Origin of the sequence: Pseudophaeobacter leonis, from assembly GCF_002087335.1 — a bacterium.
In the GTDB taxonomy this organism is placed as follows: domain Bacteria; phylum Pseudomonadota; class Alphaproteobacteria; order Rhodobacterales; family Rhodobacteraceae; genus Pseudophaeobacter; species Pseudophaeobacter leonis.
Genome location: NZ_MWVJ01000006.1, coordinates 1 through 57,671, shown reverse-complemented (window position 1 = coordinate 57,671; position 57,671 = coordinate 1). Strand labels below are relative to the sequence as shown.

Here is a 57,671-nt window from a genome sequence, read left to right as displayed (position 1 = left end):
AAGCAGGAGGGCTTTTGGGCGATGGCGAAGGAAAACATCACCACGCTGAAGGACCTTGGGCAGTGGTGGGATCTTTGCCGTGATGGGGCTGCCCCCTTGATTGCCGATGAGGATAAAGAGTTCATCGCCGAGGCCATGGCGCTCCTGCCCGAGGGCCCCTATGACGGTGAGAGCTGGAAGAGCTGGACCTCGGCCGTAAAAGAGGCCACCGGACGCAAGGGCAAGGGCTTGTTCATGCCGTTGCGCAAGGCGGTGACTGGCAAAGAACGCGGCCCCGACATGAGCGCGCTTTTGGCGCTGATGACGGTCGTGCAAGCCCGCGGCTGATTTCCTCGCACGCTGTAGCGCCCGCTGGGCGCTTTGGACGAGGCTGAGAATTTGTGAGACGTTGATGTGAGGCGGTGCTGCAAGGCGCCGCCTTTATTGTTGGCGACCTTGGGTTTTGGAGGGTTTTGAGGTTTGTGTGCTATGCGGGGCGGCGCGCAAATCTTCTGTTGCCAAATGTTCCCGCCTGTTCCGGGCCCTTAGGTGAAGGGCCCTGCGCAGTTGGGCCGGGCGCCGGGCTGCCGCCCGGCGTGGGGGTTTACAGAAGTCTCGCCTGACCCTGTGGTGTCATGCGGTGGTGGGCTCAGCTGATCTGGGCGCGTCAGATGAGCCGGGCGCCGAGGCGGGCCAGGTGGTGATCCACCAATTTGCTCTCAGCTGGGGCCAGGGCCTGATGGCGTGGATAGCGAGGCGCGCTGCGATCATTGAGAACAGGGGCCTCCCAGCCCGTGGTGGTGGCAAAGAAATCGCTGACACCTGCTTCGCCAAACACCTGCAGGTAGCCCTGCACCACCACATCCAGATAGCTCAGCAAGATGGGGTGGCGCGGACTGCCTTGGTTCTGGGTCTCCTGCGGCACCGCATAGAACGAAATCTCAGGCTGCATCCCAGGCTGCGTCTCAGGCTGCATCTCGGGCTGGCTGGCAAGGGGATGACGGATCGACTGGTTGGCGGGCAGGCGGGCATAGGCGAATTCACGTTGATCCAATGCGTGCCAGTCGGCCCCTGGGACAGCGGCGATCAAGCCGTCAATCTGCGCCTGGGGCGCGGGGACGACCGTGAGGAAGGCCACATCGCGCAGGGCGGTATGGCACCAGCTGCGCTGCCAGCCGCTGAGGCGGGCAGGCTGGGGGTCAAGGTAGTCATGGGTCGCGGTATTGACCAGGCTGCCATAGCCAAAGAAGTAAGGGGAAGGCTTCATTTGATCGTCATTCCGTTTTTGCGCCTGTTTTTATTGATGTATGTCAAACTTCTTTTTGTGGGCCTGTGCAATAATACCGGCAGAGAATAATTGCGGGAGCCAGGCCATGCGCATTACAAAAAGGACCAACATTGCCGTCCGTTTGCTGATGTACTGTGCGGCAAACGCCGAGCGTCTGGTCACAAAAGCCGAAATCGCAGAGTGTTGCAATATCTCCGAGAACCATTTGGCGCAGGTGATCAATCAGTTGAGCCAGCTTGGCTATCTGCACACCCAGAGGGGCCGCAATGGCGGCATGACCCTTGGGCGAAGCACCTCGGAGATCCAAGGTTGGCGATGTCTTTCGCCATGTCGAAGGCGCGCTGCCGATGGTGGAGTGCTTTGCGGATGCTGACAATACCTGCCCCCTCTCAAGCGCCTGCCGCCTGAAGGTCGCACTGGCTGATGCGGCGCAGGCCTTTTATGCCTCTCTGGATGATATCACGCTCGAGTCGCTGGTCTGTGACAATCACGATCTGATGCGCATCCTGCAGCCCGTGGCCTGCGGCGCGCAGCAAACGGCTGTGGCCAGCTGACCAACAGCTGCACCCTGCGCTACAACGAAAAAACAGGGTGACTTGGTCTGGCCTGATTTAACCGGGCCTGATCTGCCCCGGTCCGACCCGGGGTTTTTCCGTTGCGCGCGGTTTAGATGCAGACTGGGCCTACTCCCGGGCGCGCAGGATGCGGGCCGGACGCGCCGCCAGTGGACGCCAGGCAAAGATCAGCCCGGCCAGCAGGGTGGTCAGGATGCCGCCTGAAATCACTGCCAGTGCATTGGGCCATATCACCACATAGCTGGTTTCAAAGACGTAGATATTGACCGCCCAGGCGCCGGCGATGCCCGCGCTGAGGGCCACTAGCCCGGCCCCCGCGCCCAGAATGACCGAGCGCAGCGCAAAGCTTGTCAGGATCTTGCGCCGCGACGCCCCAAGGGTTTTGAGCAGGCCGCCTCGTTAGCGGCGGGCGGGCTCTCCTGCGGCGGCGGTGCCCAGCAGAACCAGAAACCCGGTGAGCAGGGTGGCGGCAGCGCCATAGCTGGTGGCGGCGGCCAGTTGCCGCAGGATATCTGAGACCCGGTCGATGGCATCGCGCACCCGAATGGCGGTGATATTGGGCATCTGGCGCGCCAGATCGCGCAGGATCGGTGCTTCGGCCTCGGCTTCGGCATAAACGGTGGCGATAAAACTATGGGGTGCCCCGGCCAGGGCGGCCTCGTTCAGGGTCAGCACAAACCCCATGCCGGCGGTGGAAAAGTCGACATTGCGAAAGCTGGTGATCGCCGCCTGAATATCGCGCCCCAGCACATTCAGTGTAATGGTGTCCCCCAGCGAGAGCCCCAGCTCCTCGGCCTCTTCGGCGGCAAAGCTGACCTGCGGCGGGCCGGTGTAGTCGTCTGGCCACCAGCTGCCGGCCACGACTTCGGTGCCCTTGGGCTGGGCGGCGGCATAGGTGACGCCGCGATCACCGCGCACCACCCAGTGGTCGCCTGCGACCTCCTGTGCGGGCACGCCGTTGATCTTGGTAATCACCGCACGCAGCATAGGCGCACTTTCGACCTTGCTGACGGCAGGGTCGGTTTCGCACGGGCCAGAAAGGCAGGCATCTGGTCGCGCTGGATGTCGACAAAGAAATACGAGGGCGCCACATCGGCCAGGTTGCCTGCAATGGCGACGCGCATATTGCCATCAATCTGGCCGATGGCTGCCAGCACAGTCAGCCCAAGACCCAGCGCCAGCACCGCAGGCACAGCACCATCGCGGGAGGTGCCAATGGCGGCAAACGCCCATCGCAGGGCCGGGCGCCCGCGACTGATCTTTGTGCCACGCCGCGCCAGCCAGCCCAGCCCGAGGGCGGCGACCAGCAGCACCAGCAGCGCCCCCATCAGGCCACCGGCCGTCCAGAGCGTGAGGCGGGCCGAGCCCGAAAACCAGGCGGCAGAGCCCACCAGCACCGCCAGCGCCAGTGCTGTGGCCAGGATATAGCGCAGCGCCGGCAGATGGCTTGCCTCGCCCAGTGCGCCGCGAAACAGTGAGGCGGCACGAATGCGCTCGGCACGGGCCAAGGGCCACAGAGCAAAGATAAAGGCGGTGAGAAAGCCGTAGAGCGCGGCTTCTATCAACGTGGCAGGGTAGAGCGCAAACAGGGCGGGAAAGGGCAGTTGTGCGGCAATCAGCGGCCCCAGCAGGACCGGCCCCAGCCCGCCAAGCAACAGTCCAATACTGACGCCCAGCAGGGTGAGCGCACCAATTTGCAAGAAATATGTCAGGAAGATCACCTGCCGCTCAGCGCCCAATGTGCGCAGGGTGGCGATGGTTTCTGTCTTGGTGGCCAGATAGGCGCGCACAGCGGCAGAAACACCCACACCGCCAACCGCAAGACCGGAGAGCCCTACCAACACCAGAAGCGCGCCCAGGCGTTCGACAAAGGTCGCAATGCCGGGGGCGCCATTGCGGGCATCGCGCCAGCGCATGCCGTTGTCTTCGAACTGGGCGCGGGCCTCGGTCTGCAGCGCGTCGAGATCGGTCCCGGCGGGCAGAGTGAGGCGGGATTTGGTGGAGAAAAGCGAGCCGGGCGCCAACAGGCCGGAATTTTCCAGCGCGGGCAGGGCGACCAGCGTGCGCGGCCCCAGCGCAAAACCCGAGGCAGCCGCGTCGGGTTCCGTTTTGATGGTGGCCATCAGCACAAAGTCCTGGGTGCCAAAGCGCACAGTGTCGCCGGGTGACAGCCCCAGCCGATCCGCCAGCACCGGCATCATGGCAACACCGGGAAGCGCTCCGTTGCCTGCCAGTGCTGTCGCCAGCGGCATATCGGGCTGCAAGGCCAGCGTGCCAACCAGCGGATAGGCGGTATCGACGGCCTTGACCTGCGTCAGGCCGCGCTCATCGCCGACAGCGGCCATAGAGCGAAACTCAACCACCTGCGACAGGGTCTCGGCCTGTGTGGTCATCCAGGCGCGTTCTTCATCATTGGCAAAGCGATAGGTAAAGGTCAGCTCGGCATCTCCCCCCAACAGGCTGGCGCCCTCCTGGGTGAGCCCGGCCTCAATCGAGGCGCGGATAGAGCCGATGGCCGCGATGACTGCAACGCCCAGGGCAAGGCAGGCGAGAAAAATGCGAAAGCCTTTGATGCCGCCGCGCAGCTCACGCAGGGCAAAGCGCCAGGCCAGACGGAAAGAAGAGGCCAACCCCACGGTCACCTCTGTCATTCTGCTGCCTCGGTTGTAGCCTGAGGTTCAGCCAGGCGGCCATCGCGCAGCCGGATCACCCGGTCACAGCGCGCCGCCAGTTCCGGTGCATGCGTGACCATGATCAGCGTGGCGCCAGAGCGGTCGCGCAGGCCAAACAACAGATCCATCACCGCGGCGCCATTTGCCTCGTCAAGATTGCCGGTGGGCTCATCCGCCAACAGGATTGCCGGGCGCGGCGCCAGAGCACGGGCCAGCGCTACCCGTTGCTGTTCGCCACCCGACAGCTGCGCCGGGAAATGCCCGGCTCGATGGCCAAGCCCAACAGCGTCAAGCTCGGCCATGGCGACCTCAAAGGCGTCGCGGCGACCAGCCAACTCGAGCGGGGTTGCGACGTTTTCAAGCGCGGTCATGGTGGGGATCAGATGAAAGCTTTGGAACACCACCCCCATGTGGTCACGGCGAAACCGCGCCAGAGCGTCTTCGTTCATCGCGGTGAGGTCTTGCCCCAGCGCTGCGATCTTGCCGCCGGTGGCCAGCTCCAGCCCGCCCATCAACATCAGCGCGAGGATTTGCCCGAGCCAGAGGGACCAATCAGCCCCAGTGTCTCACCCTTGGCAACATCCAGCGAGATATCCTGCAAAATTTGTACGGGTCCGGTATTGCCATTCAGCGTCAAAGACGCATCTTTTAGGTGAAGAACGGGTGGTTGAGGATCTGTCATTAAGCCGCGCCTGTTAAATACACTCTATCGGATATGGAGCATTTGCCGCGATGCGCAAGGTTTGGACCCTGTTGGGGATTGTTATTTTTGCGACCTTTGCCGCACAGGGGCGGGCTGCAGAGCTGCGACTGAGCGCTTTTGGTGACAGTCTGGTGCAGGGCTACGGGCTGGCGCAGGGCGACGGATTTGTGCCGCAGCTGCAGGCCTGGCTGCGCGGACAGGGGGTCGATGTTGCGCTGAGCAATGCCGGGGTCTCGGGGGATACAACCGCAGGCGGCGCGGCCCGGATCGACTGGACGCTGGCGGATCAGCCGCAGGGGGTGATCGTGCTTTTGGGCGGCAATGACATGCTGCGCGGGCTGCAACCGGTTCAGGCCGAGGCCAACCTGCGAAAAATACTGCAGGCCGCACAGGACAAGAATACGCAGGTTTTGCTGGTTGGTATGACGGCCCCGGGCAACTATGGCCCAGAGTATAAAGCGGCTTTTGATGCGATCTATGGCGATCTGGCCGAGGAATTCGGCGCGCTGCTGCACCCGGATGCCTTTGCCGGTATTCGCGCCAAGGCGGGGGCAGACCCGGCTGCAGCACAGCCCTTTATGCAGGCTGACAATATTCACCCAAATGCCGCTGGTGTGGCACTGAATGTGGCAGCCCTGGGTCCCGTGGCGCTGCAGCTAGTCGCCAGAATTGCGCACATAAAACCAGAGGGTTAGCGGACCAGAGGGTGAGCATCGCTGCAAAAGCGGCCCCGTGACAGGGGCCGCCAGACTGGATGTATTGTGGCGGCCTAAAGCAGCGCGAGATCCACAGCAGACTCACGACCATCGCGGCCGGGTTGCATCTCGTAGCTGACTTTTTGATTGTCAGCGAGGCCGGTCAGGCCGGATCGCTCAACCGCTGAAATGTGAACAAATACGTCGCTGCCACCCCCATCGGGGGCAATAAAGCCAAAGCCTTTGGTGGTGTTGAACCATTTGACGGTGCCAGTTGCCATCGTCTCTTCTCCTAGTTTCTTCTCACGTAATCTACCCGCAACATGCGGCAGTATGGCCGGCTCATTTTATGCGTATGGCCCTACCGGTCAGGGCAATTTGCACAGTTTTCATGACTCGGCGGTGACAGCATTGGACAGAAGAAGTCATCAGGCAAGAAAAATTCACGCCACAGGCCCGTGCGCCAAAAGGTGTGGGCCTGTGGGCAGGGTCAACAGGTTTGGGCAGGCGCCTTGGGGCGTTTGCGCATTGAGGCAGGCAGCAGTGGCAGTTTGTGGCGCACAGCCGGGGGCTGCAATGAACCGCGTTTTGTCTGTGTCTTGCAGATGTGTTTGAGGCCTCATATCTTAACGGGCCACAGGATTGGAGATTTGCCATGGCCACCAAAACGCTCACCTGTCTGAGCTGCGCCCAGTTGAATAGGGTGCCGGAGGACAAGCTGGCCGCGGGGCCAAAATGCGGCAGTTGCGGTGCTGCCTTGATGCCGACGCAGCCGATGGATGTGGATCCGGCGGTGCTGCAAAAGGCGGCGCAGAACGATGATCTGCCCCTGATCGTCGACTTTTGGGCGCCCTGGTGCGGGCCGTGCAAAATGATGGGGCCGGAATATGCCAAAGCGGCCAGGAAACTGGCGGGTCAGGCGCGACTGGTCAAACTGGCACGAGCGACATCAGTCGACCGGCGGGCGCTACCGGATCAAGGGGATACCAACCCTGGTGGGCTTTGCGCGCGGCAAAGAGCAAAAGCGCCAGTCAGGTGCGATGCGAGAAGGTCAGATCACCGCCTGGGTAAAAGCGCTATAGCGCCTCAGGCCGTGATCTCAGGTGTGATCTCAGGCTGTGGCCTGCGCCTTTGTCGGCTCTGCCTTTTGTCCCTCAATTCGAGGGCGCAACAACAGGGCAAGGACTGTCAGGACCGAAAATAGAACGCCTGACGCCGAGTAGAGCAGCAGGCTCTGCCAGAGGTGTAGATCAAACAGCGCAAAGCCGGTGGCGGCCGAGATAAGGCCAAAAAACGATCCAACCATGATACCCACAAAAGCCACTTTGTCTCTCCCTCAGCTGAGGCCACTGCCAAATCCTAGCGCGGCGCTGTCCTCTCAATACAGGCTGAAATCGTTAATATTTTGTTCAAACTGTGCAGAGGCCGGGGTGAAGCAGGGCTAAATGCGCCACAATGAGCCAGAATTTCGCGTCGGGCGCGCTGGTTCTACCCGTTTTACCGCAGGCGTCGGGGCTAGGTGGCGGGCTCATTTTGAGACAAAGGCGATGCCGTCCTTTGGTTTTGGCATTCTGCCGCCCCCTTGTTGCAGCACATGGGTGAGCTCATGCACCAGGAGCTCAGAGTTCTTGGCGTCGGCCGCTTTGCCAAAATAGACGTCATTGCCGATGCTAAAGGCCTTGGCTTTCAGCTCTTTGCAGAGCTCTTTGGCATTGCCGCCAGAATGCACCTGCACCTTTGCGAGTTTGCTGCCAAAATGCGCCTCCAGCCCTTTTCGCACGTCACTGGGCAGCTTTTTGCTCTTGGTGTCTTCTGGCGGGACAAAAGCTTTTTGCGTTTGGCTTTTTTGCCACTCAGAGCTTCGGCCTGGGCTGCGATGTCTGCGGGGGAAATGGGCATTGGGGGAACCTTTGGACAAGTGAAATGAAAATCGGATGCGGTCATGTTTGAGGCCAGTATGGGGCAGTCGTTAACGGCCATGATAGCGCAAAAAGAGCGAAACGCGAAATTGAGGCTGCAACAGTTATTGACAGCGCAACACTAGAAAAGGGGGTCTTTGGGCCGCACGGCCCGCGCCTGCCTCTGGGTGGTTGCTTGCAACCACCTGTCGTCAGTGCATTGCACAGCAATGCACGAGAGACCTTCCCGTCACGCCAGAGGCGTGCTTCCAGCACGACGAAGGCGCTTTGCACCTCCCCAAGGTCAGGCGCGGACCTAGAGTTGAGGGGCTGGTGCGGAGTATCGATTTACTCTTTCAGGAGAAGCTCTTTCCATTCTCCGTAGTTCATAGTCTTTCCTTGGACTAGCCAATCAGTTCGTCCATTTCGTGACGTCCCGAACAGAAAAACAGCGGCGCCGCTCGGGCTGGAAAATGCTATGTCTTCAAGTAGCTTAAATGTTTGATCGCCGACCTTTGAGATCTTCCCAACGGCTAGATGCTGGTCCCGTAGGTTTTTTACTCTTTCATGAAAAGATGCGGCTTCCTTGAGATCCCCTGTTGAGCCAGCAAGTACAACGAACTCGCCATCAATTTCCCTAGCAGTGGCTGAAATGCCCTTCCGCTTATGCTGAATGGTAAAGGTCGGAGTTTCGGCCGAATCTGAAACGAAGTTTCCGGCTGAAGAAGGGACTTTTCTAAAAAAATCTACGCCTACCACTGGTAAAACCAGTTGCAGTTGATCAAGAAAGGACTCCATATCTGAAATGTCCGCCTCAGGAAGCCTATCAAAATTCGGGTCAGTCCTATTCGTCACTGTCGACTTTTTGGCGTCTTTCAGCAAGGTGATTAGGCGGCCTTCTAGGTATTTCACATGGGCTTTTGTAAGGTTCATATCCTTGTTTGTAACAGCGATAAATCGTTCCCAAAAAGCTTTGTCATCATCCCTGGAATGGCTTGAAAGGCGTGTGGAGATGTCATCTCCTTCGCCAAATGTATACCATTGGAAGATCGGCGTCTAAAGGCGACCCATACAGGATGTAGATACCAGTCTTCTTCAGTTCACTACGCTTTAGCGCTGTTTCTAGGCGTGTACGCGGAGCTGAGAGGACATGACCTGTCCAATTGACGATTTCTGCAGTCAGAATTCCAGTGGGTGTCCCTTCCGCCAAGAAAAGTCGTACTGATCGTCCTGTTGGCATGCAAAATACCTTTCCAAACAAAAAAGCCCCGCCAAAAGGCAGGGCTTAGAGTTTCTACCGCACAAACTTCTTGTGCTTCAGGCGCTTGGGCTCCAGTGCGTCGGCCCCGAGGCGGCGTTTCTTGTCTTCCTCGTAGTCTTCAAAGTTGCCCTCGAACCACTCCACATGCGCGTCGCCTTCAAAGGCCAGCATGTGGGTGCAGATCCGGTCAAGGAAGAAGCGGTCGTGTGAGATCACCACGGCGCAGCCGGCGAAATCGACCAGCGCGTCCTCAAGAGCGCGCAGGGTTTCTACGTCAAGGTCGTTGGTCGGCTCATCGAGCAGCAGCACGTTACCGCCCTCTTTCAGCAGACGCGCCATGTGGACGCGGTTACGTTCACCGCCAGACAGCAGGTTCAGCGGTTTTTGCTGATCGCCGCCTTTAAAGTTGAACGACGAGCAATAGGCGCGGGAGTTCACCTGCGCATCACCGAGTTCAATAATCTCGGCGCCGCCAGAGATCGCTTCCCAGACGGTCTCATTGTCCTTCAGATCGTCGCGCGACTGGTCGACATAGGACAGCTTTACGGTGTCGCCATAGCTGACAGTGCCCTCGTCGGGCTGCTCCTGGCCGGTGAGCATACGGAACAGGGTGGATTTACCGGCGCCGTTGGGGCCGATGACGCCGACAATGCCGCCGGGGGGCAGGTCAAACGACAGGCCTTCGACCAGCTGTTTGTCGCCGTAGTGTTTGGCGAGATCCTTGTCTTCGATCACCTTGTTGCCAAGACGCGGGCCGTTGGGGATCACGATCTGGGCCCGGGTGAGTTTTTCGCGCTCGGACTGCTCGGCCAGGTCGTTATAGGCGTTGCTCCGGGCCTTGGATTTGGCCTGACGCGCCTTGGCGCCCTGACGCATCCACTCCAGCTCGCGCTCCAGCGTCTTTTGCTTGGATTTGTCCTCGCGGGCTTCCTGGCCCAGACGTTTGGCCTTTTGCTCCAGCCAGTCCGAGTAGTTGCCCTCGTTGGGGATGCCCTTGCCGCGGTCCAGCTCAAGGATCCAGCTGGTGATATCGTCGAGGAAGTAGCGGTCGTGGGTGACGATCAGGATGGTGCCTTTATAGTCGATCAGGTGCTGTTGCAGCCAGGCGATGGTTTCGGCATCAAGGTGGTTGGTCGGCTCATCCAGCAGCAGCATCTCGGGCGCTTCGAGCAGCAGTTTGCACAGGGCCACCCGGCGCTTTTCACCGCCTGAGAGATTGGCGATCGCCGCATCATCGGGCGGGCAGCGCAGCGCTTCCATCGAGACGTCAATCTGGCTGTCGAGATCCCACAGATCCTGTGCGTCGATGACGTCCTGTAGCTCGGCCATCTCGGCGGCGGTCTCGTCCGAGTAGTTCATCGCCAGCTCATTGTAGCGATCCAGGATCGCCTTTTTCGGCGCGACGCCCAGCATGACGTTTTCACGCACGGTGAGGCTCTCGTCCACTTTTGGCTCCTGCGGCAGATAGCCAACGCGGACGCCTTCGGCGGCCCAGGCCTCACCGGTGAAGTCCTTGTCGAGGCCGGCCATAATTTTCATCAGGGTGGATTTCCCGGCGCCGTTGACGCCGACAACACCGATTTTTACGCCGGGCAAAAAGGACAGGTGGATGTTTTCAAAGCATTTCTTGCCACCGGTGTAGGTCTTGGAGACACCCTGCATGTGGTAGACGTATTGATTGCGGCCATGATGGGGCTCCGTGATGGGGGAATTCTAGCTGGCTGGTGTGATAGCCGATGGGCGCGGCGGGGGCAATCGGGGATGATGCGTCCGAACCGAGGGAAGGGCGAGAAGCGCCCGCCCCGTGGGGGCGGTTCGGACGCTGCCCGTGCGCAGCACGGGCAAAGCCAGGCCTTGTCTCGGTGAGTTTTCAGGCGGGCAAGCGGCGGGGATTGTTGGTTTTCAGACCTCAGGTGGCGCCAGTAGATTGATCTTGCCTCTGAATATGTGCATCACCTGTTTGATGAGACAGGTTACATGAGACAGGGTTTACCATATCTGCGCCCCGGCATGACCGTGGGGCTGCTGGGCGGGTCGTTTGATCCGGCCCACCTGGGACATGTGCAGATCAGTCGGGCGGCGCTGCAGCGGTTCAATCTGGATCAGCTCTGGTGGCTGGTTTCCCCGGGCAATCCGCTCAAACCCCGTGCCCCTGCCAGCATGGCGCGCCGCATTGCCGCGGCGCAGGGCCTCATGGATCACCCAAGGGTGCGGATCAGCGATATCGAGGCACGCCTTGGCACGCGCTACACGGCCGAGACCCTGCGCGAGATGCGCCGTCTCTATCCGGGCGTGCGCTTTACCTGGTTGATGGGGGCGGACAATCTGGCTCATTTTCACCTTTGGAAGGACTGGCGAGAGATCCTTGAGACCGTGCCGGTTGGCGTCTTGGCGCGGCCGGGAGATCGCATTTCGGCGCGGCTGTCGCCCGCGGCGCGGATCTATCGCGCCCAGATGCTCAAGGATGGTCAAAGTCAGACCTGGCGCAGGCCCCTGTGCCGGCCTGGTGCTTTGTCAATGTGCCCATGGTGGCCGCCAGCTCTACCGCGATCCGGGCCAGCGGCGACTGGTCTGCCGCCGCAGTTTAGCCTGTTTTCCCGAAAAAGAGCCAAAATCTGCCATTTTGCCGACCCTTTGCCGCGTTATGCTGTCTGTAGTCAGGGGTTTTTTTCTAAAAAGAGGAGAGCCTGAGCAGGTGTTTGTGTAAGTGATTTGGTCGCGGATGGAGGATCAGCTATGGTACAGAAGCAAGCTTTGGGCTTTATTTGCCACTATAGTGGCAATTTTATTAGATATTGACTGACATGTTATCGAGACGCTTTTTCCTTTCGGCCGCCGCTGCGGCTCTGACCGCCCCGGCAGCTCTGGCCAATGCGCCCCTGAAATCTCTGCGCCCGGTTGCCCGGGCAGGCGCGGGGCTGGTGTCTGGCGCCGCTGGCGCGGGCTCTGCGGCCAGCCTTAAAACGCTGCTGGCAGGCGCGGGTCTGTCCGGGCAGGTGGCCTGCGCTGTCGCAGAAGTGAAAACCGGCAAGCAGCTTGAGGCGCATGACGCAGAGGTCGCACTGCCGCCGGCCAGCGTCGCCAAGGCGCTTACAGCGCTTTATGCCTTGGATAGTCTCGGAGCGAACCATCGGTTTACCACCCGGATCATAGCGACGGGAACAGTGAGCGGCGGTACTCTGCAGGGGGATCTGATCCTGGCCGGTGGGGGGGACCCCATGCTGAACACCGATCATCTTGCGCAGCTGGCCCAGGCGCTGAAGACCGCCGGCATTCGCGAAGTGCGCGGCGCTTTCAAGGTCTATGACGGGGCGCTGCCCCAGGTGCACTCTATTGATGGCGACCAGCCCGATCATGTGGGTTATAGCCCGGCGGTTTCGGGCATCGCGCTGAACTTTAACCGGGTGCATTTTGAATGGAAGCGGGCCGGGAAGGGCTGGGCGGTGAATATGGATGCGCGCACCCATAAATACCGCCCCGAGGTCAGCATGGCCCGGATGAAAGTCGCCAGTCGCGCGCTGCCGGTCTATACCTATGCGGATCGCGGGGGGACTGACTACTGGACTGTTGCAAGTCAGGCGCTGGGCAAGGGCGGCGCGCGCTGGTTGCCGGTGCGGCGGCCTGCGGACTATGCGGCGGATGTGTTTCGCACCATGGCGCGCTCGCACGGGATAAAGCTAAAGGCGGCGAAGCAGATCTCGACGCTGCCACCCGGGCGGCTTTTGGCGCAGCACCACAGCCCCCCGCTGGATCTGATGCTGAAGGGAATGCTGAAATATTCCAACAACCTGATGGCCGAGATGATTGGCATGGCGGCCACTGCGAAGCGCGGCAAACGCCCCAGCGGGCTAAAGGAGTCCGCGACCCAGATGTCGCGCTGGGCCAAGGCCAAATACGGGGTGTCTTCCGTCCGTATGGTGGATCACTCTGGCCTGGGCGACGCCTCGCGGGTGGCACCCAGTGCGCTGCTGATGGTGCTGGTGGCGGCCTATAAGGCGGGGGCGCTGAAGCCGCTGCTGAAAAGGTTCCCGATGCGGGATGCCAGGGGGCGGGTGATCAAGACTCATCCCATCAAAGTGGCGGCCAAAACGGGCACCCTGAACTTTGTCTCCGGGTTGGGGGGCTTTCTCACCACCTCGAGCGGCACCGAGCTGGCCTTTACGATCTTTGTGGCAGACAGCAAGGCGCGCGCCCGCATAAGTCGCGCCGAACGCGAACGGCCAAAGGGCGCCAAGGCCTGGAACAAAAAGGCCAAACGCCTGCAGCAACAACTGATTGAACGTTGGGGTCAGACCTATGGCAGCTAGGTAGGGCCTATGGCAGCTATGGCCAGGCCGTTCCAGCTGCGGCCAGCCTGGCTCTTTTGGTTTGCCGAGCCTATTAATGTGCCCGTTTAATGCGCCCGTTTCACCTCAACAAAGGTCTCGTGATAGCAGGCGCCATCCTCGATGTCGGTGCGGATATCTGCCGGGATCAGCACGTTCACCGTGAACACGGTCTCTGAGGTGCCGCGCCAGGTGCCCTTTGGCGAATAGAGCACGCCGGGACGGGTGGCATCGCTCACTTTGAGCTGCAGCGTGACCGCGCCCCGCGCATTCCAGAACGAGACGATCTCACCATCGCGCAATCCGCGCGCCGCGGCGTCCTCTGGGTGCATCTCCAGCTGCTCGGGGCCGGTAGAGGCGGGATCACTGCCAAAGCTGGCATTGGTGCGTTTTGACGAACTGGGGGTGATCAGCGTCAGGGGCAGCGCCTGTGCGACCGTCTCATAGCGGGGCACGCCATAGCCATAAAAATCTTCGTACTTTTGGCTGAACAGCTCGATCCGGCCCGAGGGCGTGGCGGGAGTGACGTTTTTGCACATGACGAGGTCTTCGCCATCCGCCGCCTTCATCTCGATGGCGCGATCCAGCGGGATCTCGCTGGGGCGTTGGCCGTTGAGCTGCGGATGGGTCTCATCAATGGCCTCATCCATCAGCTGGGCATCGCTGGCCTGAAACGCGGGCGCGTCATAGCCAAAGCGCTGCGCCAGACGGCGGAAGATCTCGGTATTGGGCAGGCTTTCCCCAACGCAGGGGATCACCGGGGCGGCGCGTTGCAGGTAGTTCTGACCGTAGGCGCCATAGATGTCGTCAAACTCAAAATGTGAGGCGGCGGGCAGGATCACATCGCAATAGGCCATGCTGTCGGTCATCACCACATCAGAGCCGACAATGAACAGATCCTCGCGCATCAGCGCCCGGGTCAGATTGGCCTGATCCGGGTGGGTTGCAACCGGGTTGTGGTTGTAGATCATCGTGGCCTTGATCGGGATGTCCAGACTGTCGTCCTGTAGCACATTGGCCAGATCGACGATGTTAAAGGTGCGGGTGCCTGCTTTGATCAGGTGGTCGCCCTGCAGGCGTGCTTGCGTCTTTGGTGTTGCAACGCCTGATTTTGCCATCACCCCGGCGCCAAGCCGCCCATGATGTCCCATGAGGGCAGGCAGCACCATGGCGGCGCGCAGGCCTGATCCGCCAGAGCGGCCACGCTCTATTCCATTGCCAAAGCAGCAGGCCATGGTTTTGGCCGCCACCATCAGATCCACCAGCGCGTGGAAGTCGGCGGCACTGATACCGCAGATCTCGACCACCTGCGCCACACTGTGTTGCCGTGCCTGCGCCATATAGGGGTCAAATCCTGCGACCCATTTGCTGATAAAGGCGTGATCCAGCGCCGCGCGCCGCTCCAGCTCGGCGGCCAGTGCCATGGCAAGCACCACATCGGTGCCGGGTTTGATCTGCAGGTGCATGTCGCAGTGTTCCGCGATCTTGATCCGCTTGGGGTCGATCACCACCACCGCGCCGCCACGGGCGCGCATCTTTTTCAGCAAAGGTGCCAGATGCAGGTTGGAGACGGTGACATTGTTGCCCCAGATCAGCACCAGATCCGAGTGCGCCAGCTGCACCGGCGGCATGCCAGGGGCCGCGCCAAAGATGCTGGCATAGGCGCCACCCCGGACACCGCCACACAGAGGCCCGCGATTGAGCAGGCTGGCGCCCATATTGTAAAAAAACCGCCGGTCCATCGAGCCGCCAGCCAGCTCACCATTGGGGCCGGCATAGTGGAAGGGCAGCCCCGATTGCGGGCCGTGGGCTGCGATCGCCTGTGAAAAGCCCGCATGCACCATGTCCAGCGCCGCCTCCCAGCTGATCCGCTCAAACTGGCCCGCGCCGCGTGGCCCCACCCGTTTCAGCGGATGCGTCAGGCGGGCTTTGCCATGCACAAATTCGGGATAATACCGCGCCACCTTGTTGCAGATCACATTGGCAGTATAGGGTGTTTGCCGTTGACCCTTTGACCTCGATCAGGCTGTCGCCCTGTACCTTGACGGTCAGGCTGCAGGTGTCAGGGCAGTCCAGGGGGCAGACCGAGGGCAGGGTGCGAATTTCAAGCGGCTTGTTCATGGCTGGACTCCAAAGGCATTGGCTGGAGCCCAGTGTAACGCCGAAGGGGGCCCGCCTTTAAGGGCCACATTCGAGCAATTTGAGCAGACCAATTTGCCCCGGTTTGATTGCCCCGGTTTTAAATTGGATTGCCGTGCCAAAACGCGCCCGGGACCAGCCATGGCTGGTGCCGACCCCCGGGTTGCGGTTTTGATTTCAGACCATGTGGCGGGCGCGCGCACCTCGTTGGATGGCGGCGGCGTGCAGGCGGTCGATATTCAGCTCATAGCGCACCTCGGCGAGGGACTCGAGCTCGGGCTCGGCCAGTTTACCATCGGCGGCAGCAACATCGCAGGCCAGCGCATAGGCGGTCTCATACAGGCGCTCGGGCAGGTCGTCGCGGATCAGGCCAAACAAGGCCTCAAGCCCGTCTTCCTGTTCAAACAGGTCCAGAACGGTTTTTGAAATACGGGTCATGCGGTCGATGTCATAATCGGCAAAGACCGGCAGCATGTTGACCGCGGACTGGATCTTGATCAGCTCGGCGGTGCGGATGTTCTCGTCCGAGGCAGAGACCGCCACCATCAGGGCCACCAGACAGTCCTGTGGAGACATCGATTGGGCGTTTTGCTCGGTCATTTGCTATCCTTTTTGAGCACGGGTTCATCACGCGGGCGTGCGGCGGTCAGGATAGGCGTGGCCAGAGACAGGTTCAACTCCCGGCCCTGGCGTATTTTTGCAAAACTGGCGGGAAACAGCCAAAGGGATGACTGGATTTCCCCGGTGACCTAGTTCTGGGCCGTAAACCGGTAGGCGATTTGTTCAAAACTGGCCTCAGCAAAACCATAGGCAAAGCGCAGCCCGTCCGGGCCTGCCAGGGTGTCGTGCTCGGCATTGGCAGGCACATAGATCGCCACGCCCGGGCGGATTTCATGGCAGATGCCATCAATGGTGACAAACCCGTGGCCTTCGAGCCCGAGATAGAACTCGGCTGGGTCGTGGCGATGGGGCAAGAGGCGGCCGTGGGGCTCGAACTCTGCAATGCCCAGAACCGGCTCCCGCGACCGCTCCGGGCAGCTGTTGATCAGGGTACGCCAGCGCACCTCGCCAACCCCCGCCTCGGCGCCGCTGGACAGAGGCACCTCTGCTGCATCAACCGCCAGGGGGGCATGCGGCAGGTTTGAGGCCTGATTGAGCAGTTCGGTATCGCCAAGATCTGTCGCGAGTGTGGTGATGTCCGCGGTGGTTTCTGCGGTGATATCTAGGTGCATGTGCTGTGGGCCTCCTTGCGTTTTGTCTGCTGCGTTTTGTCTGCTGGGTTTGGTGTGAGTGGGCCGTTTTGTTCCGGGTCAGATAAGAGGCTTTTGCCACGCCGCTCAATAGGGTAAAGCTGCAGTATAATATACGATGAGGTTATGTTAATGGAGCGTTTGCCAGGCTTCTCCGGGCTCACGGCGTTTTATGCTGCAGCGCGTCATGGCACGCTGACGGGTGCAGCACAGGAGCTGAATGTTTCGCAACCGGCAATTTCGCGCCGGATTGCGTCATTGGAGGCAGAGCTGGGCTGCGCTCTGTTTGATCGCAGTCACAAGCCCGCGCGTATGACGCAGCCTGGCAAGGACTTGCTGCAGGCGCTGCACAGTGGCTTTGGCCAGATAGAAAGTGCCGTGTCGCAGATCAAAAAGAACGTGGAAACCCGCATTGTGACGGTGACAGCCCCGTCTGGATTTGTTGCCTTCTGGCTGATTCCACAGCTTGGAGAACTGGAGCAGGCCTTTCCCGACGTAACGATTCGTATCATAAGCCAGGAGTATGGAGAGGCCGTGCGTCCCGGCGATCTGGTCATTCGCTTTGGTCTGGCGGGATCCGACGGGCAAAACGAGCAGCGCCTGTTGGGCGATGAGGTCTTTCCCGCCATCAGTCCGCTGTATCTGGCGCGGCTGCAGATGCGGGCCGGGGCCTATGACTTTTCCCGGATGACCTTTCTGACCATGGAGGCGGCGCGCAGCCAGTGGCATGACTGGCCCAGTTGGTTCAAATCAACGGGCCAGGAGATGCCGCATGCGGCGCGGGTTCTGGATTTCAGCTCTTATGCGATGCTGGTCAATGCGCGGCTGGCAGGGCAGGGGGTTTTCCTCGCCTGGGGCGGAATTTTGGACGGTTTTTTGCAGGCCGGCGCCTTGGTGCGTCTTGAGGCTGCGGCCACGGTTTCGACTCGGGGCTATTATGCGTCCTTGCGGGATGGGGCCGCCGCAGATGCGGATGTGGGGCGAATTATGGATTGGATCGTCGAAAAGGCCGGTTTTAAGGCGTGAAACGCGGCTGTGCGACGGCTCTGTTCATTGACTCATGCTGCATCTGCGCCATAGACCGGTCCGACCTGCTGCAAAGGGCAGTGGGCTATGATTGTGCGGCTGTCTGGGCCGTTGATGGAGAACAAGATGTCTGATCTGCGCGAAACCGCTCTTGCGAGCAAAGCCTGGCCGTTTGATGAAGCCCGCCGGGTGCTCAAACGCTATGCCAAGGGCGCGCCGGAGAAGGGCTTTGTCTTGTTTGAAACCGGCTATGGCCCCTCGGGCCTGCCGCATATCGGCACCTTTGGCGAGGTGGCCCGCACCACCATGATCAAAACCGCCTTTGAGGTGATCAGCGATATCCCCACCAAACTGATCTGTTTTTCCGACGATCTGGACGGTATGCGCAAGGTGCCGGGCAATGTGCCCAATCCCGACAGCCTGACGGAGCATTTGCAAAAGCCGCTGACCTCGGTGCCGGATCCTTTTGGCACGCATGAGAGCTTTGGCCACCACAACAACGCCATGCTGCGTCGTTTCCTTGATACCTTTGGGTTCGAATACGAATTTTATTCCGCCACCGAATTCTATGGCTCGGGTCAGTTTGATGCGGTGCTGAAGCGCGCCGTTGATAAATACGATGAGATCATGGCGGTGATGCTGGCCTCGCTGCGCGAAGAGCGGCGCCAGACCTATTCGATCTTTTTGCCTTTCCACCCTGAAACCGGGCGGGTGCTCTATGTGCCGGTAAGAAGGGCGATGCGGACAACTACACCATCACCTTTGACGACGAAGAGGGCCGCGAGTGGACCGTGCCTGTGACCGGCGGCAATGTGAAGCTGCAGTGGAAGCCGGATTTTGGCGCTCGCTGGGCGGCGCTCGAGGTTGATTTCGAGATGTACGGCAAGGATCACAGCACCAATACGCCAATCTATGACAAGATCTGCCGTATCCTCGGCCATCGCGCCCCGGACCATTTCACCTACGAGCTGTTTCTGGATGCCAATGGTCAGAAGATCTCGAAAACCTCGGGCAACGGTATCTCGATTGATGAATGGCTGACCTATGCCAGCGCCGAGAGCCTGTCCTATTTCATGTACCTCAAGCCCAAAACCGCCAAGCGGATGCATTTTGATGTCATCCCCAAGGCGGTGGATGAATATCATCAGCAGCTGCGGGCCTATGAAACACAGGACCTGAAGGCGCAGCTGAACAATCCGGTCTGGCACATCCACGGTGGTAACGTGCCAAAATCGGATATGGTGGTGCCGTTCAGCATGTTGCTGAACCTGGCTTCTGCCTCCAGCGCCGAAGACAAGGCCACCATGTGGGGCTTTATCAATAAATACGCCCCCGATGCGACGCCCGAAAGCAATCCGACGATGGATCAGGCAGCAGGCTTTGCGGTGGCCTATTTCAACGACTACGTCAAACCGACAAAAGTCTTCCGTGCCCCCAGTGATGCCGAACGTCTGGCGCTGCAGGATCTGGCGGATGCGTTGAAATCACCTGAGGCCGCCCTTGCTGCGATTGCCAAAAAGAACCAGATCGCGGGCAATGAAGATCCGCTGCCAGAGGCTGATTTTTGCGGATGAAGAGTTCCTGCAATCCGTGGTCTTTGCCATTGGCAAGATCCACGGGTTTGAGCCGCTGCGCAACTGGTTCACAGCCATCTACGAGGTGCTGCTGGGCGCAAGCCAGGGACCACGTTTTGGCGGCTTTATCGCTCTGTACGGCGTTGACGAAACCATTACCCTGATTGATCAGGCACTGAGCACTGAGCACTGAGCACTGAGCACTGGGCGCTGAAGCCTCCTGAGGCTAGATCCGGTCGGATGGCAAAAGGTTCAACAACATGGGGCGCCCTTTGGGCGCTCCTTTTTGTTTGAAGAGGCGCTTTGGCTCTGGGGCCCACCCAAGCAAAGCTTTGCAGCCACCCGTCGCCTGTTTGAGGTCCTGGCAGGGGCGCCATCTGCCTGACAAGCCAAATAGCCGTCTCCCCACCCCAAAGGGGCGGGGGCCCTCGGCGATTTGGCTTTGGCAGCCGCCTTTCCCTGCCGGGCGGTCCTCAGGCGATGGGCGGCTCCAAAGCAAAGCGGATGGGGAGAGGTGCGCAGGCGGCGCGCGCTGTGCTTGGCTGGTTTTAAGGTGGGATCATTAGCTCTGGATGGCGATATGCGTGCGCGCTGCTCGAAGGAGTTTTGGGATGAATAAGGGGATTACTGCGGGTCTTGATTTGATGCCGCCGGAGTTTGAGGCGGGGCTGGGTGTCTGGTCGAGTGGGATGGAACGCCGGGGGCTGATACCTATGATGGGGTGCCGAACGCGGCGATTGTGGTGGCGGATGCTGATTTTGCCGGCTGTATGGAGTTGCAGAAACTGCAATCGACCCAAAAGCTGCGCTACATGGGCAAGACGCCGCTGTTGCCGGGCTGCTATCTGCAGGTGAAGGCGCGCATCAAGGCCGTGAGCGGCGCGCTGCCGACGGTACGCATCGCCGGTTGGGCCGGCGATGACAGCGAGTCACATGTGGGTGGCGTGACCGAAGTGGGCGGCAGCACCACCCTGACCACCTATGGATCCGTGGTTGAAGTGACCGCCATCGTTGGCACGGGCGCGCGCACCGGGGTGGATATGCCCTGGGGCCGCGCCGCCACCTATGGCCATATGGGGCTTGACCTGATTGGCCCCAACGGCGGTGTGGTCCGGATTGACGACATTGAAATCACCGATATCACCAGCGCCTTTTTGCGCGATATGCTCAGCGTTGTGGATGTGCTGGATTATGGTGCCGTAGGCGATAATGCCACAGATAACACTGCCGCCTTTGAGGCGGCGGATGCGGCGGCGGATGGACGGCAGATCCTGGTACCTGCAGGACGGTTCTTTCTGGGCGACACGGTGTCTTTGAACAACCCGGTCTTCTTTGAGGGCAGCCTGCGCATGGCCACAAACAAGATGTTGCTGTTGCGCAAAAATTTCGACTTTCCCTCCTATGCTGCCGCCTTTGACAACGAGGAGCTGGGCTTTAAGAAGGCCTTTCAGGCGCTGCTGAATTCGTCGGATCATGAATCCCTTGATCTGGCGGGGCGGATGATCACCGTGACCGAGCCGATTGATATGCAGGCCGCAGTCCCCAACCGCACCTCGTATTCAACCCGGCGGGTGATCCGGAATGGCCAGCTGGCGGCCTCGGGGGGGGCGGCCTGGGATACCGATACCTGGACCGAGCGGGCCACCTATAACCCAAGTGATCCGCGCACGCTGACGAATGTGAACAATATCGCCAATATTGCGGTGGGCTCCCTCGTCGAAGGCAGTGGCGTCGGGCGTGAGATCTATGTGCGCAGCAAAAACATTGGCACCGGCGAAATCACCCTGAGTGCGCCGCTATATGATGCCTCGGGCACCCAGAAGTTTACCTTCAAAGACTTCAAATACATCTTGGATTTCAGTGGCTTCAGTGCGCTGAGCAAATTTGGCATGACAGAGGTTGAACTTCAGTGCAACTCACATTGCAGCGCGCTGCGTCTGCCCGCAGCGGGGACCGTGTTCAGTCTCGATCACTGTTTTATTTCGCGGCCAAAGGATCGCGGCATTACCTCTATCGGGTCGGGCTGTCAGGGCATCCTGGTGGACAATTGCCAGTTCCTGTCGGCGGAAGAGCCGCTTGATGTGGAAGATCGCACCAGTGTTGGTCTCAACGTCAATGCCAATGACGCCAAGCTGCGCAACAACCGTGTCACCAAATTCCGGCATTTTGCGCTGCTGGCGGGGGCGAATAAAACCATTACAGGCAATCATTTCTTTCAGGGAGATGAGACCGCAGCCGGTGTGCGCACGGCGGGCCTGGTGCTGGCCTCGACCTATTGCGCGACCACGGTGTCAGACAACTATGTCGACAATTGTTTTATCGAGTGGACCAACGAGCAGGACCCACGTCCCGATTTCAACACCGGGTTTTCCTTTAGTTCGCTGTCGATCACCGACAATGTCTTTTTGTCGAGCCACGTCGCTCCCTGGTTCAGCTATATCGTGGTAAAGCCCTATGGCACGGGTCATTTCCTCAATGGGGTAAGCATCTCGGGCAACAAGTTCCGCTCGATCAATGGCAGTATTGACCGGGCTGACCGGGTGGACACCAGCTTTTCGGATCTGGATTTCGGGCGCTGCAAATCGGTGTTCTTTGAGGGCAATACCTTTCACGGCATCACGGCTATCGTCGCAAGCCCTTTGCGGGTGCGCCATGTGCAATCCTCTAATTCAAACACCTGGACGGTGCAGACCTCTGGCAACCTGCCGTTTGAGGGCAATGCACGGGCAGTGGATGCGGTAACGGCGATTGGCCCAATCCGAAATGCGTCCGGCACCTTCAGGTATGTAATGCCCTATGTGCAGCTTGAGCAGGGCAGCAATGATGACCAGATCCGCCTGAACTGGGGAGAGAGCCTGCGCGGTGAGGTGCAGGTGGTGGTGCGCGTCGACAAGTAGCGCGTTGGCAAATATATGGGCGGCTCTGATCTGGCTGTTGTCTCTACTGTTTAACCCCAGCATTCCGGCCCGGAGTGTTGGGGTTAAAAGCGTTGCCACAGGGCGATCTTCAGGCCGAGGTTTTGGGTTTTTGCCTGGCGATATTCAATCCCGATGACCAATTCGCTGGTTTCAAACACCTTCTGAGCCGGAAGCGACAGGCCAGAGAGGCTGAGGCGTATGGAGGGGGTGATCGCGTAGCTGAAATCGGTGCCATTGCCAAAGGCGGTTTCGATTTGCAGCAGAGGCGACAGCTGCCGCCCGGTGGTCAGGCCGAAACTGCCGTCCAGTTTCCAGAGGGCCTGTTCTGCGTCGCCGCGCTTCTCATAGATCAGATCGAGAATGCCCCAGAGGTTGCCCCGGCGGGTTGCAAAACCGCGCCCCGCCGACACCGTCAGGCGATACATTGGCTGCCAGTCCCCCTGGCTGTGGTTGCCGCCGAGGGCCAGCTCGGTTGCAATTCGCGTTGCATTTGGCCTTTGCCGCAACGGCAGGCGGGCAAAAAGCAGGGCATGGCCGGACTGTGACCCGACCTGATTGAGGTCGACCCCCAAATCAAACCGCCCGTTGAGGCCAAAGTCGCGATAATAGCCAAATTCGGTTGTGAGGCCCTGATCTGTATTGCGCAGGGCAAAGCTGGTCGCGGCAAATCCGGTTCCGGGCGCGCGTTTCCAGGCTCCGGACAGGGCGCTCTGGGGCAGCAGCGCTGCGCAGAGCGTCAGAGCCAGAAAACCCGCGCGAAACATGGCTATTTGCGGACAGATATTGTTGTCATGTACTCGTTTTAGGTGAGTGGTGCGTGCTTGCAAGAACCTTAGGCAAAAACAAGTCCGCTTTTGGCCGTAACCATCGTAGGCTGGTCACACTTAGCGCAGTAGCCAGGGAGCAGAGGATGCCAAAAATAACAGATGCGGCGGAGATCCAGACCGTCATCACCACTTTTGAGATGTCGCCGGGAACCTGCCAGGATCTGATGGAGGCGCTGGAAGAGGCCTATGGCGCCTTTATCTCAAAGCAGCCGGGGTTTGTGTCGGCGGGCCTGCATGTGAACGATGCGCAGACCCGGATTGCCAACTACTCGCAATGGCGTCGCCGCGAGGATTTTATGGAGATGCTGCGATCACCGGAAATGCGGGCGCGCAATCGCAAGATAAACGAGCTGTGCCGCAGTTTTGAGCCGGTCATGTATGAGGTCACGGCGACGTTCCAGGCCTCCTGAGCCGCACCACCCGCTGGGCTGGCCAGTTTTTTAGCGGCCAGTTTTTTAGCAGCCAGTTTTTTAGCCGCCAGTATTGTGAAAGCCTTCGCGTATCTGTTGCGCAAAACTTCTGTGGCCAAAAGGGTAAAGACCCTGACCTGGATCAATGTCGGTGCAGCTGTGAGGGTACATGCTGGGCCTACGCGAACAGCTTAGGAGGCTTCAAATGTACCATAATATTGTCGTGCCAATTTCCTTTGACCCGGACCGTGATATATCCGCGCCGTTGAAACTTGCACAATTGCTGGCAACACCGGAGGCCAAGATCACTCTGTTGCATGTGGTTGAACAGGTCCCGGCCTATGCGATGTCATATATGCCAGTTGAATATATGGCGCAGGCTCGTGAGGCGCTGGAGAGCGAGTTGGAAGGCCTTGCAAGGACGCTGCCAAATGCCACTGGGGTTGTTATTGAGGGGCACTCTGGACGGTCGATCCTGGATTGGGCCGAGCAGAACAAGCCGGACCTGGTGATCATCGCGTCGCATCGCCCCGGAATGCAGGATTTGCTGCTGGGCTCTACCGCGAGCCAGGTGGTGCGCCATGCCCCCTGCGCTGTCCACGTGGTCCGCTGATCAAATCAATCTTGGTCAGGCCAGATTGGTCAGGCCAGATTGGTCAGGCCAGATTGGTCAGGCAGATCAGGGCGGCTCAACCGGTCTGCTCTGCCTGATAGGCTGGCCTTTTGTCCAGTTTTGTAGAGTGAGCCCTCCCCATTGCGACCACCGGGGCAGCCCGATGCCTAACACGGGCGTGGCTCAGGGCAAAAACAGCGCGGTGCGCCCTGTCAGCTCAAGCGGGCCCAAATGGCCCAGTCAGGTTAAGCGCGCCAAAATGGCGCTGGCAAAGCGTATCATTCCGCCGGGCGTCAGGGTTGATCGCAGCAGAACCTTGTTGGAATTCACAGCCTGCGCGATGCGGGCATAGTGCTCTTGTTTGTTGGACGCAGAGCGCAGCAGGCGGGTCTCGGCCTTGGTTCAGGGCTTTATCGGCTGCACGCTTAACCGCTGGAATGGCTGAGGATTTGATTGGTTTGTAGGTTTCCAGGGCGCGCCGCCGGACGGGTTTGCTGGGGTCACGGTTTTTGTTTACCGCGGCTTCCAGACTGCGTTCGACCTGCAGCATGGCCTTGTGCGCCTCGGAATAGGCCGGGTTGCCGGTGAGCTGGTCCGCTGCGCGTTTGTAGACCCAGCGATAGCAGTCATACCGGTATATCCACGGCTGGGACCCACACCGACTGGCCCCGCGGGTGAGCGTTCTGACGACACTGCGGGTGGTTGCAGAGCTAAGCCCGTGTGAGGCCGCCGCACCGCCGTAGCCGCCGTCCCCACCTTCACCGCCGCCCAGCGAAGCCGTGGGAACCTGTCCGGCAGCAAAAACCACCGCAGTCAAAACGGCAAACCGAAACGCACGCATCACATATCTCCTCACTATGGCGCAAGCCTACCATGAAACGCTGTTCTGGCAAAGGCAGCAGGGCGCCGCGGGATTGTCACAGGAGTCTCCCAGAGGACTATTAAACGGGGCCTGGTATATGGGCCCAGTTCAGGGGCCTGGCGACAGGGTTTTTACCCCCGCGCCCTGCTGGGCCAGAGCCATTGATGCGCTGCCTGCCTCTCCGCATCCCATCTGCGCGCACAATGGCCAATCCCCAAAGGGCGGTCTGATCAACCTCAGCCGCAGCGCCGCCATGACGACCCAGCGCTGGGCGGGATCACGAGGCTTCTGATGCTGGCCTGGCGCTGTCGCCAACTGGGCCAGCAACTGGGCCAACAACAGGACCTCCAACAGGGTCACCAACTGGGCCAAGAGACTGACGCCATGTGATATGTGTTGGCAATTTGGCTGAGCGCCCGGGGCTTTTGTTCTTCACCATATCAACAAGCTCAAGGGCGGCTTTACCTCCCATCTCGCGGTGCGGCACATGTACGGTGGTCAGGGCCGGATTGGTGACCCGGGCCAGCTCGATATCGTCGAAACCGGTGATTGAGACATCCTCGGGCACCGCCAGTCCCAACCGCTGCGCACAGAGCAGCGCGCCGGTGGCCAGAACGTCGTTGCCGCACATGACCACGCTGGGGCGCGGGCTGCGCGCCATCAGCTTTGCAAAGGCCGCAGCACCATGTTCGATTTCATAGGCGGCTTCTATGACGGGGAGCTTTGCAGCATCCAGGCCATTGGCCTCCATCGCATCGCGGCAGCCCTGCAGGCGCAGGCGGGCCCGGTCATTGCCCTGCGTGACGCCTGAAATCATCGCGATTTTTGTGTGCCCCAGCTTAATCACCTCTTGCGTCAGGCTGAACATGGCCTGCGCGTTGTCAAACCCGATTGAGGGAATTTGACCCGCCTCACTATGGCTCCATGCTGCCAAAGCGGGCACTTTCTGCCGCGCCAGATAGTCATAGATTTCTGCCTCACGATCATGCCCGATCAACAAAAGCCCGTCCGCGCCGCGCGCAACCAGCGCCCGGATCTGTTCGTTCTCAATATCGGGCCGGTAGGCAGAACTGGCAACCAGCAGCGTATAGCCCTGCCGGTGCAACTCTTCCTGAAAGGCCTGCACCCCCCGCGCAAAGATCGCGTTTTCCATCGTTGGGATGATAGCGCCAATTGTCATGGTGCTCTTGGCCGCCATCACGCGTGCGGCAAAGTTTGGCGTGTAGCCAAGCGCCTCTATCGCCTCCTGAACCCGCTGCCGTGTTGCCTCGACGACGCGATCAGGCGCGTTCAGACAGCGCGAAACCGTGGCGCTTGATACGCCAGCCATCTTGGCAACATCGCCCAATGTCGGAATGGCCTCTGGATTTGGCATTCTCAATCTCTTGCTTTAGTTTTTCTTCATTCTATCACAGGAAAAGCCGGGGGAAAGCCACTAATGTAAGCGCTTGCATTGATAATGTAAGCGCTTACATTGATGTGTAAGCCGAATCATTTGGGAAAGCCGATCATGTTCCTCGCTGCCGCTGTCATCGTTTTTGCTCTGTATTTTTTAAATGTTGCTTTGGGTGCGTTCACGGGCGGTGCTGTGTTGGGAGACACAGGTGAAATGTTGGTTCTGCTTGCGGCGACGATCCTCTTTGTCGTTGCCATTCTGAAAAAGGAAGCTGACCGCCAAAAAAAGAGCGGCAGCTAAGCAGCGAATAGCTCCACTGGGAGGACAACCATGACAAATACACGCAATGAGCTCGCCTCGGCTGAGCGCCGTAATTTCCTTAAGCTCAGCACCGCCGGTGCCTTTACGGCGGCGATGGTCGCGGGGGCCGGGGGTATGCTGTGGTCTGGCGAGGCCGTGGCGCAAACGGCAAATGAAGAGCGCGCCCGGGAAAAAGCCGCAGATCATGTGATGACGATTGCCACGGCCTATGTGATGGGGGCGTCGCGCAGCTATCCGATCATGCAGCTGGACCTGAAAGAAAACATTCAGAACGCCACCAATGGCAAGGTCTATGTAAAGCTTGCGCCCGGTGGCCAGCTTGGGGCCGGTGGGGCGCTGGTGCAAAAGGTGCAGGGCGGCACCATTCAGGCGGCGCAGCACTCGCTGTCCAATTTCGCCCCCTTTGCCTCAACGGTAGATCTGATCAACATGCCCTATCTCTGTGGCTCTAATCAGCGGTTCACCAATCTGGTGAATTCGGATCATTGGAAGGCTGAGGTGCATCCAAAGGTGGAGGCGGCAGGTTTTAAGGCGCTGTTTTATGTCAATATTGACCCCCGTGTTGTTGCGGTGCGCAAAGGCGGCGCTGGCGCCGTGCTCAGCCCCGGTGATCTGTCTGGGGTAAAGGTCCGGGTTCCCGGCTCGAAAATGTTGCAGCAATACTACCGCATGGTTGGGGCCAACCCGACCCCCGTCCCCTGGGGTGAGACGCCCTCGGCGATCAAACAGGGGGTGGCCGATGCATTGGATCCTTCCGTTGGGGCGCTCTATGTCTTTGGCTTTAAAGACATCCTGAGCCATGTGACCTTTACCCAGGCGGTGCCGGACGCGCAGGTTTATTCCTGCAATCTTGAGTGGTTCAACACGATGCCAGCGGATGTGCAGGATGGCATCATGTGGGGGGCCGAGATGACGGCGCACCAGAACCTGTCCAAGGTGCCCTCGGCCCGTGCCTATGCCATGGCGGAACTGGCCAAGGCGGGGGTGCAGTTTCATTCCCTTAGCGCGGATCAGCTTGCGGAATGGCAGGCCGCAGGCGGCTTTCAGCGCCCGGAATGGGAGACCTTCAAGACCGAGCTGGCCGGCTCTATGCAGGCCTTTGCCAAGCTGGAAGAGGCCGCAGGCACCCAAGGCAAATACTACGTCCACGACGCCTGAACCATAGGGCAGGCGCCGCATTGGTGCCTGTCCTTTGAAGGCAGTCGATTTGAACAGCCGAATAGCTGAACCAATAGCTATGGCCAGAAGGTGGGGCGAGAGATGGGGGTGTTGAAACAAATAGACCAGAACGCAGAGCGATGGCTGCTGCTGACCTTCTATGTGCTGCTGGTGATCACCATGGCTGTGGAAGTGCTGCGGCGCGAGCTGTTCTCTTATTCGTCGATCTGGGGCGAAGAGATCGTGCGCTACGCGTTTATCTATCTGGCCTGGATCGGTGCTGCGGCGGCCGTCAAGGAACGCGCCCATATCCGCATTGATGTGCTGATGCATTATATCGGCCCCCGGCCCAAGGCGGCGCTCTATATCTTTGGCGATCTGCTGATGTTTGCGGTCGCCCTTGTTGCGCTCTTTTGGTCCTTTGAGACGGTTCTGGTCTCGGCAAAATTTGGCTCTGTCACCGATGGGCTGCGCATCTCCAAGGTCTGGTTCCTGATGGCCGTGCCACTGGGATTTTCCCTGATGATCTGGCGCCTGATCCAGTCGTTTCAACGCGACCTCAAATCCCTTCGGGACGGCACGCCCGTCTTTGAGGTCGACAAATTGTTTGATTGAGGGGGTTTGAAATGCTGTGGACCACTTTAAACCAAACCGTTGAGCTGGGATGGGATTTCTATCTGCCGGTCATTCTGTTTGTGGCGCTCATTGCGCTGGCGGTGCCGGTCTGGGCCGCGATTGGCGCGGCGGCAATCACCATGCTTGTCATGTCCGGAGATCTGCCGCTCAGCCTGGTTGGCGAGAGCCTGTTTTCTGGCATTGCTGCCTTTGCGCTGACGGCTGTGCCGCTGTTCATTCTGACGGGTGACGTGCTGGTGCGCACCGGGCTTTCGCGCAAGTTCCTCGATGTGGCCGAGGCGCTGACCTGTTTTGCCAAGGGCGGCTTTGGCTCTGCCACGGTGCTTGTCTGCGGTATGTTCGCCGCCATTTCGGGCTCGGACGCGGCGGGGGCGGCGGCGGTTGGCCGCATGACCATCGCCCGGCTGGTCGAGAGCGGCTATCCGCGCCCCTATGCCTGCGCGCTGGTCGCGGCCGGCGCCTGCACCGGCATCCTGATCCCGCCTTCTATTGCCTATATCATCATCGGGCTGGTGCTGGGAATTTCCGCCTCAACCTTGTTTTTGGCAGCCCTGATCCCCGGTCTGGCAATTCTGATCTCGATCCTTGTCACCAACCTTATCGTGAACCGACTTTATAACTATGAAGGCGGCGGCATGATGAGCCTGACTGAGTGGTCCGCCAATCTGGGGCGGGCGCTGAAATCAGGCTGGTATGCCTTTATCGTGCCGGGCATCATCTTTTACGGCATCTTCTCCGGGCGGCTGACCCCAACCGAGGCCGGCGCGACGGCGGTTGTTGTGACCATCCTCCTGGGCTTTTTGCTGCGCACGCTGTCGCTGGCGGATTTTCCGGCGATGCTGGTCAGCTCTGCCAAGGTGAATGGCGTCATCCTGCCGATCATCGCCTTTTCCGCGCCTCTGGCCGAAGCGCTGGCAATCATGGGGGTGCCGCAGGGTTTTGTGACCTCAATTACCGCTCTGACGGACGACCCCTATGTGCTCATCCTATTGATGATCGGCATTCTGATCGCGGCGGGCTGTGTGATGGAAACAACGCCAAATATCGTCATCCTGGCCCCGATCCTAAAGCCGCTTGCGGATAACATTGGCATGAATGAGATTCAGTTCTGTATCATGATGATCACGGCACTGGGCGTGGGGTTCATTACACCGCCGCTTGGGCTCAACCTGTTTGTGGTGTCCGGAATTACCGGAGAATCTATTCTCAAGATTGCCGCGCGGGCTGTGCCCTTTGTTTTGACGATGCTGATTGTTGTGCTGCTGATTGCTTATGTTCCCGCAGTCTCGACCACCTTGCTTCCCGAAATATACCAATAGGAACACGCAGAAATGACACGAGAATACCTCAAAAAGGCGAGCCTGACCGCGAAATCGGATGCATCATCGGTGCATGACACGGTCAAGAGCATCCTTGCGGATATCGAGGCTGGCGGCGATGCAGCGGCGTTGGACTATGCTGCGAAGTTCGACAAAAATGAGGGCTCCGTTCTGTTGAGCGCCGAGGAGATTGCAGCCGCCTCGGCGCTGGTGCCAGAGCGGCTGAAAGCGGATATTCGCTTTGCGCATGATAACGTCCGCCGCTTTGCTGAGACCCAGAAGGCCACTTTGACAGATGTTGAGCTGGAAATCGCGCCGGGATTTGGGCCGGACAAAAGGCCATCCCGGTAGATGCGGCGGGCTGTTACGTGCCGGGTGGCCGCTACAGCCATGTTGCCAGCGCCATCATGACAGTGACCACCGCAAAGGTGGCCGGCTGTCGCCATATCACGGCCTGCTCTCCACCGCGCCCCGGTGTTGGCGTCGCCCCGGCGATTGTCTATGCGGCGCATATCTGCGGCGCCGACAAGATCCTGGCGATGGGCGGCGTGCAGGGCGTTGCAGCCATGGCCTTTGGTCTGTTTGATCTGCCCAAAGCCAATATTCTGGTGGGGTCCGGGCAATCAGTTTGTCTCCGAAGCCAAGCGCATTCTGTTTGGCCGTGTTGGGATTGATATGATTGCCGGCCCCACTGACAGTTTGATCCTGGCTGACGCGTCAGCGGATGCGCTTGTGGTGGCCACGGATCTGGTGAGCCAGGCAGAGCATGGTTATAACTCGCCTGTCTGGCTGGTGACGGATGATCGCGCCTTGGCCCAGAAGGTCATGCGGATGGTGCCGGCCCTGATTGATGATCTGCCCGAGCTGAACCGCGAAAACGCCTTTGCGGCCTGGCGTGACTACGCCGAGGTGATCCTTTGCAGTGATCGCGCCGAGATGGCGGCCGTCTCTGATGACTACGCGCCAGAGCACCTGACGGTGCAGGCCGAAGATCTGGATTGGTGGCTGGAGACGCTGACCTGCTATGGCTCGCTGTTTTTAGGCGAAGAGACCACGGTCTCTTATGGCGACAAGGCGACAGGCACCAACCACGTGCTGCCAACCTCGGGTGCTGCCAGCTACACAGGCGGCCTCAGCGTGCATAAATATATGAAAATCGTCACCTGGCAGCGGGCAACCCGGGAAGGCTCCAAAGCGGTTGCCGAGGCCACGGCGCGGATCTCGCGGCTGGAAGGCATGGAGGGGCATGCCCGCGCCGCCGATGTGCGGCTGGCCAAATATTTCCCGGATGAGATCTTTGATTTGACCGGAAATGACTGATCCCCGCGCCTTGTTTGATCTATCCGGGCGGGTGGCCTGCGTCACCGGCGCCAGCTCTGGTCTGGGGCGGCGCGCAGCGCTTGCTTTGGCCGCTGCAGGCGCGCAGGTCGTCGGCGTTGCCCGGCGGGCCCCGGCGCTGCAAAGCCTGCAGGCAGAGATCGGTGCGGCGGCTGACTGGGTCGCAGCGGACGTGGCCGATCGCAGCACTGTTGCGGATCTGCGCGAGGCTGTCTCCACCCCCTTTGGGCCGCCGGATATTCTGGTGCATGCCGCCGGGATCAATACCCGCGAGGTGGCGGATGAGGTCACAGCGCAGGCCTGGGATCAGCCCCTTGCCCTGAACCTCAGCGCGCCCTTTTTCCTTAGCCAGGCCATGGTGCCCATGATGCGGCAAAAGGGCTGGGGCCGGATTGTGAATTTCGCCTCACTGCAAACGACACGCGACTTTCCCGGCGGCATTGCTTACGGGGCGACAAAGGCAGGGGTGGCGCAGCTGACCCGCGCCATGGCCGAGGCCTGGTCGCCGCATGGCATCACCGCAAATGCAATTGGACCCGGTTTTTTCCCAACCGAGCTGACGCAGGCCGTGTTTGACGACCCGGACCGGGCGGCGCGCAATGCGGCGCAGACCTGTGTGCAGCGCAATGGGCGGCTCGAAGATATTGACGGGCCGCTGCTGTTTTTGTGCTCCGAGGCGTCAGGCTTTGTGACGGGGCAGGTTTTGATGGTGGATGGAGGCTATACCGCGAAATGAAAGCGCTTGTGTATGAGGGTGTTGAACAGCTGGAGTATCGCGATGTGGCCGATGTGGCTACGGTCGCGGGCGCGCAGCTGATCCGTGTCGACGCGGTTGGGATCTGTGGCTCTGACATGCATGCCTATCTTGGCCATGACGCGCGCCGACCGGCGCCCCTGATCCTGGGGCACGAGGCCGCAGGCACCATTGTCGGCGGGCCAAAGGATGGCAGGCGTGTCACGGTCAACCCCTTGGTGACATGTGGAAAATGCATGGCCTGTCGGGCCCGGCGCGAAAATCTTTGTGGCGCGCGCCAGATCATATCCATGCCGCCGCGTGCCGGGGCCTTTGCGCAGTATATCACCATGCCGGACAGCAATCTTGTGGAGGTTCCGGCAGACATCCCGCTGACCAAGGCAGCACTGGCAGAGCCGCTGGCGGTGAGCTGGCATGCGGTGAGATTGGCGCTGGAGGCACTGCATCCGATGATGCCGCGGGAGGCTTTGGTCATTGGCGGCGGCGCAATCGGCCTTGCGGCGGCGCTGGCGCTTAAGGCGATGGCGGTAGAGACTGTCACCATTGTCGAGCCAAATGACATCCGGCGGGCACATTTGCAGGATCACTGCCACCAGGAGGTCGTGTCGGCCGCTTTTGGCGCCTATTCCATTGTGATTGATGCGGTGGGCTATGCCGCCACCCGGGCCATTGCCTCGCGCTGTGCGCAGCCGGGCGGGGTGATTGCGCATGTGGGGCTGGGCGAAGACATGGGCGGTCTGGATATCCGGCGCATGACGCTGCAGGAAATCACCTTTATCGGCACCTATACCTATACAGCACAGGATTTTCGCGACACCGCAGAAGCGATTTTTGCGGGGCAGCTAGGCCCTCTCGACTGGTTTGAGACACGGCCTCTGTCGCAGGGGGCGCAGGCCTTTCAGGACCTGCGGGCGGGCCGTGTGGCGGCGCCCAAGATCATTCTGACCCCCTGGCCCGGATAGAGCGGGCTGTTGTTTTTCGCCCTGACCCTGACAGACCTTTGAAATCGCCCTCGTATAGACCTGCCCTCGAAAAATGCGCCCTCAAACAGCCGCACTGGAGACAGCCCATGTATCAAAAAATCCTCGTTCCCATGGCGCTCGATCATGGCATCTCGGAACATACCCTCAAGGTGGCGCGCGCTCTCTGTGCGCCCGGCGGAGAGATCACAGCACTGCATGTCTATGAGGCGCCTCAGGGCTCTGTCAGCGCCTTTCTCGACAAGGAGGCTGTGCAGGAAGGGTTTGAGCGGGCTGGAAAGATGCTTGCTGCCAGGCTGGAAGCTTTGCCGGATGTCCACTCACGGCTGATAAAGGGGCACACGGCGCGCAGCATCATTGATTTTGCGGCGGCAAATGCGACGGACTGTATTGTTATTGGCTCGCACCGGCCGGGGCTGAGCGACTATTTCCTCGGCTCAACCGCCTCGCGTGTTGTGCGCCATGCAGCCTGCGCTGTGCATGTGCACCGCAGCGCGTGATCCCGTTTACCTGTACTGTTACACTATTCTGTATCCCGGTTTTGTAATCCCGTGCAGTTTTGCACATCAATTGAAAGGCATGTCTGAAATGAGCATCGACAAGAGGATCGTAGATGATCTTGTTGCCAACGATATCTCCTTTGTCACCACCGTCCCCTGCAAGCAGTTGGCTGGCGTGATTGAGGAGGTCGATATCCGCGACGAAATATTCCATATCCCCTCGAACAAGGAAGACGAGGGCATGGGGCTCTGTGCCGGGGCCTGGATGGGCGGCAAGCGCCCCGCCATCATCATGCAAAACACCGCAATCGGGGTGACGATCAACACGCTGGCCACACTGACGCAATACTACCGGATGCCGCTGCCCATGCTGATCTCTTATCGGGGTGAGCTGCGTGAACCTGTCGCCTGTCAGGTTGAGATGGCGATCCACACCAAGGCCTTGCTGGCGCAGATGAATATCCCGACCTATCACTTCCACAAACAGTCGGATGTGGAAGAGCTGGATATGATCCTGAAATATACCTTTATGTGCAACAAACCGGTGGCCATCCTGACGGATGCCAATTTTTGGGGAGGCTATGGCGACCAATGATCCGTTCTGAAATTCTGAAAGAGATAGCGCCGATCCTGCGGGATCAGCTGGTGGTCTGCAATATCGGTATTCCCAGCCAGGAGCTGCATGCCATCGACGACCAACCCAGCAACTTTTACATGCTTGGCACCATGGGGCTTGCCTCAAGCATCGGATTTGGTCTGGCGCTGGTGCAGCCCAAACCGGTGATTGTGATTGATGGTGATGGCTCGATCCTGACCAATATGGGCACATTGCCAACCATCGCCAACAATGTCACCGACAACTACATTCTGATGATCATTGACAATGGCTCTTACGGCTCAACCGGGGATCAGCCCACCTATGCGGGCCGCAAAACCTCGCTTGCAGCGGTCGCCGAGGCCTGCGGCTGTGAGAATGTGATTGAGTGCAGGGATGTCGACACGGGCCCGGTGCTGCAAAAGGCGCTGGACAGCGGCAAGATGCATATCCTCGTGGTCAAATGTGACAGCGGCAATGCAAAGATGCCGGTGATCACCATGGATCCGGTGGTGATCCGGGATCGCTTTATGAAGGCCGTGCAGGCGTGAACTACGCAAAGACCATCCACAGTGCCGCAGATGCCCGTCGCCTGGCGCGGCGGCAGCTGCCGTGGATGGTCTTTGACTATATCGACGGGGCGGCGGGGGAGGAGACCGGTGTCGCGCGCAATCGTGCCGCGCTTGATGCGATGGAGTTGCGGCCCAGAATTCTGCGGGATGTGAGCACGCGCTCGCTGGCAAAACCCCTGTTTGGCCAGATGGCGGACCGCCCCTTTGGCATTGCCCCCATGGGCATGTGCAATCTGTCGGCCCCCGGCGCAGATCTGATGCTGGCCCGGCTGGCTGCCCGCTACAGGGTGCCGCTTGGGGTGTCCACCGTGGCCTCGTCACCGATGGAGCAACTTATCGACACAGCCGAGGGCCATGCCTGGTTTCAGCTGTATTTCAGCGGCGATGGCAGCGGGACGTTTAAGCTGGTCGAACGGGCCCGCGCCGCAGGCTATGAGACACTGGTTCTGACCGTGGATGTGCCCGAGGTCGGGCGCCGCCCGCGCGAGCTGCGGCACGGCTTCAAGATGCCCTTCAGGATCGGTCCCCGGCAGTTCATTGATTTTGCCCTGCACCCGCGCTGGTCGCTGGCGGCGCTGTGGCATGGCAAGCCCCAGATGGCCAATTTTGACAAAGAGGGCTACGCGTTTGATCGCAGCGAGAGCCGGGCAAAAGCCACCTGGGACACGCTGGCGCAGCTGCGACAGATCTGGCCGGGGCGTCTTGTGGTCAAGGGTGTGCTGGACGCCGAGGATGCTGTCGCGCTGAAACAGGCCGGGGTGGATGCCATTCAGGTGTCGAGCCATGGCGCGCGCCAATTCGAGAGCGCCCCGGCGCCTTTTTGCGTGTTGCCTCAGATCCGCGCAGCCGTTGGGCCTGACTATCCGCTGCTGTACGACAGCGGGCTGCGCTCGGGGGAGGACGCGTTGAAAGCGCTCCTGAATGGTGCGGATTTTGTTTTCTTCGGCCGCATCCTGCAATTTGCCATAGCCGCGGCTGGTGAAAAAGGGCTGGAGAGCCTGTGGCAGGTTCTGAGCACAGAGATGAGCAACGCCATGGCACAAATGGGGCTGGCGACCCTGGACAGCCCCGAAGTATCAAAGGCTAGCGATGCTTCCTGAGGGCTGGTGACCGGTTCCAGCCCGAAGGAGCCGTTCTGGCAGATGAGCTGCGCCAAGGGCGACCATGTTGTAAATCGCAGAATTTGCATTCGTGGCATTTGCCTAGCGACATTTTCAAACAGGCGTCCGCAGACATCCTTAGGCTTATGAGCTCCGTAAATACTCTTCTTTGCGTGTCTTGACCGCGACATCACAACCAGAAAGAAACAGGGATGAATTCTACATCTGAACGGTCTGGGTGACGGGGGAGTGCGACATTGATCCCCCCCGAGATCCCAACAGAGGAGAGCTTGCAATGAATCCATATGAAGACTTGCCACAATCAGCCTTTTGGAAGACGGCTGTTGCCAACCGCAGCATGTTTGATGTTGATGAGATTTGGAACCCAAAGTTTCGGATTCAGAAGAAGCACAAGATCCTGACGTATGGCTCATGTTTTGCGCAACACATAGGGCGGGCATTAGACGCGCGGGGGTTTAACTGGTTGCGTCCGGAACAAGCGCCAAGGGGTATGAGCGCAGCAAATGCCACGCGGTTCAACTATGGTATATTCTCCACCCGAACCGCCAATATCTACACAACGTCGCTGTTGCGGCAGTGGACAGAGTGGGCGTTGGCTGGGGTCGAAGCACCTGGCGAGGTCTGGACGCATGGGGACCGGTATCTTGATCCGTTCCGTCCTAGGATTGAACCCGACGGATTTGAAACACCTGAAGAGCTTTATCAGTCGCGATCACAAACCATCCGTTCGTTTGCAGAGGGCATAAAGGAGGCTGATTTCTTTGTCTTTACCCTTGGTCTGACTGAAAGCTGGATAAACAAAGACCTCTCTTATGAATATCCAATGTGCCCGGGAACCGTTGGGGGCGTTTTTGATGAAAGCCAGCATATTTTTCAAAATCAGCAATTTCAGAAGGTCCTGAATAACCTAATTCGGGCAATTGACCTTATTCGCGGCGCAAACCAAAAAATAAAATTCATACTTACTGTTTCTCCGGTGCCCTTGGCCGCCACGATGACAGACCGGCATGTAGCGGTTGCAACTATGGCCTCCAAGTCAGTTCTGCGCGCTGTCGCAGATCAGGTCAGCGCTAACCGACCCAATGTTGATTATTTCCCGTCTTATGAAATTATCAGCAGCCCAATTTTTAAAGGGGCCTTCTTTGAGCCTAATCAACGCCAGGTAAACCCGGTTGGGGTGAATTTCGTGATGGATAATTTCTTCCGGTGTCAGGAAGATAAATTCGGCCCACTCAGTCCTTCTGCCGAAAAGAAGGCCCCTGATGGCGATAATCTGGAAATTGTCTGCGAGGAAGAGATCTTGGGGGCGTTTCAAAATGCATAGGATCTGCATTCTTGGAAACAGTCATGTCGCATCGGTAAAGCAGGGCTGGGACAAAATTAGCGGGGACTGGCCGGGCATTGATGTGAGTTTCTTTGCTCAGGCAGGAAACCAGGGCCTGCAATCCGTCTGCGTCGATGGCCATCATCTAACGTCAAAACAAAGTAAAGCACGAAACTCATTTAGTCTGACTCATGGCAAAGAACGTATGGATATAGGGAGCTATGATAGTTTTCTGATCTATGGCGCAAGAAGTAGAAACTACTGGCCTGGTGATACTTTCTACTCCAGAAGTTGTGTTGAAACAGTGATCGATGATTTGACCTGCGATACGCCAGCACAACATGTTCTGTCTTGTTTGAGGCAGGTTTCCGAAGTCCCTATTTTCATCGCTCACAGTCCTCTGCTCGCGGCCAAGAAAATACGAGACCGCAATGTGTCCAAAGAGTACCTGGATGGAATACAAATCTTAAATCAGTTGCACTACAGCAAATACAACGCCGAAATGGTAGCGCAGCCACTGGTAACGATTGTAAATGGACGCAATACCGCGCCGGAGTACTCGTGGGGAGTTACGAAATTATCTTCGGTTTTGGGGGGGAGTGACGAGAAAAGCAATTCTGCAGACAACACACATATGGACGGTGCCTTTGGTGAGGTCTGGTTGACTCATTTCTTTACGACCCGGTTGTCTGCTTTTTTCAAAACCTGATAGCCGGTAAGGGAGCTGAGAAGATATTGAATAAAGCGCGAAGAGTTTAGCGACGCACAGGTCATCGCTGTGTTGACGCAGGCATGTTGAAGCAGGCAAAGGGCGGTGCACCCCTACACAGAAGCAGCAGGTCGCGAAGCGTTGGCAAATTCTGCAAGGGAAACGCTGATCGCGCGCCCAAATGGCAGCAAAAAGGTGACGGACCTAACGGGGAAGTTCGCCAATGCCATCTATAAGCTCATGAAAGAACAAGGATAATGGGGAGGAATGGCGAGCCGTGGAGGACTCGAACCCCCGACCTGAGAATTAGAAGTTCCCTGCTCTAATCCAGCTGAGCTAACGGCCCGCATTCTCACCCTCACGTTTCCAATACAGCTCAAGGTTTGTCAACGGGGTGAAGCCGCAGTTTTGAAACTCTTTGCAGATTGGCCAAATGCAGGACCCGGTGCAGGCTGGCCTATTGGGCGCGGCGGCCCCTGGCCCCGGTTCCGGTGCCGTCTCGGGTTTAGGTGGCGGGCGTCAGGGGGAGGCGCATGAAGACGCTCAGCGGGTCTGTTTTGTAGCCTTCAAAGGGCGGGCAGTACTGATACCCCAGTCTCTCATAGAGGCTGCGTGCGGCGTCATAGCCCGGGCAGAGTGGCGATCCCGTTTCCAGAACCAGGGCCGCAAACCCTTTTGCGCCAGCGACCGCTGCCAGGTGGTCCATTATCTGGCGGGCCAGCCCCTGTCCGCGCGCCTGCGTGCTAACAAAGACGGATTTCACTTCGGCGCTGCCGTCTCGCAGGGTTTTTATCGCGCCGCATCCCAGGGGCTGCTCACCCTGATAGGCCGCAAAAAACAGCACGCCGGGTTTGCATAGCTCCGCAACACCTAAGGTGTGATCGCTGTCTGCGGTGCTCTGATCTGCGCCGTGCTCCTGACTGGCCTCAATCAGAGGCGCAATCGTAGGGCAGGCGGGGTCCGCCGCGCGGATTTCTATTGCGGCAGTTTGGCTCAATTTGCCTCAATGGGTCCAGGGCACGCGCCGGTTGGTGGCGAAATTCTCGCCATAGCCACCGTGGCGCAGATTGGCTTTGCGCGGCTTTGGCTCAACCACTTCGGCGTCAATGCCGTGATCCTGCGCATATTCCAATGCGGCTTCTTTGCTCTCAAAACGCAGGCGGACCTGGCTTTGGGTATCAGAAGACGAGGTCCAGCCCATCAGAGGGTCCACTTCACGCGCGCTGGCCTGAGCGTAGTCCAAAACCCATTTGCGGGTCTTGCCCATTCCAGAAGTCATGGCGTTTCGGGCTGGCCGGTAAATCCGCGCTCGCATGGGGCTCTCCTCGTGACTCGACGTGTCCTATATATGCGCCGATTGCCCCTGTGCCACAAGGTGACAAATCCAGCGCATTCAACAGGTTTTGCAGGGCTGCAACAGATCCAGCTCCTGAAACCGTACGAATGCCCCTTGAACAAGAACAAAAACAGACCAAAATTAGCACGACTCACAGGAGAGCCGAATGCCCTACGCCCATTCAGACAAATCCGAAGCCAAACTTACCCAGGCCGGGGCTGAAGCGGCACCAGAGACGCAGCCTGACATGGGCCCTGTGCGCATGGCTGACCGTGATCCTGTGCAGCGGCCCAAACTGGAGGGCGGCAAGGCCTTTGTCATGCAGACCGAGTTCTCTCCGGCGGGGGATCAGCCCACCGCGATTGCGGAACTCAGCCAGGGGGTGAACGAGGGCGAACGCAATCAGGTTTTGCTTGGGGCCACAGGCACTGGTAAGACCTTTACCATGGCCAAGGTGATCGCAGAGACCCAGCGCCCGGCCATCATTCTGGCCCCCAACAAAACCCTGGCGGCGCAGCTTTATGGCGAATTCAAGGGCTTCTTTCCGGACAATTCGGTCGAGTATTTTGTCTCGTTTTATGACTACTACCAGCCCGAAGCCTATGTGGCGCGCTCTGACACATTTATCGAGAAAGAAAGCCAGATCAACGAGCAGATCGACCGGATGCGCCACTCGGCCACCCGCTCCCTGCTTGAGCGCGACGATGTGATCATCATCGCCTCGGTGTCCTGCATTTACGGTATCGGCTCGGTTGAGACCTATTCGGCGATGAAGCAGGATCTGAAGGTTGGCGAAAACTACGACCAGCGCCAGATCATGACAGATCTTGTGGGCCAGCAGTACAAACGTAACGATCAGGCCTTTCAGCGCGGCTCGTTCCGGGTGCGGGGCGACACGCTCGAGATCTTTCCCGCCCACCTTGAGGATCGCGCCTGGAAACTGTCATTCTTTGGCGAAGAGCTTGAGAGTATTACGGAATTTGACCCCCTGACCGGTGAGCGCACCGGCGCGTTTGACCAGATCCGCGTCTATGCGAATTCCCACTATGTGACGCCAAAGCCGACGTTGACCCAGGCGGTGATCTCGATCAAGGAAGAGCTGCGCAAGCGGCTGGATCAGTTCGTGAGCGAGGGAAAACTGCTTGAGGCACAGCGGCTGGAGCAGCGCTGTAATTTCGACATCGAGATGCTGGAAGCCACCGGCTATTGCAACGGTATCGAGAACTACTCACGCTATCTGACCGGGCGCGCCCCCGGTGAGCCGCCCCCGACATTGTTTGAATTTATCCCCGACAATGCGATTGTTTTTGCTGATGAAAGCCATGTCTCGGTGCCGCAGATCGGTGGCATGTACAAAGGTGACTTTCGGCGCAAATCCACCCTGGCCGAACATGGCTTTCGCCTGCCGTCCTGCATGGACAACCGGCCGCTGAAGTTCGAGGAATGGGACGCCATGCGGCCGCAGTCGGTCTTTGTCTCCGCCACGCCCTCGGCCTGGGAGCTGGAGCAGGCTGGCGGTGTCTTTACCGAGCAGGTGATCCGCCCCACCGGGTTGTTGGAGCCAGTGATCGAGATCCGCCCGGTGCAGATGCAGGTCGATGATTTGCTGGATGAAATCCGCAAGGTCACCGCCCAGGATATGCGCACGCTTGTGACCACGCTGACCAAACGCATGGCCGAGGATCTCACGGAATACCTGCATGAACAGGGCATCAAGGTGCGCTATATGCATTCCGACATCGACACGCTGGAGCGCATTGAGATCCTGCGCGATCTGCGGCTCGGCGCCTTTGATGTGCTGATCGGTATCAACCTGCTTGCGCGAAGGGCTGGATATTCCCGAATGTGGTCTGGTTGCCATTCTCGACGCCGACAAGGAGGGTTTCTTGCGCTCCGAGACCTCGCTGGTGCAGACCATTGGCCGGGCGGCCCGGAATGCCGAGGGCCGAGTCATCATGTATGCCGACAGGATCACCGGCTCGATGGAGCGCGCCATTGGTGAAACCGATCGCCGCCGCGAAAAGCAAAAGGCCTATAATCTTGAACACGGCATCACGCCGTCGACGGTGAAAAAGAACGTCGAGGATGTTTTGGCCGGGCTCTATCAGGGCGATGTGGATATGAGCCGCGTCACTGCCAGCATCGACAAGCCGATGCATGGGGCCAATCTTGAGGCGCATCTGAACGGGTTGCGCGACGAGATGCGCAAGGCGGCGGAAAACCTCGAATTTGAGGAAGCCGCCCGCCTGCGCGACGAGGTCAAACGCCTGGAGGCGGTGGATCTGGCAGTGTCAGACGACCCGATGGCACGGCAATATGCGGTGGAAAAGGCCTCGGAGGCGGCGGTGAAATCCCGAGGCCGCTCAAGTGCCGGCAAGGCCGGAACGCGGGCCTACCGGGGAAAGTCGCAAAAGAAGTTCTCATAGCGCCAAATCCTGGCGCGGGCCGGCGCGACCAAACAGCGGGTCTGGGCCGGCCCGCAGTTTGGTCACGCCGCAGGGGTGTCTTCTGTGCGGCGTATTGTTTTTAACGTCGGAGAGGTCAGTCCTGCAATTTCGCCAGCTGACCCAGAATGCTGGTGAAGTTCTCAACGCCCTGCGCGCCGCTCACCAGATGCTTTTGGTCAAAGATCACCGCAGGAACCCCCTGAATGCCTTGACTGCGCCAGAACTGCTGCGCCTCGCGCACTGCACCGGCAAAACGCTGGTCCTGCAACACAGCCTGTGCGTCGTCTTTATCCAGTCCGATTTCGCCAGCGATCTCAGCCAGAACGTCCCGGTCCGAGAGGTCACGCTGATGGGTGAAATGGGCGGTAAAGAGTGCCTGTTTCAGATCATCCATCCGCCCCAGAGTTTCGGCCCACTGCAGCAGCTGATGGGTGTCAAAGGTATTGTGCATCCGCATCTCGGGGCCAAAGCGGAATTCAAACCCCAGCTGCTCTCCCAATGCCGTCATCTGATTGCGGTTTTGTTCCGACTGCTCCGGCGTGGCGCCGTATTTCTCAACGATATGCTCGCGCATGTTCTGCCCCTCGGCGGGCATCTCGGGGTTGAGCTCAAACGGATGCCAGTGGAGTTCATAGTCCGTCTCGGTTGCCTCCAGGGCGGTGGCGAGCTGGCGGTAGCCGATGATGCACCAGGGGCACATGACATCAGAGACGATGTCGATGCGAAGAGGGCTTTTGGTGTTTGTGTCCAGCGGGGAGTTGTCTTGAATGCGCATGGGGAGGTCCTTTCGCGAGGCAACCAAAGGCTTGTCTGGTTGACCTTTTTTAGCAATGCCTGCAGCTGGGCTCAACCTTTGTGCGCCCGTGCCACGCGGCAAAGCCTGTGCCACAGCGCAGCTCCTGTGCGCAATCTGGTAATTTCTAAGCCGTCAGTGGTCAGCCTCTGTCTGTGGCTGTTTGTTGTGACCGAGAGGGCCAAAAGCAAACCGCGCCACCCGATATGGGCAGCGCGGCGCAGTATTGAATTGAATGTGTGGTGCTAAAAGTCGTCCCAGCCTGCGGCTTTAGGCAGGGCGGACTCGCTCGGCTCATCCGCGAAAAAGTCATCCTCGGGTTCGTGGAATTCAGCATGTGCTGAAGGAGCTGGTGCCGGGCCGGAGGCCTTTGAAAAGGCTGTGGCAGAGGCGGTTCCGCCCTCGCTTGTCTTGAAGACCGAGACCTGATTGGCCAACTCGCTGGCATCATTGCGCAGGATTTGGCTGGCGGCCGTGCTTTCTTCGACCATTGCGGCATTGTGCTGGGTCACATGATCCAGCTGGGATACGCCGGTGTTGATTTCGAGCAATGTGGTCGACTGCTCGTTGGCCCCTTTCGCGATCTCTGCGACATGGTTTGAAATGGTGCCAACCCGCTCAATAATGCTCTCCAGCTCATGGCCGGCCTTGCCGACCAGATCGACGCCCTTGGATACATGCTGCGAGCTTTCAGAGATCAGCAGTTTGATTTCCTGTGCCGCATCAGAGGAGCGTTGCGCCAGGGCGCGAACCTCGGAGGCAACCACGGCAAATCCGCGTCCGGCCTCGCCTGCTCGTGCCGCTTCTACCCCTGCATTCAGCGCCAGAAGGTTCGTCTGGAACGAGATGTCATCGATCACCGAGATGATCTGCGAGATCTGGTTGGAGGAACTTTCGATCTGGGACATTGCGTTCACCGCATCGGTGACCACCTGGCCACTTTGCTTGGCACCGTTTTGGGCTTCGACAACGATGCCCTCGTCTTCTTTGGCGCCGTCCGCTGCAGACTGCACGCTGACAGTCAGCTGTTCCATTGCGGCGGCGGTCTCTTCCAGGGTAGCGGCCTGGCTTTCCGTGCGCTGCGACAGATCGCTGGAAGACTGGCTGATCTCTTCGGCGCTGGCGCGAATGCGGGTGGTGCTTTCCACCACTGCATTCATGATGTTCACCAAGGTCGAGATGGTGGCGTTGTAGTTTGTCCGCAGGCTTTCGTATTCGCCCTTGAAGGGGGTTTTGATCGACTGCGTCAGGTCCCCGTCAGACAAATGCCGCAGGGCCTGGTTCAACCGTTCCACAACCTGTTTCTGGGTTTCCTGGTCTGCCTGACGTTCTTCCTCGACGGCCTGAGCCGCAGTCAGCAGTGTTTTCAGGTTGTCGACATTGCGGGCGATGGCGCCCATTTCGTCACGCCGGTCCAACAGCGGAACAGCCTGGGTGTAGTCGCCATCAGCGATGACATTGATCGAGTCGCCGACTGCTTTCAGGGGGCGTGACAGGATCGAGCGCAGGGCAAAGGCCGAGAGCAGGCACATGATAACAAAAGCCGCGGCAGCAAGCACATGGGTAAGCATTTGCTCTGGAGCGGCCTCGGCAAAGGCCCGTTCCGGAGACCAGATCATCGCGACAGATCCGACCACAACACTGCCGTCCGCACCAGCGGTTGCAGGGGCCGCAATGAAGTAGCCATCTGCGCTGGTTTCCATGTTCCCGGACTGTGCAGCGGCGGTCCCAAACTCGACAAGAGCAGCCAGATCGGTCTCGCTGGCCTCGCCTGCCGAGGCAATGAGTTTGCCATCTTTGTTCACAGCGATACCAAACACGGCACGCCCATCAGACAGGTCCAAAATCTTGGCTATATCTGCAGAAAGACGGTCGGCATCGCCAAAGCGAATGGCGCCACCGCTGCCTGCGGCCACGGTAATTGTGACGCCATTGCCCAGAGTCCGCACGCCTTTCTCGACAGCGGCCTCAAAGGTAAGGTCATTTCTGACAGTCATCGCTGCGGACACAACCAGCGTGGTTGCAGCAATCAGCAAGCAGCACTTCATGAAGACTGACAAGCCTTTGAATAGGGGGATCGCGGGGATGCGAGCTTTCATTTTAGTACCTATCTGGTTGTTGAATGCGGGTGTGTTGCAGTGGAGGGGAACTTACATCAAGGCTTCGGCGTCGATGCCAACGGTCATTGCGCCAATCGCGGCACCAGAAGCGGCGTCGACAATGGTCAAAGAAATCTGGGCCTGATAGCGGCGGCTGGATTCATCCAGTTCCACATCGCCAAAATGGCTTGCATCGGCGCCAACACTGTATGTTTGTTGAAATTTGGCCTCATCGCCCTGCCACATATCTGAGGTGACACCAGACGACGCGACATTCAGACCCTGGGCGTCCATGATAAAGACTTCGGTGATCCGGCCGCCAGATTCATTGATTTGGGCCCGCAGAAAATCTGCTGCAGCATTTTGCAGGACGTCGTCGATAGTCGGAGTTGCACCGCTGCCAACTTCTGCGCGCCATTTGGTGTCCAGCGCGTCAACGGCGGCTTGATCAAGCCCCTGGGTTTCGCTGTTTTGCGTGGCGATGGCTTCGACCAGGACAGGCGACTGCGCCCAGCTGCGAATATTGTTTTCCAGGTAGCTGTGCATAGCAGCCTGGTAGTCCGTTGCCATTGCAGGCAGGGCGGCAAGAGAAAAAAGTGTAGCAATTGTTACGATGCGCATCTGATGCTCCTCAGCATTATCCGTCTGTGTACAGGGTGGACCAAGTGTACATTTTCAGGCTTACCGAGGGCTTAACCCGTCACAAAGGGCGCGCCGCCCGTGTTTCATAACCGGGTCAAAAGGGTCGCCTTCTGCCCACTGATCCCCTGCTGTATTGGGGGCGAAATCGTGGCAATATCTTGTTATGTAACATTTTTGTGACTTGCGGAGCTGGCTTCAGGGTTTTTGGACAGGCTAAAGAATGCGCCTGTTTTTTAGACGGAATTCCACTTTTCGCCCCTTTTGTGTGCGTGTAGCAGAGCCGGAATGGAGGGGTCGCTTTGGAAGCTGGAGACAGTCAAGGGTTGAGTAGGGAATGTGTGGCTAAAGTCAAAGGGGTTGATTCGCACAGGCGCTTTGTACAGGGGTGGCGGCGTGCGGGCAGGCTCCTGCGGCATCCGGGACCGGCTGACTGGCATGCTGACAGGCATGCTGACTGGCATACAGGGGCAGCAAAGCCAATGCGCACGCACAGGCAACCCGCCCAGGCAACCCGCACAGGCCACCCGTAAAGACCGCCCGTAAAGGGCCCCGGTTTTTTGCACAGCTCTGATTGCGTCTTGTGGCCTGGCCCCCGTATGGTTGCCGCATGATTGAACTCAGAGATCTTCAGCTGCTGACCGCTCTGGCGCGGCACCAGCATTTTGCCAAGGCCGCCAAAGACTGCGGCATGTCGCAGCCGGCCTTTTCCATGCGGATTCGTAATCTGGAGGAGAAACTGGGGCTGTCGATCGTGCGCCGGGGCAACCGCTATCAGGGTCTCACCGGCGAGGGTGAGATGATTGTGCGCCGGGCCCGCAGTATTCTGGATGATGCCAAAGCGCTGGATCAGGAGATTGCCGCCTCGCGCGGCGAGGTCACGGGCACCCTGGTTCTGGGCGTGGTGCCCACGGCCACGGCCTTTGCGGCCCAGGTGGTCAATCGGTTGCATGAGGTGCACCCACGGGTGCTGGTCCAGATAGATGTCACCACCTCAATGGCGATCCAGCAGCGCCTGCTTGATGGCACGATTGACGCGGGTGTGACCTATGCGGACAGCGTGCCGCCCGGGCTGATCACGATTATGGACCTCTATGAAGAGAGCTATGTGTTGCTTGCCCCCGAAGCCATGGTGGCGGAGCAGGGTGACAGTATCAGCTGGCAGGAGGCGGCAATGCTGCCACTGAGCCTGCTGGAGCCGGGCATGCAGAACCGGCGCATTCTTGACCGGGTTTTTGCCGAGCTGGACCTGAGGCCAGATGTCATGTCGGAATCCAATGGCTTTATGTCCGCAATGATCATGGCCCGCGAAGGGGCGGTGGCGACGATCCTGCCGCGGGCGCTGGCGGATGCGCTGGGAGAGATCAGTGGCACACGGGCTCTGGCTTTGCCCAGTAATCTGGACGAGGCCGTCTCACAGGCGCGCCCCATCTGCCTTGCCTCTCTGCAGCGCACACCTGAACTGACCACGGTTGCCTCTCTGCGTCGCGTTGTTGCCGCGTTTGTGCGATAAGCTTTCGTTATTGTGCATTTCGTATATTGATTTTGACGATATGATTTCCTGATGGCATGCCGACTGGACAGGCATGTGCGACACTTCGGAGGTCATCTTGGCACCATTGGACAATAGCAAAGGCGTATGGAAATCCGGCAAAGGCAAGGGGCGTAAAACTCCCAAGGGCCGTCAGTTGGATTATCAGGCGCATAGCGAGGTTCTTGACCTTCTTGGCGAGCGGCCGCGCAGCCGGGACATGCTGATCGAGTTTTTGCACCTTATTCAGGATGCCTATGGCCATCTGAGTGCTGCGCATCTGCGCGCGCTGGCAGAAGAGCTGCACACTGGCCAGGCCGAGAATTATGAGGTCGCCAGTTTTTACGCCCATTTTGATGTTGTGCGCGAAGGCGAGGTGCCACCACCCGCCCTGACCATCCGGGTCTGCGATTCCCTGTCCTGCGAGATGGCCGGGGCCCAGCAGTTGAAATCCGCGCTTGAGGCAGGTGTGGACAGCGCCCAGGTCCGTATCCTGCGCGCGCCCTGCATGGGCCGCTGTGACACCGCACCTGTGCTGGAAATCGGCCACAACCACATCGACCACGCCACTCCGGAAAAGGTTCTGGCGGCGATTGCGGCGGATGACACCCATGTTCACATCCCGGATTATGAGGGCTTTGCCGCCTATGAGGCCGCAGGTGGCTATGCGAGCCTCAGGGAACTGCGCTCCAATGGCGACTGGGAGGCGGTTCAGGCCAGGATCAAAGAGGCCGGGCTGCGCGGTCTTGGCGGCGCTGGTTTTCCTTCGGGCACCAAATGGGGCTTTGTGGGGGCCAATGCTGGTCCGCGTTACCTCGCCGTAAATGGCGACGAGGGCGAGCCGGGCACCTTCAAGGATCGCTACTATCTGGAACGCACGCCACATCTCTTCCTTGAAGGCATGCTGATGGCGGCCTGGGCGGTCGAGGCCGAAAAGGCCTTTATCTACATGCGCGACGAATACCCGGCGGTGCTGCATATTCTCGCAACCGAGATCAGGGCACTGGAAGAGGCCGGCATCGTTGAGCCGGGCTATATTGATCTGCGCCGCGGCGCTGGCGCCTATATATGCGGTGAAGAAAGCGCCATGATCGAGAGTATTGAGGGCAAACGTGGTGAGCCGCGTCACCGTCCGCCCTTTGTGGCGCAGGTGGGCATCTTTGGCCGGCCCACGCTGGTGCATAATGTTGAGACCCTGCTGTGGATCTGCAGGATCAACCGCGAAGGGCCGGAGTGTCTGAACACGGTTGAAAAGAATGGCCGCAAGGGGCTGCGCAGCTATTCCGTGTCAGGGCAGGTGCAAAACCCCGGTGTGCACCTGCTGCCTGCGGGCTCGACCATCACCGATATCATTGCGGCCTGCGGTGGCATGCTTGAGGGCCACAGTTTCAAGGCCTACCAGCCGGGGGGGCCGTCCTCGGGTCTGCTGCCTGCGACGATGCATGATGTGCCATTGGATTTTGACACGCTGCAACCGCATGGCACCTTTATTGGCTCTGCTGCCGTGGTGGTGCTGTCTGATCAGGATTCCGCCCGCGATGCGGCGCTCAATATGCTGCGCTTCTTTGAAGACGAGAGCTGTGGTCAGTGCACGCCCTGCCGGGTGGGCTGTGAAAAGGCCGTCAAACTGATGAGCGAAGAAAAGTGGGATCAGGGCCTGCTGGAAGAGCTGAGCGCTGCCATGGTCGACACCTCGATCTGCGGCCTTGGTCAGGCAGCGCCGAACCCGATCCGCCTGACCATGAAACATTTCCCGGACGAGGTGTAAGCCATGAGCACTGAAAGCACCTTTACCCTTGATGGCGAAACGGTCATCGCCGAGGCGGGCCTCACCATCTGGGAAGTCGCCAATGGCCGCGGTTTGAAAATCCCGCATCTGTGTCACAAGCCGCAGCCGGGCTATCGCCCTGACGGCAACTGCCGCGCCTGTATGGTCGAGATCGAAGGCGAGCGCACGCTGGCGGCCTCCTGCATTCGCGAACCCTCAGCTGGCATGGTGGTGACGACCAACAACGCCCGTGCTGAAAATGCCCGTAAGATGGTGATGGAGCTGCTGGTTGCTGATCAGCCAAAACCGGATGTGGCACATGATAAGTCCAGCCACCTGTGGGATATGGCGGATCTGGAAGGGGTTTCAGAGGAGCGCCTTCCCAAGATGGACGCGGGCCGTATTCCGCTGCTGGACGACAGCCATGTGGCGATGTCGGTCAATCTGGACGCCTGCATTTCCTGTGGTCTCTGCGTGCGCGCCTGTCGCGAAGTACAGGTCAATGATGTGATCGGCATGGCCGGGCGTGGCCATGATGCCTTTCCGACCTTTGATATCGCAGACCCCATGGGGGGCTCATCCTGTGTCGCCTGTGGCGAATGCGTGCAGGCCTGCCCCACAGGGGCGCTGATGCCTGCGACTGTGGTGGATGATAATCAGATCGGCGACAGCTCTGATTTTGACAGTGAGACCGAAAGCGTCTGCCCGTTTTGCGGCGTGGGCTGCAAGGTCTCGCTCAAGGTCAAGGCGGGCAAGGTCAAATATGTTGAGGGCATCAATGGCCCGGCAAACGAGGGGCGTTTGTGCGTCAAGGGCCGCTTTGGCTTTGACTATATCCACCATGAGCACCGCCTGACCAAACCGCTGATCCGTCGCGGTGACGCACCTGCCAAGGGGCTGAACGTGGATCCCGGCACCTGCTGACGCATTTCCGCGAAGCCTCCTGGGACGAGGCGATGCAGCTGGCAGGCAGTCGCCTGAAAGCGCTGCGCGACGAGGATCCGCGCGCGGTTGCGGGCTTTGGCTCGGCCAAATGTACCAATGAAGAGGCGTATCTTTTTCAAAAATTCATCCGCCAGGGCTTCAAGCACAACAACGTCGACCACTGCACCCGGCTGTGTCATGCCTCGTCGGTGACGGCGCTGATCGAAAACGTTGGCTCGGGGGCGGTGACGGCCACCTTCAACGAGATTGTGAACGCAGATGTGGCGATTATAATCGGGGCGAACCCGATCGAGAACCATCCGGTGGCGGCGACCTATTTCAAGCAGTTCACCAAACGCGGTGGCAAGCTGATTGTGATGGACCCACGCGGCGTGGGTATGCGGCGCTATGCCACCGAGATGCTGCAATTCCGTCCCGGCGCTGATGTGTCGATGCTGAACGCGATCATGCATGTGATTGTCGAAGAAGAGCTCTATGACGCTGACTATATCGCGCAGCGTACCGAAAACTGGGAAGCCGAGAAGGCGCACCTGAAAGATTTCTCACCTGAAAAGATGACCGAGATCTGTGGTGTGTCACCCGAGCAGCTGCGCCGCACGGCGCGTCTCTTTGCCAAGGCCAATGCGGGTTTGATTTTCTGGGGCATGGGGGTTTCGCAACATATCCACGGCACCGATAATTCGCGCTGCCTGATCTCACTGGCGCTAATGACCGGCAATGTCGGCAAGCCGGGCGCGGGCCTGCATCCGCTGCGGGGACAGAACAACGTGCAGGGTGCGTCGGATGCCGGGCTGGTGCCGATGTTCCTGCCTGACTATCAGTCGGTGACCTCGGATGATGTGCGCCGGTCCTTTACCGATATCTGGGGCGGTGGCGACTTCTCGAACGAGCAGGGCCTGACGGTGACTGAAATCGTGGATCAGGCCTATGCGGGCAATATCAAAGGTATGTATATTCAGGGGGAAAACCCGGCGATGTCGGACCCTGATGTCGAACACGCCCGCGATGCTTTTGCCAAGCTTGATCTGATGATCGTGCAGGATATCTTCCTGACGGAAACGGCGAATTATGCCGATATCATCCTGCCGGCCTCGGCGCTGTATGAAAAGAATGGCACCGTTTCCAATACCAACCGTCAGGTGCAGCGGGTGCGCCCTGCTGTGTCGCCTCCGGGTGAGGCACGTGAGGACTGGAAAATCACGGTCGAGCTGGCGCAGGGCATTGGCCTGCCCTGGGACTATAAGGACGTGCGCGAAGTCTTTGATGAGATGAAGCTCAACATGAAGTCGCTGGACAATATCACCTGGGAGCGGCTGGAAACCGAGACCATCACCTATCCGTCGCTGCATGCCACGGACCCCGGCCAGGCGATTGTGTTTGGCGATGGCTTTCCGCGCGATGACGGCCGGGCACGCTTCACACCGGCGTCGGTGATTGCGCCGGATGAGGCGCCTGATGCGGACTATCCGATGATCATGACGACGGGGCGGCAGCTGGAGCACTGGCATACGGGATCAATGACCCGGCGTTCGCTGGTTCTGGATGCGGTAGAGCCGGAAGCGAATTGTTCGCTACATCCCAAAACGCTGCGCGCCCTTGGGATTGAGGCGGGCGAGATGGTGCGTCTGTCAACGCGACGGGGCTCTATCATCATCATGGCCCGCGCTGATCGTGCTATCGCCGAGGATATGGTTTTTGTGCCCTTCGCCTATGTCGAAGCTGCGGCGAACATTTTGACCAATCCGGCTTTGGATCCCTATGGGAAAATCCCTGAGTTTAAATTCGCGGCAGTGAACGTCGAGGCCGTGGCAGCGCACATCGCGGCTCAATAAGGAACGCGTGTACCAAACAGAACGGTCGCGGACCCGAGGGGTCCGCGACCGCTTTTTCTCGTGGCGCCGCGCTTTGCGCGGCGCGGTTGCGCGTGTGGCAAAGTGCGTGGGGGAATTTTTTCATATGAGGTTTGAGCTGAGATAGCCGCTTTGGGTTTTCCCAAAGCGGCTGGCGCCGCGCTTTAGCGCGGCGCTGGGCCCAACGGGAGACGAGGGGCTTGACCCTCGATCGACGGGCGGGAGCACTTGCGGCCTAAGCTAACAAAGTGATGGCGCTGGTTCCGGCGCCCCGGCGCAGAGCATGGGTTTCCTGCAGGTCCGGGTCGTTGATCCAGGCCTGTGCGGCTGCTTCTGTCGCAAATTCCAGAATGACTCCCAGACCTGTCTCATCTCGCGTGCCTTCGATGACCGTTTGGTTTGGTGATGCGCCCAAGACCTTACCACCATGTTTTGTAAGCGCGGCGCCCGCCTTGCTGCGATAGGCGGCCATAGAGTCTGGATTGGTCACGATCAGGTTTACGTAAGCATATACCATCATTGTTGTTCCTTTTAGGTGAGAGCAGACACATGCGGCAGAACGTTGCGCGAGAAAACACATGCATTTTCGTGTCCGACATGCAAAAACGCTTGTATGCAGATCAATTGGGACGACATGCGCACGATCCTGGCGCTGGTGCGGGGTGGCTCGCTGGCCACCGCTGCCCTGGATCTTGGGGTGACCTATACCACTGTTGCTCGCCGGGTGCAGCGCGTTGAGGATATGCTTGGCCGCCCGCTTTTTGAGCGCCGACCCGAGGGCTACCGCGCGACAGAAGAGGCGCGGGATCTGGCAGCGGCAGCCACCCGTATGGAGGCGGAAGAGCATCAGGTCATGCGCCAGTTGGCGGGACGTGACCAGAGCCTCGCCGGGCCATTGGTCCTGACCGCGCCACAGCTGTTGATCCAGTACCATTTGGCCCCTCTCATTGCCAATTTCAGCAGGCTATACCCGGATATCGAGCTGACGGTACGCGCCACAAATGAGGTTCTGGATCTTGCGCGGCGCGAGGCGGATCTGGCGCTTCGGATCAGCGCCTCTCCGGGGGATAGCCTGGTCGGGCATCGCCTGTGTGGGCAGCGCAACGCCTGTTTCGCCACAGAGGCGAATGCGGCAGCCGCAGCGCGCGACCCTGATGCGCGCCTCAACTGGGTGATCTATAGCGGCTATGATAGGCCTCCAGACCATGCCCTGGCGTCCTACCCGAATTACCGGGTGCGCGGTCGCTTTGACGATATGACTGCTATGGTCGCGGCGGCGCGCGCGGGAATGGGGGCTGTCAGAATGCCGCTCTTTCTGGCGCGCAGCCATCCCGATCTGGTGCCCTTGGCTGGCATCTCGCCGCAGGACTATGCGCCGATCTGGGTGCTGAGCCACCGTGACCTCATGCAATCCAACAAGACGCGCCTGTTGAAGGACGAGATACGCGCCTATTTTCGCAAGCATCACAGCCAGTTTACGGAATTGCCTGACCCGTCACCGCGCGTGGGTGGCGTGACATGAAGCGGTCAATATCGGCCTGCGCGGGTTTGCGGCCGGTAAAGACCTCGACGTAGTCTGGCATCAGGGCAAGGCGCCTGTCTTCCTGTTCATGGATCTGCATCGAGATATAGCCGATCTGGGTGTAGATCATGGTACGCGCCCGCACCAAAGGCTGTCTCTGGCGCGTAGCCAAAGCGGTGCAGCATCTGCGCCATCGCGGTCTCGCGGCGCGCGTCAGCCTTATCCAGGCGGATTTGCAGGTCGGCATCGTTGCGGGCCCAATTGCGGATCGCCAGATCCAGTCGTGAATCAAACAGCGCCTCATCCAGCCAGCAGTCGAACAGGTTAAAGATCGCCTCAAAGACATTGCCAGCATAGGCCTGGGTGCGGGCCACCAGATTGCCGGTGTTCTTGTCTTCCCAATGTCTGATTATGGCCTCTAAAAGCGCCTCGCGATCCTTGAAGTGCCAGTAGAAACTGGTGCGCGACACCCCAAGGTTTTTGGCCAGAGGCATGATCTTAACCGCTTCCACGCCACTTTCGGTCAGCGCGTCATAGGCAGCTGTGAGCCAGGCCTCTTCTGAGGTCGGCGGGCGGGATCTGTCCTGCATATTCATGCAGATGTCCTAGCACCGACATGGGCTAGTCGCAATGCTGTTGACAGGTAAGGCGATTCTGTCGACACATGGGTCGAGATGCTGTTGTGCAGTGTTGTGCAGTTTTGCCCAGGGAGGTCGCAGGATGAGTGAAGTTCAGCTAAGGGCGCGGGGGCGCCGGGTACGTCGCGGCGCGGGCCGCCCGGCAGAGCCGGGACAGAACGAGTATTTGCGCGTGCCTTACATTTCCCGCAAAATTCCGACTTATGACATCCTGTCCGAGGACAGCCTGAGCCAGATCGAGGCGACGGCCGAACGGATCATGGCTGAGATTGGTGTCGAATTTCGCGACGATCCTGAGGTGGTTGACTTGTTTCGCGGCGCAGGCGCGCAGGTGACGGATCTGACCAAAGACAGCTGGAGTCTTAAGTTTGCCCCGGGCATGATCCGTGAGATCCTGAAAACCGCACCGGAGCGGTTTACACAGGTCGCACGCAACCCTGCCAACTCTGTCGAGATCGGCGGCGATGCCATGGTCTTTGGCGCCCTCTTATGGCTCGCCCTTTGTGATGGATCTCGATCATGGGCGGCGCTACGGCACCATTGAGGATTTTGAGAATTTCGTGAAACTGGCTCAGATGAGCCCCAATCTGCACCACTCAGGCGGCACCATCTGCGAGCCGACGGATGTGGCGGTGAACAAGCGTCATCTCGACATGGTCTACGCCCATATGCGCTATTCGGACCGGGCCTTTCTGGGATCCATCACCGCCCCCGAGCGGGCCGAGGACAGTATCGCGATGTGCCGCATTCTGTTTGGCGCCGATTTTGTCGAGCAAAACTGTGTCATCATGGGCAATTTCAACACCACCTCGCCGCTGGTGATCGACGGTGTGACCTCCAGAGGCATCCGCACCTATGCGGCGGCGGGGCAGGGCACGATCCACCTGCCCTTTCTGTTGGGTGGGGCGGTGGCGCCGCTGACCATGGCGGGATCGCTGGCGCAGTGCCTGGCTGAAAGCATGGTGTCTTGCGCGATTACCCAATTGGTGCGGCCCGGTGCGCCCGCGGTGCTGGCGTCTTTTATCAGCTCGATGTCGCTGCGCTCAGGCTCGCCCACCTTTGGCACTCCTGAGCCCGCATTGGGATCATTGGCCATGGGGCAGCTGGCGCGCCGCTTAAAGCTGCCGCTGCGCTGTGCCGGCAATTTTTCCACCTCAAAGCTGCCAGACGGGCAGGCGATGCAGCAGTCGATGATGTCGATGATGTCAGCGGTGCAGTCCGGGGCAAACTATATCCTGCACTCGGCGGGTTTTTTGGATGGTCTGCTGTCGATGTCCTACGAGAAATTCATCCTCGACACGGATATCTGCGGCGCGCTGCACGCCTACCTCAAGGGCTTTGAGGTCAATGAGGATACGCTGGGATTTGAGGCCCTGGCCGAAGGCGGGCCGGGACAGCACTTGTTCGCCACCCAGCACACGCTGCGCCATTACCAGACCGCCTATTGGGACAGCGCTGTGGATGACCACCAGCCCTGGGAGACCTGGGACGAGAAGGGCGGCCTGGATGCCGCCACCCGCGCCAATGCCCGCTGGAAGGCGCAACTGGCTGCCTATGAAGCCCCCGCAATTGACCCCGGCACCGACGAGGCGCTGCGGGAATTCATCACAAAAGCCAAAGATGCAGCGCCGGACGCCTGGTATTGACCACTCATATTTTTTAGCCGGGGCTGTACTTGCGCGAAAAGTCCGGCTTCAATCTCTCAAACAACCGTTCCCCGTCCCTGATCTCCCCGTCCCTGATCTCCCCGTTCCTAGTCCCCAAGGCCCGTTCCCAGGAAAGAGCACCCCATGTCCAAAGATCCACTGCTGCAACCCTACCAGCTGAAACACCTCACGCTGCGCAATCGGATCATGACCACCAGCCACGAGCCGGCCTATCCCGAAGATGGCATGCCAAAACAGCGCTATGCGGCCTATCACGCTGAACGGGCCAAGGCGGGCGTGGCGCTGACCATGACCGCAGGCTCGGCGGCGGTGTCGCGCAACAGTCCGCCCGTTTTCAACAATATCCTCGCCTATAAGGACGAGGTGGTGCCCTGGATCCGCAATATGACCGATCAGGTGCATGAGCACGGCGCGGCGGTGATGATCCAGCTCACCCATCTGGGACGGCGTACCCATTGGAACAAAGGCGACTGGCTGCCTGCGATTTCCTCAACCCGCCACCGTGAGCCGGCCCATCATGCCTTTCCCAAACTGGCCGAGGACTGGGACATCACCCGGGTCATCTCTGATTTTGCCGATGCCGCTGAACGCATGCAGGCAGGTGGCATGGACGGGGTTGAGATCATGACCCATGGCCATCTGCTGGATCAGTTCATCTCGCCGCTGACCAACGACCTTGAGGGGGCCTACGGCAAAGACCTGCTGGAAAACCGCATGCGGCTGACCACCGATATTATTGCCGCTGTGCGTGCGAGAGTGGGGGATGACTTTGTGCTTGGCGTGCGCTTTGCCCCGGATGAGGCGCATGCGGGCGGCATCACCCCAGAGATGGGGGTAGAGATTGCCCGGATCCTGAAAGACACCGGACAGGTTGATTTTCTCAACGTTAATCGTGGCCGCATCCATACCGACCCGGCGATGACGGATATGATTCCGGTGCAGGGGATGAAGGGCGCGCCGCATCTGGATTTTGCGGGCTCGGTGCGCGCGGCCACCGGTATGCCGGTGTTTCATGCCTCAAAAATCCCCGATGTCGCCACCGCACGCCATGCGGTTTCGGCTGGGCTGCTGGATATGGTGGGTATGACGCGGGCCCATATGGCGGACCCGCATGTGGTGCGCAAAATCATCGAGGGGCGCGAAGATGATATTCGCCCCTGCGTTGGGGCCACCTATTGTCTCGACCGCATCTATCAGGCCGGCGAAGCCCTGTGCATTCACAACGCGGCCACGGGTCGGGAGGTGACGATGCCTCACGACATCCCGCCTGCAGATGTAAAAAAGAAGGTCGTGGTGATTGGCGCGGGCCCCGGCGGCCTTGAGGCGGCCCGGGTCGCGGCTGAGCGCGGCCATGCGGTGACGGTGTTTGAAGCGGCAGCAGATCCCGGCGGCCAGATCCGCCTGACGGTGCAAAACCCGCGCCGGGCCGAAATGATCTCGATCATCGACTGGCGCATGGCGCAGTGTGCCGCCCGTGATGTTGAGTTCCGCTTTAACACCTGGGCCGAGGCGGCGGATGTTACCGCGCTCAATCCCGATGTGGTGATTGTTGCCACTGGCGGGCTGCCCAATACAATGCTGCATGAAACCTCAGAGGAGGCCGCCAATGTCGTCACCAGCTGGGATATCATTTCCGGCGACGTAAAGCCCGGCTCAAACGTGCTGATCTATGACGAACGCGGCCATCACCCCGGGGTGATGGCGGCAGAAATCGCAGCCGCTGCCGGAGCCCGCGTCGAGGTGATGACCCCGGACCGCACCTTTGCGCCCGATATCATGGCGATGAACCTGGTGCCCTATATGCGGGCGCTGCAGGACAAGGATGTGAGGTTTACCGTCGCCCGCCGCCTGCTTTCGGTTACACCTGATGGCAATCAGCTGAAGGCCACAATCGGCACCGACTACAGCGCGCATACCTCAAAGGCACAGTATGATCAGGTGGTGGTGAACTACGGTACCCTGCCGCTGGATGATCTGTATTTTGACCTGAAAGAGCTGGCGTCAAACCGTGGCGAAGTAGATCAGCAGGCCCTCATTGAGGGGCGGCCTCAGCAAATGGTCTCTTATCCGGACGGCAGCTTTCAGCTGTTTCGTATCGGGGACGCGGTTGCAGCCCGCAACACGCACGCTGCGATCTATGACGCGTTGCGCCTGATGAAAGACATATAAAGACACATTATATGAAGGGTAGCTAAGATGCGACAGGGTTTCATCGGGACAGGCACGATTGCTGCGGCCGTTATGCGGGGTCTTGCGGGGCGGGGGCGCAAGACCTGATCGAGGCCCTGAACACGCCCGGCGGCTATAACCAAAATTTGCGCAAGCATATGGAAAATGCGGGCATGGGGGATCAGCTTGTACCTGGGCTCAATGCTCTGGCGGGCTGAGCGCGCAACCTAGCCGCCCCGTTTGCAGGGAGGCGTGGTGTAAAGATTTCGGTGCAAAACCCGTGTGACCTGGTGAGAACAACATCCGATTCATCAGATTCGGATGTGATTTTGTGGGTAACCCTGTGGGTAAGTTTGAAATGTCGAAAAGTGGCCCGTGTTATCACCCGTAGGTGAGGCTTTGGGCTTTGTTTTTGGGCCTGAACTTTGGAAAAATTGGTGTCTAAGTTATTGATATTATGACGTTATAACGGATCTTTTGCGGAAAGTTTTGGAAAAGGTAATTTATGCCTTGCGGAGGTTTGGAGTTAA

General features: G+C 59.3%; 42 protein-coding genes, 1 tRNA gene and 11 pseudogenes (1 of these 54 running past the window's edge). 32 read left to right on the top strand and 22 right to left on the bottom strand.

From position 1 onward, the window contains the following. Positions 1–327, top strand: partial view of a glutamate--tRNA ligase gene (gene gltX, locus B4968_RS02685; RefSeq protein WP_083096367.1) — the final stretch only. The gene continues 999 nt to the left of window position 1, outside the view; only the last 327 of its 1,326 coding nucleotides appear in the window; the start codon falls outside the window, past its left edge; the stop codon is at positions 325–327. A 319-nt stretch (positions 328–646) separates the two neighbouring features. Here gltX and B4968_RS02680 read toward each other — a convergent pair whose 3' ends face one another. Beyond that, positions 647–1,246 carry a gamma-glutamylcyclotransferase family protein gene (locus tag B4968_RS02680; RefSeq protein WP_083096365.1) on the bottom strand — a complete coding sequence of 200 codons (600 nt, stop codon included), beginning with the start codon at positions 1,244–1,246 and terminating at the stop codon, positions 647–649. Between the two features lie 106 nt (positions 1,247–1,352). On the opposite strand from B4968_RS02680, the pseudogene B4968_RS02675 reads away from it, so the two are divergent. Further along, a pseudogene (locus B4968_RS02675) lies at positions 1,353–1,821 on the top strand (RrF2 family transcriptional regulator). Positions 1,822–1,950: 129 nt separating this feature from the next. On the opposite strand, the pseudogene B4968_RS02670 reads toward B4968_RS02675, so the two are convergent. Next, positions 1,951–4,493, bottom strand: a pseudogene (locus B4968_RS02670) (ABC transporter permease). Further along, positions 4,490–5,196 (bottom strand): annotated as a pseudogene (locus tag B4968_RS02665) (ABC transporter ATP-binding protein). Before B4968_RS02665 ends, B4968_RS02670 begins: the two co-directional pseudogenes overlap by 4 nt. A 50-nt stretch (positions 5,197–5,246) precedes the next feature. Here B4968_RS02665 and B4968_RS02660 point away from each other — a divergent pair. Further along, complete coding sequence (locus B4968_RS02660; protein ID WP_083096363.1) at positions 5,247–5,912, top strand: arylesterase; 666 nt, start codon at positions 5,247–5,249, stop codon at positions 5,910–5,912. A 74-nt stretch (positions 5,913–5,986) separates the two neighbouring features. Here B4968_RS02660 and B4968_RS02655 read toward each other — a convergent pair whose 3' ends face one another. After that, positions 5,987–6,193, bottom strand: coding sequence for a cold-shock protein (locus B4968_RS02655; protein WP_083096360.1), 207 nt, complete (start codon positions 6,191–6,193; stop codon positions 5,987–5,989). A 374-nt stretch (positions 6,194–6,567) separates the two neighbouring features. Between B4968_RS02655 and B4968_RS02645 the strand changes: the two are divergent. Further along, positions 6,568–6,994: pseudogene (locus B4968_RS02645) on the top strand (thioredoxin domain-containing protein). A gap of 29 nt (positions 6,995–7,023) precedes the next feature. On the opposite strand, the gene B4968_RS02640 reads toward B4968_RS02645, so the two are convergent. The 4 genes from B4968_RS02640 to ettA all read right to left on the bottom strand — a co-directional run bounded on the left by B4968_RS02640 (position 7,024) and on the right by ettA (position 10,775). After that, positions 7,024–7,236, bottom strand: a complete 213-nt coding sequence (locus B4968_RS02640) for a hypothetical protein (protein WP_083096355.1) — start codon at positions 7,234–7,236, stop codon at positions 7,024–7,026. Between the two features lie 204 nt (positions 7,237–7,440). Then, positions 7,441–7,692: an eCIS core domain-containing protein gene (locus tag B4968_RS02635; protein ID WP_241525521.1), complete on the bottom strand. Its 252-nt coding sequence runs from the start codon at positions 7,690–7,692 to the stop codon at positions 7,441–7,443. Between the two features lie 466 nt (positions 7,693–8,158). Then, a complete protein-coding gene (locus B4968_RS02630) occupies positions 8,159–8,743 on the bottom strand; it encodes a DUF4357 domain-containing protein (RefSeq protein ID WP_083096353.1) in 585 nt (194 codons plus the stop codon). Positions 8,744–9,104: 361 nt separating this feature from the next. Then, entirely contained in the window at positions 9,105–10,775 is a 1,671-nt protein-coding gene (ettA, locus tag B4968_RS02625) for an energy-dependent translational throttle protein EttA (protein ID WP_277620908.1), read from the bottom strand. A 306-nt stretch (positions 10,776–11,081) separates the two neighbouring features. Between ettA and B4968_RS02620 the strand changes: the two are divergent. Beyond that, positions 11,082–11,659, top strand: a pseudogene (locus B4968_RS02620) (nicotinate-nucleotide adenylyltransferase). Between the two features lie 216 nt (positions 11,660–11,875). Further along, positions 11,876–13,378 carry a D-alanyl-D-alanine carboxypeptidase/D-alanyl-D-alanine endopeptidase gene (gene dacB, locus B4968_RS02615; protein ID WP_083096347.1) on the top strand — a complete coding sequence of 501 codons (1,503 nt, stop codon included), beginning with the start codon at positions 11,876–11,878 and terminating at the stop codon, positions 13,376–13,378. Positions 13,379–13,464: 86 nt separating this feature from the next. Here dacB and B4968_RS02610 read toward each other — a convergent pair whose 3' ends face one another. The 3 genes from B4968_RS02610 to B4968_RS02600 form a co-directional block, all read right to left on the bottom strand. After that, on the bottom strand, positions 13,465–15,360 hold the full coding sequence (locus tag B4968_RS02610; protein ID WP_241525520.1) for a molybdopterin-containing oxidoreductase family protein: 1,896 nt from the start codon (positions 15,358–15,360) through the stop codon (positions 13,465–13,467). A gap of 352 nt (positions 15,361–15,712) precedes the next feature. Beyond that, positions 15,713–16,135 (bottom strand): tellurite resistance TerB family protein, encoded by a 423-nt coding sequence (locus tag B4968_RS02605; RefSeq protein ID WP_083096344.1) that lies wholly within the window; start codon positions 16,133–16,135, stop codon positions 15,713–15,715. 149 nt (positions 16,136–16,284) lie between these two features. Then, on the bottom strand, positions 16,285–16,767 hold the full coding sequence (locus tag B4968_RS02600; RefSeq protein ID WP_083096342.1) for a cupin domain-containing protein: 483 nt from the start codon (positions 16,765–16,767) through the stop codon (positions 16,285–16,287). Between the two features lie 150 nt (positions 16,768–16,917). Between B4968_RS02600 and B4968_RS02595 the strand changes: the two genes are divergently transcribed. From B4968_RS02595 to B4968_RS02585, 3 genes and pseudogenes are all read left to right on the top strand, one after another. Then, positions 16,918–17,811, top strand: a complete 894-nt coding sequence (locus B4968_RS02595; RefSeq protein WP_083096339.1) for a LysR family transcriptional regulator — start codon at positions 16,918–16,920, stop codon at positions 17,809–17,811. A 126-nt stretch (positions 17,812–17,937) separates the two neighbouring features. Then, positions 17,938–19,578: pseudogene (locus tag B4968_RS02590) on the top strand (lysine--tRNA ligase). 418 nt (positions 19,579–19,996) lie between these two features. After that, positions 19,997–22,281: pseudogene (locus B4968_RS02585) on the top strand (right-handed parallel beta-helix repeat-containing protein). An 83-nt stretch (positions 22,282–22,364) separates the two neighbouring features. On the opposite strand, the gene B4968_RS02580 reads toward B4968_RS02585, so the two are convergent. Then, positions 22,365–23,066 carry a hypothetical protein gene (locus B4968_RS02580; RefSeq protein WP_083096336.1) on the bottom strand — a complete coding sequence of 234 codons (702 nt, stop codon included), beginning with the start codon at positions 23,064–23,066 and terminating at the stop codon, positions 22,365–22,367. Between the two features lie 146 nt (positions 23,067–23,212). Here B4968_RS02580 and B4968_RS02575 point away from each other — a divergent pair, with 146 nt between their 5' ends. Both B4968_RS02575 and B4968_RS02570 read left to right on the top strand, forming a co-directional pair. Beyond that, the gene (locus B4968_RS02575; RefSeq protein ID WP_083096334.1) at positions 23,213–23,539 is read left to right on the top strand and encodes an antibiotic biosynthesis monooxygenase family protein; all 327 of its coding nucleotides are present in this window, start codon (positions 23,213–23,215) and stop codon (positions 23,537–23,539) included. Between the two features lie 205 nt (positions 23,540–23,744). Then, entirely contained in the window at positions 23,745–24,152 is a 408-nt protein-coding gene (locus B4968_RS02570) for a universal stress protein (protein WP_083096333.1), read from the top strand. Between the two features lie 217 nt (positions 24,153–24,369). On the opposite strand, the gene B4968_RS02565 is transcribed toward B4968_RS02570, so the two are convergent. Both B4968_RS02565 and B4968_RS02555 read right to left on the bottom strand, forming a co-directional pair. Further along, entirely contained in the window at positions 24,370–24,993 is a 624-nt protein-coding gene (locus tag B4968_RS02565; RefSeq protein ID WP_241525519.1) for a hypothetical protein, read from the bottom strand. A gap of 298 nt (positions 24,994–25,291) precedes the next feature. Further along, positions 25,292–26,389: a LacI family DNA-binding transcriptional regulator gene (locus tag B4968_RS02555; protein ID WP_083096331.1), complete on the bottom strand. Its 1,098-nt coding sequence runs from the start codon at positions 26,387–26,389 to the stop codon at positions 25,292–25,294. A 135-nt stretch (positions 26,390–26,524) separates the two neighbouring features. Between B4968_RS02555 and B4968_RS02550 the strand changes: the two genes are divergently transcribed. The 13 genes and pseudogenes from B4968_RS02550 to B4968_RS22930 all read left to right on the top strand — a co-directional run bounded on the left by B4968_RS02550 (position 26,525) and on the right by B4968_RS22930 (position 37,737). Further along, on the top strand, positions 26,525–26,710 hold the full coding sequence (locus B4968_RS02550; protein ID WP_083096330.1) for a hypothetical protein: 186 nt from the start codon (positions 26,525–26,527) through the stop codon (positions 26,708–26,710). A gap of 30 nt (positions 26,711–26,740) precedes the next feature. After that, a complete protein-coding gene (locus tag B4968_RS02545; protein ID WP_083096329.1) occupies positions 26,741–27,889 on the top strand; it encodes a TRAP transporter substrate-binding protein in 1,149 nt (382 codons plus the stop codon). Positions 27,890–27,991: 102 nt separating this feature from the next. Next, entirely contained in the window at positions 27,992–28,504 is a 513-nt protein-coding gene (locus B4968_RS02540) for a TRAP transporter small permease (RefSeq protein ID WP_083096328.1), read from the top strand. 11 nt (positions 28,505–28,515) lie between these two features. Continuing rightward, positions 28,516–29,844: a TRAP transporter large permease gene (locus tag B4968_RS02535; RefSeq protein ID WP_083096326.1), complete on the top strand. Its 1,329-nt coding sequence runs from the start codon at positions 28,516–28,518 to the stop codon at positions 29,842–29,844. A gap of 12 nt (positions 29,845–29,856) precedes the next feature. Beyond that, positions 29,857–31,164, top strand: a pseudogene (gene hisD / locus B4968_RS25055) (histidinol dehydrogenase). Then, positions 31,157–31,918: an SDR family oxidoreductase gene (locus B4968_RS02525; protein WP_083096324.1), complete on the top strand. Its 762-nt coding sequence runs from the start codon at positions 31,157–31,159 to the stop codon at positions 31,916–31,918. Before hisD ends, B4968_RS02525 begins: the two are co-directional and overlap by 8 nt. Next, the gene (locus tag B4968_RS02520) at positions 31,915–32,898 is read left to right on the top strand and encodes an alcohol dehydrogenase catalytic domain-containing protein (RefSeq protein WP_083096322.1); all 984 of its coding nucleotides are present in this window, start codon (positions 31,915–31,917) and stop codon (positions 32,896–32,898) included. The genes B4968_RS02525 and B4968_RS02520 overlap by 4 nt, the downstream gene beginning before the upstream one ends. 107 nt (positions 32,899–33,005) lie before the next feature. Continuing rightward, the gene (locus B4968_RS02515) at positions 33,006–33,416 is read left to right on the top strand and encodes a universal stress protein (RefSeq protein ID WP_083096320.1); all 411 of its coding nucleotides are present in this window, start codon (positions 33,006–33,008) and stop codon (positions 33,414–33,416) included. 88 nt (positions 33,417–33,504) lie between these two features. Further along, entirely contained in the window at positions 33,505–34,011 is a 507-nt protein-coding gene (gene comD / locus B4968_RS02510; RefSeq protein WP_083096500.1) for a sulfopyruvate decarboxylase subunit alpha, read from the top strand. After that, the gene (comE, locus tag B4968_RS02505; RefSeq protein ID WP_083096318.1) at positions 34,008–34,562 is read left to right on the top strand and encodes a sulfopyruvate decarboxylase subunit beta; all 555 of its coding nucleotides are present in this window, start codon (positions 34,008–34,010) and stop codon (positions 34,560–34,562) included. The genes comD and comE overlap by 4 nt, the downstream gene beginning before the upstream one ends. Then, positions 34,559–35,683, top strand: a complete 1,125-nt coding sequence (locus tag B4968_RS02500) for an alpha-hydroxy acid oxidase (protein ID WP_241525515.1) — start codon at positions 34,559–34,561, stop codon at positions 35,681–35,683. Before comE ends, B4968_RS02500 begins: the two co-directional genes overlap by 4 nt. A gap of 295 nt (positions 35,684–35,978) precedes the next feature. Further along, positions 35,979–37,028 (top strand): GSCFA domain-containing protein, encoded by a 1,050-nt coding sequence (locus tag B4968_RS02495; RefSeq protein ID WP_083096316.1) that lies wholly within the window; start codon positions 35,979–35,981, stop codon positions 37,026–37,028. Beyond that, positions 37,021–37,737 (top strand): hypothetical protein, encoded by a 717-nt coding sequence (locus B4968_RS22930; RefSeq protein ID WP_139792553.1) that lies wholly within the window; start codon positions 37,021–37,023, stop codon positions 37,735–37,737. The genes B4968_RS02495 and B4968_RS22930 overlap by 8 nt, the downstream gene beginning before the upstream one ends. A 268-nt stretch (positions 37,738–38,005) precedes the next feature. Here the strand turns inward: B4968_RS22930 and B4968_RS02485 are convergent. The 3 genes from B4968_RS02485 to B4968_RS02475 all read right to left on the bottom strand — a co-directional run bounded on the left by B4968_RS02485 (position 38,006) and on the right by B4968_RS02475 (position 39,052). Then, positions 38,006–38,083, bottom strand: a tRNA-Arg gene (locus B4968_RS02485). Between the two features lie 159 nt (positions 38,084–38,242). Beyond that, the gene (locus B4968_RS02480; RefSeq protein WP_083096312.1) at positions 38,243–38,734 is read right to left on the bottom strand and encodes a GNAT family N-acetyltransferase; all 492 of its coding nucleotides are present in this window, start codon (positions 38,732–38,734) and stop codon (positions 38,243–38,245) included. Positions 38,735–38,740: 6 nt separating this feature from the next. Next, on the bottom strand, positions 38,741–39,052 hold the full coding sequence (locus B4968_RS02475; RefSeq protein WP_083096310.1) for an ETC complex I subunit: 312 nt from the start codon (positions 39,050–39,052) through the stop codon (positions 38,741–38,743). A 187-nt stretch (positions 39,053–39,239) separates the two neighbouring features. Between B4968_RS02475 and uvrB the strand changes: the two are divergent. Next, positions 39,240–41,499 (top strand): annotated as a pseudogene (uvrB, locus tag B4968_RS02470) (excinuclease ABC subunit UvrB). Between the two features lie 115 nt (positions 41,500–41,614). Here uvrB and B4968_RS02465 read toward each other — a convergent pair. The 3 genes from B4968_RS02465 to B4968_RS02455 form a co-directional block, all read right to left on the bottom strand. Further along, positions 41,615–42,295, bottom strand: coding sequence for a DsbA family oxidoreductase (locus B4968_RS02465; RefSeq protein ID WP_083096308.1), 681 nt, complete (start codon positions 42,293–42,295; stop codon positions 41,615–41,617). A gap of 263 nt (positions 42,296–42,558) precedes the next feature. Then, the gene (locus B4968_RS02460) at positions 42,559–44,349 is read right to left on the bottom strand and encodes a methyl-accepting chemotaxis protein (protein ID WP_338153190.1); all 1,791 of its coding nucleotides are present in this window, start codon (positions 44,347–44,349) and stop codon (positions 42,559–42,561) included. A 114-nt stretch (positions 44,350–44,463) separates the two neighbouring features. Continuing rightward, entirely contained in the window at positions 44,464–45,033 is a 570-nt protein-coding gene (locus B4968_RS02455; protein ID WP_083096304.1) for a hypothetical protein, read from the bottom strand. Positions 45,034–45,661: 628 nt separating this feature from the next. Between B4968_RS02455 and B4968_RS02450 the strand changes: the two genes are divergently transcribed. The 3 genes and pseudogenes from B4968_RS02450 to fdhF all read left to right on the top strand — a co-directional run bounded on the left by B4968_RS02450 (position 45,662) and on the right by fdhF (position 51,127). Further along, positions 45,662–46,564 carry a LysR family transcriptional regulator gene (locus B4968_RS02450; RefSeq protein ID WP_083096302.1) on the top strand — a complete coding sequence of 301 codons (903 nt, stop codon included), beginning with the start codon at positions 45,662–45,664 and terminating at the stop codon, positions 46,562–46,564. Between the two features lie 73 nt (positions 46,565–46,637). Then, positions 46,638–48,350, top strand: coding sequence for an NAD(P)H-dependent oxidoreductase subunit E (locus tag B4968_RS02445; RefSeq protein WP_083096300.1), 1,713 nt, complete (start codon positions 46,638–46,640; stop codon positions 48,348–48,350). A gap of 3 nt (positions 48,351–48,353) precedes the next feature. Further along, positions 48,354–51,127 (top strand): annotated as a pseudogene (fdhF, locus tag B4968_RS02440) (formate dehydrogenase subunit alpha). Between the two features lie 253 nt (positions 51,128–51,380). On the opposite strand, the gene B4968_RS02435 reads toward fdhF, so the two are convergent. After that, positions 51,381–51,665: a DUF1330 domain-containing protein gene (locus tag B4968_RS02435; RefSeq protein ID WP_241525513.1), complete on the bottom strand. Its 285-nt coding sequence runs from the start codon at positions 51,663–51,665 to the stop codon at positions 51,381–51,383. 93 nt (positions 51,666–51,758) lie between these two features. On the opposite strand from B4968_RS02435, the gene B4968_RS02430 reads away from it, so the two are divergent. Further along, complete coding sequence (locus B4968_RS02430; RefSeq protein ID WP_162843558.1) at positions 51,759–52,667, top strand: LysR family transcriptional regulator; 909 nt, start codon at positions 51,759–51,761, stop codon at positions 52,665–52,667. On the opposite strand, the pseudogene B4968_RS02425 reads toward B4968_RS02430, so the two are convergent. Beyond that, a pseudogene (locus B4968_RS02425) lies at positions 52,621–53,263 on the bottom strand (TetR/AcrR family transcriptional regulator). The gene B4968_RS02430 and the pseudogene B4968_RS02425 sit on opposite strands and share 47 nt — an antisense overlap. Before the next feature lie 124 nt (positions 53,264–53,387). On the opposite strand from B4968_RS02425, the gene B4968_RS25515 reads away from it, so the two are divergent. From B4968_RS25515 to B4968_RS02415, 3 genes are all read left to right on the top strand, one after another. Next, positions 53,388–53,849 (top strand): trimethylamine methyltransferase family protein, encoded by a 462-nt coding sequence (locus B4968_RS25515; RefSeq protein ID WP_338153189.1) that lies wholly within the window; start codon positions 53,388–53,390, stop codon positions 53,847–53,849. Then, the gene (locus tag B4968_RS02420; RefSeq protein WP_338153188.1) at positions 53,770–54,951 is read left to right on the top strand and encodes a trimethylamine methyltransferase family protein; all 1,182 of its coding nucleotides are present in this window, start codon (positions 53,770–53,772) and stop codon (positions 54,949–54,951) included. Before B4968_RS25515 ends, B4968_RS02420 begins: the two co-directional genes overlap by 80 nt. Positions 54,952–55,095: 144 nt before the next feature. After that, entirely contained in the window at positions 55,096–57,141 is a 2,046-nt protein-coding gene (locus B4968_RS02415; protein WP_083096297.1) for an NADH:flavin oxidoreductase, read from the top strand. Positions 57,142–57,671: the final 530 nt, after the last annotated feature.

Coding starts and splice junctions, on each gene's coding strand:
- B4968_RS02680 (WP_083096365.1), bottom strand. CDS start 1,246: ATGAAGCCTTCCCCTTACTTCTTTGGCTATGGCAGCCTGGTCAATACC.
- B4968_RS02660 (WP_083096363.1), top strand. CDS start 5,247: ATGCGCAAGGTTTGGACCCTGTTGGGGATTGTTATTTTTGCGACCTTT.
- B4968_RS02655 (WP_083096360.1), bottom strand. CDS start 6,193: ATGGCAACTGGCACCGTCAAATGGTTCAACACCACCAAAGGCTTTGGC.
- B4968_RS02630 (WP_083096353.1), bottom strand. CDS start 8,743: ATGAACCTTACAAAAGCCCATGTGAAATACCTAGAAGGCCGCCTAATC.
- dacB (WP_083096347.1), top strand. CDS start 11,876: ATGTTATCGAGACGCTTTTTCCTTTCGGCCGCCGCTGCGGCTCTGACC.
- B4968_RS02605 (WP_083096344.1), bottom strand. CDS start 16,135: ATGACCGAGCAAAACGCCCAATCGATGTCTCCACAGGACTGTCTGGTG.
- B4968_RS02600 (WP_083096342.1), bottom strand. CDS start 16,767: ATGCACCTAGATATCACCGCAGAAACCACCGCGGACATCACCACACTC.
- B4968_RS02595 (WP_083096339.1), top strand. CDS start 16,918: ATGGAGCGTTTGCCAGGCTTCTCCGGGCTCACGGCGTTTTATGCTGCA.
- B4968_RS02580 (WP_083096336.1), bottom strand. CDS start 23,066: ATGTTTCGCGCGGGTTTTCTGGCTCTGACGCTCTGCGCAGCGCTGCTG.
- B4968_RS02575 (WP_083096334.1), top strand. CDS start 23,213: ATGCCAAAAATAACAGATGCGGCGGAGATCCAGACCGTCATCACCACT.
- B4968_RS02570 (WP_083096333.1), top strand. CDS start 23,745: ATGTACCATAATATTGTCGTGCCAATTTCCTTTGACCCGGACCGTGAT.
- B4968_RS02565 (WP_241525519.1), bottom strand. CDS start 24,993: ATGCGTGCGTTTCGGTTTGCCGTTTTGACTGCGGTGGTTTTTGCTGCC.
- B4968_RS02555 (WP_083096331.1), bottom strand. CDS start 26,389: ATGCCAAATCCAGAGGCCATTCCGACATTGGGCGATGTTGCCAAGATG.
- B4968_RS02550 (WP_083096330.1), top strand. CDS start 26,525: ATGTTCCTCGCTGCCGCTGTCATCGTTTTTGCTCTGTATTTTTTAAAT.
- B4968_RS02545 (WP_083096329.1), top strand. CDS start 26,741: ATGACAAATACACGCAATGAGCTCGCCTCGGCTGAGCGCCGTAATTTC.
- B4968_RS02540 (WP_083096328.1), top strand. CDS start 27,992: ATGGGGGTGTTGAAACAAATAGACCAGAACGCAGAGCGATGGCTGCTG.
- B4968_RS02535 (WP_083096326.1), top strand. CDS start 28,516: ATGCTGTGGACCACTTTAAACCAAACCGTTGAGCTGGGATGGGATTTC.
- B4968_RS02525 (WP_083096324.1), top strand. CDS start 31,157: ATGACTGATCCCCGCGCCTTGTTTGATCTATCCGGGCGGGTGGCCTGC.
- B4968_RS02520 (WP_083096322.1), top strand. CDS start 31,915: ATGAAAGCGCTTGTGTATGAGGGTGTTGAACAGCTGGAGTATCGCGAT.
- B4968_RS02515 (WP_083096320.1), top strand. CDS start 33,006: ATGTATCAAAAAATCCTCGTTCCCATGGCGCTCGATCATGGCATCTCG.
- comD (WP_083096500.1), top strand. CDS start 33,505: ATGAGCATCGACAAGAGGATCGTAGATGATCTTGTTGCCAACGATATC.
- comE (WP_083096318.1), top strand. CDS start 34,008: ATGATCCGTTCTGAAATTCTGAAAGAGATAGCGCCGATCCTGCGGGAT.
- B4968_RS02495 (WP_083096316.1), top strand. CDS start 35,979: ATGAATCCATATGAAGACTTGCCACAATCAGCCTTTTGGAAGACGGCT.
- B4968_RS22930 (WP_139792553.1), top strand. CDS start 37,021: ATGCATAGGATCTGCATTCTTGGAAACAGTCATGTCGCATCGGTAAAG.
- B4968_RS02475 (WP_083096310.1), bottom strand. CDS start 39,052: ATGCGAGCGCGGATTTACCGGCCAGCCCGAAACGCCATGACTTCTGGA.
- B4968_RS02465 (WP_083096308.1), bottom strand. CDS start 42,295: ATGCGCATTCAAGACAACTCCCCGCTGGACACAAACACCAAAAGCCCT.
- B4968_RS02455 (WP_083096304.1), bottom strand. CDS start 45,033: ATGCGCATCGTAACAATTGCTACACTTTTTTCTCTTGCCGCCCTGCCT.
- B4968_RS02450 (WP_083096302.1), top strand. CDS start 45,662: ATGATTGAACTCAGAGATCTTCAGCTGCTGACCGCTCTGGCGCGGCAC.
- B4968_RS02445 (WP_083096300.1), top strand. CDS start 46,638: ATGTGCGACACTTCGGAGGTCATCTTGGCACCATTGGACAATAGCAAA.
- B4968_RS02435 (WP_241525513.1), bottom strand. CDS start 51,665: ATGATGGTATATGCTTACGTAAACCTGATCGTGACCAATCCAGACTCT.
- B4968_RS02430 (WP_162843558.1), top strand. CDS start 51,759: ATGCAGATCAATTGGGACGACATGCGCACGATCCTGGCGCTGGTGCGG.
- B4968_RS25515 (WP_338153189.1), top strand. CDS start 53,388: ATGAGTGAAGTTCAGCTAAGGGCGCGGGGGCGCCGGGTACGTCGCGGC.
- B4968_RS02420 (WP_338153188.1), top strand. CDS start 53,770: ATGCCATGGTCTTTGGCGCCCTCTTATGGCTCGCCCTTTGTGATGGAT.
- B4968_RS02415 (WP_083096297.1), top strand. CDS start 55,096: ATGTCCAAAGATCCACTGCTGCAACCCTACCAGCTGAAACACCTCACG.